The sequence below is a fragment of the Cytobacillus oceanisediminis genome, from assembly GCF_022811925.1.
Taxonomy (GTDB): domain Bacteria; phylum Bacillota; class Bacilli; order Bacillales; family Cytobacillaceae; genus Cytobacillus; species Cytobacillus oceanisediminis_D.
Genome location: NZ_CP065511.1, coordinates 2,928,122 through 2,985,792 on the forward strand (window position 1 = coordinate 2,928,122; position 57,671 = coordinate 2,985,792).

The 57,671-nt window shown below is 41.9% G+C and carries 58 protein-coding genes and 2 other RNA genes (2 of these 60 running past the window's edge); 21 read left to right on the top strand and 39 right to left on the bottom strand.

The window, feature by feature from the left end; genetic code table 11:
- The 4 genes from IRB79_RS14825 to ssrS (IRB79_RS14840) form a co-directional block, all read right to left on the bottom strand.
- Positions 1-955, bottom strand: partial view of an MFS transporter gene (locus IRB79_RS14825; protein ID WP_243503238.1) — the 5' portion only. Its footprint begins 284 nt before the window's first position; the window shows 955 of its 1,239 coding nt (coding positions 1-955); the start codon lies at positions 953-955; the stop codon falls past the left edge of the window.
- A gap of 106 nt (positions 956-1,061) precedes the next feature.
- On the bottom strand, positions 1,062-2,039 hold the full coding sequence (locus IRB79_RS14830) for a ring-cleaving dioxygenase (RefSeq protein ID WP_243503239.1): 978 nt from the start codon (positions 2,037-2,039) through the stop codon (positions 1,062-1,064).
- A gap of 105 nt (positions 2,040-2,144) precedes the next feature.
- Complete coding sequence (locus IRB79_RS14835; RefSeq protein ID WP_243503240.1) at positions 2,145-2,285, bottom strand: hypothetical protein; 141 nt, start codon at positions 2,283-2,285, stop codon at positions 2,145-2,147.
- Positions 2,286-2,389: 104 nt separating this feature from the next.
- A non-coding RNA gene (ssrS, locus tag IRB79_RS14840) (6S RNA) lies at positions 2,390-2,586 on the bottom strand.
- 140 nt (positions 2,587-2,726) lie between these two features.
- Here ssrS (IRB79_RS14840) and IRB79_RS14845 point away from each other — a divergent pair.
- The 5 genes from IRB79_RS14845 (at position 2,727) to IRB79_RS28050 (ending at position 7,801) form a co-directional block, all read left to right on the top strand.
- Entirely contained in the window at positions 2,727-3,143 is a 417-nt protein-coding gene (locus IRB79_RS14845) for a hypothetical protein (protein ID WP_243503241.1), read from the top strand.
- A gap of 824 nt (positions 3,144-3,967) precedes the next feature.
- Complete coding sequence (gene fdhF / locus IRB79_RS14850; protein WP_243503242.1) at positions 3,968-6,958, top strand: formate dehydrogenase subunit alpha; 2,991 nt, start codon at positions 3,968-3,970, stop codon at positions 6,956-6,958.
- On the top strand, positions 6,933-7,439 hold the full coding sequence (locus tag IRB79_RS14855; protein WP_243503243.1) for a helical membrane plugin domain-containing protein: 507 nt from the start codon (positions 6,933-6,935) through the stop codon (positions 7,437-7,439). Before fdhF ends, IRB79_RS14855 begins: the two co-directional genes overlap by 26 nt.
- A gap of 5 nt (positions 7,440-7,444) precedes the next feature.
- Complete coding sequence (locus IRB79_RS14860) at positions 7,445-7,660, top strand: heavy-metal-associated domain-containing protein (RefSeq protein WP_243503244.1); 216 nt, start codon at positions 7,445-7,447, stop codon at positions 7,658-7,660.
- A 12-nt stretch (positions 7,661-7,672) separates the two neighbouring features.
- Positions 7,673-7,801 (top strand): zinc ribbon-containing protein, encoded by a 129-nt coding sequence (locus IRB79_RS28050; protein ID WP_275720096.1) that lies wholly within the window; start codon positions 7,673-7,675, stop codon positions 7,799-7,801.
- Positions 7,802-7,842: 41 nt separating this feature from the next.
- Here the strand turns inward: IRB79_RS28050 and IRB79_RS14865 are convergent, their stop codons facing one another.
- From IRB79_RS14865 to IRB79_RS14880, 4 genes are all read right to left on the bottom strand, one after another.
- Positions 7,843-9,108 (bottom strand): L-lactate MFS transporter, encoded by a 1,266-nt coding sequence (locus IRB79_RS14865; protein WP_243503245.1) that lies wholly within the window; start codon positions 9,106-9,108, stop codon positions 7,843-7,845.
- Positions 9,109-9,230: 122 nt separating this feature from the next.
- Positions 9,231-9,839, bottom strand: a complete 609-nt coding sequence (locus IRB79_RS14870; protein WP_243503246.1) for a TetR/AcrR family transcriptional regulator — start codon at positions 9,837-9,839, stop codon at positions 9,231-9,233.
- Positions 9,840-9,852: 13 nt separating this feature from the next.
- Positions 9,853-10,278, bottom strand: a complete 426-nt coding sequence (locus tag IRB79_RS14875; protein WP_243503247.1) for a DUF5392 family protein — start codon at positions 10,276-10,278, stop codon at positions 9,853-9,855.
- A gap of 14 nt (positions 10,279-10,292) precedes the next feature.
- Positions 10,293-11,012, bottom strand: a complete 720-nt coding sequence (locus IRB79_RS14880) for a GTP pyrophosphokinase (protein WP_243503248.1) — start codon at positions 11,010-11,012, stop codon at positions 10,293-10,295.
- A 360-nt stretch (positions 11,013-11,372) separates the two neighbouring features.
- Here IRB79_RS14880 and IRB79_RS14885 point away from each other — a divergent pair, with 360 nt between their 5' ends.
- The gene (locus IRB79_RS14885; RefSeq protein ID WP_431833434.1) at positions 11,373-11,801 is read left to right on the top strand and encodes a MarR family winged helix-turn-helix transcriptional regulator; all 429 of its coding nucleotides are present in this window, start codon (positions 11,373-11,375) and stop codon (positions 11,799-11,801) included.
- A gap of 1 nt (position 11,802) precedes the next feature.
- Positions 11,803-13,005, top strand: coding sequence for an MFS transporter (locus IRB79_RS14890; RefSeq protein ID WP_243503250.1), 1,203 nt, complete (start codon positions 11,803-11,805; stop codon positions 13,003-13,005).
- A gap of 65 nt (positions 13,006-13,070) precedes the next feature.
- Here IRB79_RS14890 and IRB79_RS14895 read toward each other — a convergent pair whose 3' ends face one another.
- Complete coding sequence (locus tag IRB79_RS14895) at positions 13,071-16,586, bottom strand: S8 family serine peptidase (protein WP_243503251.1); 3,516 nt, start codon at positions 16,584-16,586, stop codon at positions 13,071-13,073.
- 387 nt (positions 16,587-16,973) lie between these two features.
- Between IRB79_RS14895 and IRB79_RS14900 the strand changes: the two genes are divergently transcribed.
- The 3 genes from IRB79_RS14900 to IRB79_RS14910 all read left to right on the top strand — a co-directional run bounded on the left by IRB79_RS14900 (position 16,974) and on the right by IRB79_RS14910 (position 19,712).
- Complete coding sequence (locus IRB79_RS14900) at positions 16,974-17,699, top strand: helix-turn-helix domain-containing protein (RefSeq protein WP_243503252.1); 726 nt, start codon at positions 16,974-16,976, stop codon at positions 17,697-17,699.
- A gap of 54 nt (positions 17,700-17,753) precedes the next feature.
- Complete coding sequence (locus tag IRB79_RS14905; protein WP_243503253.1) at positions 17,754-18,218, top strand: hypothetical protein; 465 nt, start codon at positions 17,754-17,756, stop codon at positions 18,216-18,218.
- A 234-nt stretch (positions 18,219-18,452) separates the two neighbouring features.
- Positions 18,453-19,712: a helix-turn-helix domain-containing protein gene (locus tag IRB79_RS14910; protein ID WP_197206792.1), complete on the top strand. Its 1,260-nt coding sequence runs from the start codon at positions 18,453-18,455 to the stop codon at positions 19,710-19,712.
- Between the two features lie 46 nt (positions 19,713-19,758).
- Here the strand turns inward: IRB79_RS14910 and IRB79_RS14915 are convergent, their stop codons facing one another.
- From IRB79_RS14915 to IRB79_RS14925, 3 genes are all read right to left on the bottom strand, one after another.
- Positions 19,759-20,358, bottom strand: coding sequence for a TasA family protein (locus IRB79_RS14915; RefSeq protein ID WP_197206791.1), 600 nt, complete (start codon positions 20,356-20,358; stop codon positions 19,759-19,761).
- A gap of 79 nt (positions 20,359-20,437) precedes the next feature.
- Positions 20,438-20,980: a signal peptidase I SipW gene (gene sipW, locus IRB79_RS14920; RefSeq protein ID WP_197206790.1), complete on the bottom strand. Its 543-nt coding sequence runs from the start codon at positions 20,978-20,980 to the stop codon at positions 20,438-20,440.
- Positions 20,952-21,650 (bottom strand): DUF4047 domain-containing protein, encoded by a 699-nt coding sequence (locus tag IRB79_RS14925; RefSeq protein WP_243503254.1) that lies wholly within the window; start codon positions 21,648-21,650, stop codon positions 20,952-20,954. The genes sipW and IRB79_RS14925 overlap by 29 nt, the downstream gene beginning before the upstream one ends.
- A gap of 242 nt (positions 21,651-21,892) precedes the next feature.
- Here IRB79_RS14925 and IRB79_RS14930 point away from each other — a divergent pair, with 242 nt between their 5' ends.
- Positions 21,893-23,659 (top strand): M4 family metallopeptidase, encoded by a 1,767-nt coding sequence (locus IRB79_RS14930; RefSeq protein WP_431833435.1) that lies wholly within the window; start codon positions 21,893-21,895, stop codon positions 23,657-23,659.
- Positions 23,660-23,713: 54 nt separating this feature from the next.
- Here the strand turns inward: IRB79_RS14930 and IRB79_RS14935 are convergent, their stop codons facing one another.
- Positions 23,714-24,145 (bottom strand): hypothetical protein, encoded by a 432-nt coding sequence (locus IRB79_RS14935; RefSeq protein ID WP_243503256.1) that lies wholly within the window; start codon positions 24,143-24,145, stop codon positions 23,714-23,716.
- A 142-nt stretch (positions 24,146-24,287) separates the two neighbouring features.
- A complete protein-coding gene (locus IRB79_RS14940; protein WP_243503257.1) occupies positions 24,288-25,004 on the bottom strand; it encodes a sulfite exporter TauE/SafE family protein in 717 nt (238 codons plus the stop codon).
- A gap of 111 nt (positions 25,005-25,115) precedes the next feature.
- Between IRB79_RS14940 and IRB79_RS14945 the strand changes: the two genes are divergently transcribed.
- The 4 genes from IRB79_RS14945 to IRB79_RS14960 all read left to right on the top strand — a co-directional run bounded on the left by IRB79_RS14945 (position 25,116) and on the right by IRB79_RS14960 (position 29,599).
- Positions 25,116-25,811 carry a response regulator transcription factor gene (locus IRB79_RS14945; RefSeq protein WP_243503258.1) on the top strand — a complete coding sequence of 232 codons (696 nt, stop codon included), beginning with the start codon at positions 25,116-25,118 and terminating at the stop codon, positions 25,809-25,811.
- Positions 25,804-26,808 (top strand): sensor histidine kinase, encoded by a 1,005-nt coding sequence (locus IRB79_RS14950; RefSeq protein WP_243503259.1) that lies wholly within the window; start codon positions 25,804-25,806, stop codon positions 26,806-26,808. Before IRB79_RS14945 ends, IRB79_RS14950 begins: the two co-directional genes overlap by 8 nt.
- 99 nt (positions 26,809-26,907) lie before the next feature.
- A complete protein-coding gene (locus IRB79_RS14955) occupies positions 26,908-27,669 on the top strand; it encodes an ABC transporter ATP-binding protein (protein WP_243503260.1) in 762 nt (253 codons plus the stop codon).
- On the top strand, positions 27,659-29,599 hold the full coding sequence (locus IRB79_RS14960; protein WP_243503261.1) for an ABC transporter permease: 1,941 nt from the start codon (positions 27,659-27,661) through the stop codon (positions 29,597-29,599). Before IRB79_RS14955 ends, IRB79_RS14960 begins: the two co-directional genes overlap by 11 nt.
- Positions 29,600-29,721: 122 nt before the next feature.
- On the opposite strand, the gene IRB79_RS14965 is transcribed toward IRB79_RS14960, so the two are convergent.
- The 3 genes from IRB79_RS14965 to nagB are packed head-to-tail and all read right to left on the bottom strand — an operon-like array spanning position 29,722 to position 31,428.
- On the bottom strand, positions 29,722-29,934 hold the full coding sequence (locus IRB79_RS14965) for an aspartyl-phosphate phosphatase Spo0E family protein (protein WP_243503262.1): 213 nt from the start codon (positions 29,932-29,934) through the stop codon (positions 29,722-29,724).
- 4 nt (positions 29,935-29,938) lie between these two features.
- Positions 29,939-30,676 carry an SIS domain-containing protein gene (locus IRB79_RS14970; RefSeq protein ID WP_243503263.1) on the bottom strand — a complete coding sequence of 246 codons (738 nt, stop codon included), beginning with the start codon at positions 30,674-30,676 and terminating at the stop codon, positions 29,939-29,941.
- A 14-nt stretch (positions 30,677-30,690) separates the two neighbouring features.
- Positions 30,691-31,428 carry a glucosamine-6-phosphate deaminase gene (gene nagB, locus IRB79_RS14975; protein ID WP_243509426.1) on the bottom strand — a complete coding sequence of 246 codons (738 nt, stop codon included), beginning with the start codon at positions 31,426-31,428 and terminating at the stop codon, positions 30,691-30,693.
- Positions 31,429-31,718: 290 nt separating this feature from the next.
- Between nagB and nagE the strand changes: the two genes are divergently transcribed.
- Positions 31,719-33,095 carry an N-acetylglucosamine-specific PTS transporter subunit IIBC gene (gene nagE, locus IRB79_RS14980; RefSeq protein WP_243503264.1) on the top strand — a complete coding sequence of 459 codons (1,377 nt, stop codon included), beginning with the start codon at positions 31,719-31,721 and terminating at the stop codon, positions 33,093-33,095.
- A gap of 42 nt (positions 33,096-33,137) precedes the next feature.
- Here the strand turns inward: nagE and chbG are convergent, their stop codons facing one another.
- The 6 genes from chbG to IRB79_RS15010 are packed head-to-tail and all read right to left on the bottom strand — an operon-like array spanning position 33,138 to position 37,614.
- Positions 33,138-33,836 carry a chitin disaccharide deacetylase gene (gene chbG / locus IRB79_RS14985; RefSeq protein WP_243503265.1) on the bottom strand — a complete coding sequence of 233 codons (699 nt, stop codon included), beginning with the start codon at positions 33,834-33,836 and terminating at the stop codon, positions 33,138-33,140.
- Positions 33,837-33,838: 2 nt separating this feature from the next.
- A complete protein-coding gene (locus IRB79_RS14990) occupies positions 33,839-34,270 on the bottom strand; it encodes a hypothetical protein (protein WP_243503266.1) in 432 nt (143 codons plus the stop codon).
- Between the two features lie 38 nt (positions 34,271-34,308).
- Positions 34,309-35,631 (bottom strand): 6-phospho-beta-glucosidase, encoded by a 1,323-nt coding sequence (locus IRB79_RS14995; protein WP_243503267.1) that lies wholly within the window; start codon positions 35,629-35,631, stop codon positions 34,309-34,311.
- A 13-nt stretch (positions 35,632-35,644) separates the two neighbouring features.
- Positions 35,645-35,959 (bottom strand): PTS sugar transporter subunit IIA, encoded by a 315-nt coding sequence (locus IRB79_RS15000; protein WP_009334324.1) that lies wholly within the window; start codon positions 35,957-35,959, stop codon positions 35,645-35,647.
- Positions 35,960-35,971: 12 nt separating this feature from the next.
- The gene (locus tag IRB79_RS15005) at positions 35,972-37,306 is read right to left on the bottom strand and encodes a PTS sugar transporter subunit IIC (RefSeq protein WP_243503268.1); all 1,335 of its coding nucleotides are present in this window, start codon (positions 37,304-37,306) and stop codon (positions 35,972-35,974) included.
- 2 nt (positions 37,307-37,308) lie between these two features.
- Entirely contained in the window at positions 37,309-37,614 is a 306-nt protein-coding gene (locus tag IRB79_RS15010; RefSeq protein WP_243503269.1) for a PTS sugar transporter subunit IIB, read from the bottom strand.
- A 286-nt stretch (positions 37,615-37,900) separates the two neighbouring features.
- On the opposite strand from IRB79_RS15010, the gene IRB79_RS15015 reads away from it, so the two are divergent.
- A complete protein-coding gene (locus IRB79_RS15015) occupies positions 37,901-38,632 on the top strand; it encodes a GntR family transcriptional regulator (protein ID WP_243503270.1) in 732 nt (243 codons plus the stop codon).
- Between the two features lie 26 nt (positions 38,633-38,658).
- On the opposite strand, the gene IRB79_RS15020 is transcribed toward IRB79_RS15015, so the two are convergent.
- Positions 38,659-39,180, bottom strand: coding sequence for a GrpB family protein (locus IRB79_RS15020; RefSeq protein WP_243503271.1), 522 nt, complete (start codon positions 39,178-39,180; stop codon positions 38,659-38,661).
- A gap of 23 nt (positions 39,181-39,203) precedes the next feature.
- Positions 39,204-39,902 (bottom strand): class I SAM-dependent methyltransferase, encoded by a 699-nt coding sequence (locus IRB79_RS15025; RefSeq protein ID WP_243503272.1) that lies wholly within the window; start codon positions 39,900-39,902, stop codon positions 39,204-39,206.
- A 344-nt stretch (positions 39,903-40,246) separates the two neighbouring features.
- Between IRB79_RS15025 and IRB79_RS15030 the strand changes: the two genes are divergently transcribed.
- On the top strand, positions 40,247-40,522 hold the full coding sequence (locus IRB79_RS15030; RefSeq protein WP_009334318.1) for a YqhV family protein: 276 nt from the start codon (positions 40,247-40,249) through the stop codon (positions 40,520-40,522).
- 31 nt (positions 40,523-40,553) lie between these two features.
- On the opposite strand, the gene IRB79_RS15035 is transcribed toward IRB79_RS15030, so the two are convergent.
- From IRB79_RS15035 to IRB79_RS15065, 7 genes are all read right to left on the bottom strand, one after another.
- Positions 40,554-41,264, bottom strand: coding sequence for a polysaccharide deacetylase family protein (locus IRB79_RS15035; RefSeq protein ID WP_243503273.1), 711 nt, complete (start codon positions 41,262-41,264; stop codon positions 40,554-40,556).
- Positions 41,265-41,357: 93 nt separating this feature from the next.
- Positions 41,358-41,553, bottom strand: a non-coding RNA gene (ssrS, locus tag IRB79_RS15040) — 6S RNA.
- 86 nt (positions 41,554-41,639) lie between these two features.
- A complete protein-coding gene (locus IRB79_RS15045; RefSeq protein ID WP_243503274.1) occupies positions 41,640-42,149 on the bottom strand; it encodes a hypothetical protein in 510 nt (169 codons plus the stop codon).
- Positions 42,150-42,260: 111 nt separating this feature from the next.
- The gene (locus IRB79_RS15050) at positions 42,261-43,142 is read right to left on the bottom strand and encodes a LysM peptidoglycan-binding domain-containing protein (RefSeq protein WP_243503275.1); all 882 of its coding nucleotides are present in this window, start codon (positions 43,140-43,142) and stop codon (positions 42,261-42,263) included.
- Between the two features lie 640 nt (positions 43,143-43,782).
- Complete coding sequence (locus IRB79_RS15055; RefSeq protein WP_243503276.1) at positions 43,783-46,143, bottom strand: FdhF/YdeP family oxidoreductase; 2,361 nt, start codon at positions 46,141-46,143, stop codon at positions 43,783-43,785.
- Between the two features lie 358 nt (positions 46,144-46,501).
- Entirely contained in the window at positions 46,502-47,764 is a 1,263-nt protein-coding gene (locus IRB79_RS15060; RefSeq protein WP_243503277.1) for an L-lactate MFS transporter, read from the bottom strand.
- A gap of 470 nt (positions 47,765-48,234) precedes the next feature.
- Positions 48,235-49,086: a glycerophosphodiester phosphodiesterase gene (locus tag IRB79_RS15065; protein WP_243503278.1), complete on the bottom strand. Its 852-nt coding sequence runs from the start codon at positions 49,084-49,086 to the stop codon at positions 48,235-48,237.
- Between the two features lie 264 nt (positions 49,087-49,350).
- On the opposite strand from IRB79_RS15065, the gene IRB79_RS15070 reads away from it, so the two are divergent.
- From IRB79_RS15070 to IRB79_RS15080, 3 genes are all read left to right on the top strand, one after another.
- Positions 49,351-49,524, top strand: coding sequence for an aspartyl-phosphate phosphatase Spo0E family protein (locus IRB79_RS15070; protein WP_243503279.1), 174 nt, complete (start codon positions 49,351-49,353; stop codon positions 49,522-49,524).
- Between the two features lie 225 nt (positions 49,525-49,749).
- A complete protein-coding gene (locus tag IRB79_RS15075; RefSeq protein WP_166672420.1) occupies positions 49,750-49,917 on the top strand; it encodes a hypothetical protein in 168 nt (55 codons plus the stop codon).
- 39 nt (positions 49,918-49,956) lie between these two features.
- Positions 49,957-50,262, top strand: coding sequence for a hypothetical protein (locus IRB79_RS15080; RefSeq protein WP_243503280.1), 306 nt, complete (start codon positions 49,957-49,959; stop codon positions 50,260-50,262).
- A 30-nt stretch (positions 50,263-50,292) separates the two neighbouring features.
- Here the strand turns inward: IRB79_RS15080 and IRB79_RS15085 are convergent, their stop codons facing one another.
- The 7 genes from IRB79_RS15085 to IRB79_RS15115 all read right to left on the bottom strand — a co-directional run.
- Positions 50,293-50,385, bottom strand: coding sequence for a putative holin-like toxin (locus tag IRB79_RS15085; RefSeq protein ID WP_221879999.1), 93 nt, complete (start codon positions 50,383-50,385; stop codon positions 50,293-50,295).
- Positions 50,386-50,819: 434 nt separating this feature from the next.
- Positions 50,820-52,079, bottom strand: coding sequence for an ATP-binding protein (locus tag IRB79_RS15090; protein ID WP_243503281.1), 1,260 nt, complete (start codon positions 52,077-52,079; stop codon positions 50,820-50,822).
- Positions 52,080-52,240: 161 nt separating this feature from the next.
- Positions 52,241-53,248 (bottom strand): 4-hydroxythreonine-4-phosphate dehydrogenase PdxA, encoded by a 1,008-nt coding sequence (gene pdxA, locus IRB79_RS15095; RefSeq protein ID WP_243503282.1) that lies wholly within the window; start codon positions 53,246-53,248, stop codon positions 52,241-52,243.
- Positions 53,235-54,542: a four-carbon acid sugar kinase family protein gene (locus tag IRB79_RS15100; RefSeq protein WP_243503283.1), complete on the bottom strand. Its 1,308-nt coding sequence runs from the start codon at positions 54,540-54,542 to the stop codon at positions 53,235-53,237. Before IRB79_RS15100 ends, pdxA begins: the two co-directional genes overlap by 14 nt.
- Before the next feature lie 13 nt (positions 54,543-54,555).
- Positions 54,556-55,548, bottom strand: coding sequence for a 2-keto-3-deoxygluconate permease (locus tag IRB79_RS15105; protein ID WP_243503284.1), 993 nt, complete (start codon positions 55,546-55,548; stop codon positions 54,556-54,558).
- Positions 55,549-55,733: 185 nt separating this feature from the next.
- Positions 55,734-57,428 carry a sigma-54-dependent Fis family transcriptional regulator gene (locus IRB79_RS15110; RefSeq protein WP_243503285.1) on the bottom strand — a complete coding sequence of 565 codons (1,695 nt, stop codon included), beginning with the start codon at positions 57,426-57,428 and terminating at the stop codon, positions 55,734-55,736.
- Positions 57,429-57,545: 117 nt separating this feature from the next.
- A protein-coding gene (locus IRB79_RS15115) for a glutamate-5-semialdehyde dehydrogenase (RefSeq protein ID WP_279401023.1) crosses the window boundary here: on the bottom strand, positions 57,546-57,671 show its final stretch. Its footprint extends 1,107 nt past the window's final position; 126 of the gene's 1,233 nt are visible here — the last part of the coding sequence; its start codon lies beyond the right edge, outside the window; its stop codon occupies positions 57,546-57,548.

Genomic DNA, 57,671 nt, shown 5'->3' on the forward strand with positions numbered 1-57,671 from the left:
TGAGGAGCGGATATGGAGGTTTGCCTTGGAATACAAGAAAAACTGCCCATCCCAGAACCACGATTACGTGTGCAAAAAGATAAGGGCGTTTAATGCTGCCCATCCGTCCTGATATGAAGCTCATTAAAGGAGCACCAATAATTGCCCCAATCAGTCCAATCATGACTAGCTGGCTGGATTCGGAACGGGTCAGATTATACATTTCCATTCCATATGGCACTGCCCATGATCCGATGAAGCCAACATAAGTGCCAACCACGCCAAAGTGACACAAAAACGTGGCCCATGCCTGACGGTCAGAAAAAATTCTTTTGATTATACTTGCTGTTTTTTCTCTGGACTTGTTCTTAACTGACCTTTTCTTGGGTTCCATTCCCATTCGTGAAGGCTGCCAGATTAAGATTATATACAGCAGTATGGCAAGGATTGTCAAAATAATGCCCACCGCCAAAAATGGAATGCGCCAGCCCCATATGGAAATCCAAATGGAAAATGGCACAGTCGCGAGCAAAAATCCAAAGCTCCCGGACATGCCTGCAAAACCAAGCAATTTTACAAATTCATTTACCTTAAACCATCTGCCTAAAATGATGACAACATTAATCCAGATCGTCGCATCACCTATTCCAACTAGCATCCTTGCCGCGAAAAGGATGTATTCATTCGCTGCAAAGCTGAATAATAAAGTGCCGATTCCGTTTAGAAGAGTTCCGGCGATTAAAAATGCATTAGGTCCAAAACGGTCGGATAATATTCCAATGGGAACCTGCAGGCTGGCATAGGCGAAAAATTGGATGCTTGTCAGGAGCCCAATAGCCGCAGCTGTCACGCCGAATTCCTTCATTAATTGATCAGTAATTAAGCCAGGAGCTGTCCTTTGGCTAACGATTAAAAAGTAAGTAAATAAAACCGCGCCAAAGACAAGCCACCTGTATTTGCTGTTATGTTTCTCCACTGCCCTCTGCTCCTATTTTCTAAAGAATACCCTCCATTATACGCTAAAAAAAGGCAGCTGTCCTCCACTGCGTTAAAGCAGTGGAATACAGGTGCCTTTGGCTTAGTTATTCTTTTACAAAATCCTTCGTGCTTCTTACTGTATCGATTGGACGGACATAGCTTTCGATTTGTTCTCTTTTCGGCTCCAGGAATGGCGGCAGGGAGAGTTTTTCCCCAAGTGTTTCATAAGGCTCGTCACCCATGAATCCAGGACCATCCGTCGCGAATTCAAATAAAATCTGCGGAGCAACCCTCGAATATAAAGAACCGAAGAAGAAGCGATCTACAAACCCTGAAGTCTGGAAGCCAAAGCCTCTCAAATGCTGATCCCATTCCTCGAGAACAGATTTATCTTCCACGCGGAATGCTGCGTGATGGACTGTTCCATAACCCTGGCGTGCCTGGGGAAGAGACGGGTTATATTCCACTACAACCTGTGCTCCATTTCCTCCTTCACCCACTTCGAATAAATGGAAATCTCCTTCTTGAGCAATTTCCTTAAAGTGCAGCACCTTTTCCATCATTTCCTTAAAATAATCAAATTGAGCTACCCTTACAAAAAGCGGTCCGAGACCAGTGATCGCGTATTCAAGCGGAATGGGACCTTTCTGCCAAGGTGTGCCTGATGGTACTCCTTTATTGGTTTCATCCGAGATCATTTGGTATTTTTGATCATCGAAATCTGTGAATGACAGGGTTTTCTTGCCGAACTGCTCCTTGATGCCGGAATGAGGAACCTCTAAGCGGTCAAACCGTTTCACCCAATAATCGAGTGCTTCATCTGTCGGAACCCGGAATGAAGTTTTCGATATTTCATCCGTTCCATGAGAACCCTGCGGAATACCCGGAAAATCAAAGAATGTCATGTCTGTACCCGGACTTCCTTTATCATCTGCAAAAAATAGGTGATACGTTTGAATGTCATCCTGATTTACGGTCTTCTTTACTAAACGCATTCCTAATGTATAAGTGAAAAACTCATAATTTTTTTCCGCACTGCTTGTAATTGCTGTAACATGGTGAATACCTTTTAATTGATTCAAGTGGATTTCCTCCCCTTTGTTATTTATCTTAAAGTAAAATATCTTTAATTCGAGATAATTTTACTTTATCACGGCTTACTGATGGTGTCAATATAACCTGGGGCTTTAGAAAAAGGATTTAATGATGTCTTCCTCATGATTGCATTCCTTGCAGATGTATTCAATTTCCAGTGCATCTTCCCTGGCGATCTGGACAGTTTCTTTTCCGCAGACTTCGCAATATCTCTTTTCCGTAATTTCTTTCATTATTCCATCTCCTGTTAATGTGTCGTTTATCTTGGTTTAACCAGAATTTTGATTTCTAAACGCAAAAAAACCAGCTCCCCTTGGGAACTGGCTTTTTTTACGTATGTACAGCCGCCATTGCCGTAAATAATGATAAGAAAGTTTTAAACCACCACTCCTCAAAGTGGGTGTTCGCAGAAACATTCCTGCCTGTCCTCCTTGTCTTATAGACGGAGGCCTGTCATTCCCGTTTCAATGTAAAACTCCCTTTTACAGCTTAAAGGTTAAAACTTTATTATGATTACGAACAATGCAGCTTGTATTTATATATTAACGGATGTTGGCGGATTTTTCAATGGGCATGCTCAGTCATTTTAGTATGTGAAAAAACAAATTTTAAGAAGGTGTTGAACAGTGATTGTTGAATATATTTTACACTAGTGAACAATCGGAGGATTTCAAATGAAAAAAAGCCCTATGATTATATCTATTATTACCATCTTACTTCTAATCGGATGTTCAAACGATGCCTCAAATGAGTTTGACCTGAACCAGCTGACTAGAGTTGACATCTCAGAAGAAAAAAGGGAAAAAGAATTCATCATAACTGAAAAAGAAAAGATTAAATCCTTAAGAAAAATAATCTCAAGAATTGAATGGAACGCCAACATAAAGCCCCAGATGACTGAAAAAGAAGATGTGATAGCCACTTTATTCTTTACTTATGATAAAAATATGCCAGAAAGATTGACTGAGTACTCAATATGGTTCAGCAAGGAAGATGGATCTGCAGAGATTTTTCACAGAGAAAAAAATGCATTAGGAACCTTAGACAAAGAAAATGCCCAAATCCTAAAAGAACTCCTAATTAATAACTAAAAAGCAGATATGCCATGAAACCTTTACTGTTTTAGTTTTGTTCTGCTTTGGACTTCATGAATTCTTTATGGCGACCGTTTTCTCCTCGTCTCTCCATTTTTGGGCTTCATGAATGCTCTATGACGACCATTTTCTCCTCGCCTCTCCAATTTTGGGTTACATCGAGCCTCTATGGCGACCGTTTTCTCCTCTCCTCTCCATTTTTGGGCTTTATCAACCCTCAATGGCGACCGTTTTCTTCTCGCCTCTCCAATTTTGGGCTTCATCGACCCTCTATGGCGACCGTTTTCTTCTCGCCTCTCCAATTTTGGGCTTCATCGACCCTCTATGGCGACCGTTTTCTCCTCGTCTCTCCATTTCTGGGCTTCATGAATGCTCTATGACGACCATTTTCTCCTCGCCTCTCCAATTTTGGGTTACATCGAGCCTCTATGGCGACCGTTTTCTCCTCTCCTCTCCATTTTTGGGCTTTATCAACCCTCAATGGCGACCATTTTCTTCTCGCCTCTCCAATTTTGGGCTTCATCGACCCTTTATGGCGACCGTTTTCTCCGCTCTCTCTTAATTTTTGGCTTCATGACTCCTCTATGACAACCGTTTTCTCCGCTCTCTCTTAATTTTTGGCTTCATGACTGCTCAATGACGACTATTTTTTTTCGTCTCTCCAATTTCGGACTTCATGAATCACCTAAGTCTTGACCTTTTGATCCATAGCGCCCACTTTCTCTCCTCATTCGCCTCCTGCCAATTCCGACCATTTTGTAATACATTTCCCACTTTTAACAAATACTTTTTAAATAGGACGAATGAATAGGTGGTGCAGAATGGACGGAGGAAAATTTACTTTTTTCCTGGATGAAAAGGAAATCGAAGCAAAACCGGGTCAGTCGATTTTTGAGGCAGCGCGGAATCATAATCATTTTCTCCCGGGGATTTGTTCTTCCCAGCCGGATTTGGGAGTTGGCGTCATTCAGACTTGCGATACATGCTACGTGGAGATTGATGGAGAGCTGAAACGGTCTTGTGCGACGAAGGCTGAGCCGAATATGAAAGTAAGTTCTGTTTCGGAGCTGGCCAAGGAAGCCCAGCTTGAGGGAATGTCCCGCATCTTGAAAAATCATGAGCTATATTGCACGGTTTGCGATAACAATAATGGAAATTGTGTAGTCCATAATACAGCGGAGCATTTTAAGATTGAGCATCAGAAGTATGAATTTAAGCCAAAGCCATACCCTCAGGATACTTCGAACCCCTTTTACCGGTATGAACCGGATCAGTGCATTCTTTGTGGGCTATGTGTAGAAGCATGCCAGGATCTGCAGGTGAGCGAGGTGCTGAGCATCGCCTGGGACCGGGAGCAGCCGCGCGTGATTTGGGATAATGATGTGCCCATTAATGAATCCTCCTGCGTATCCTGCGGCCATTGTGTGACGGTGTGCCCCTGCAATGCATTAATGGAAAAATCGATGCTCGGCAAAGCCGGCTATCTCACAAATATTCCAAAGCCTCTTCTTGAGCCGATGATTGATTTAACGAAAGAAGTTGAGCCTGGCTATAAAGAGATTTTTGCTATTTCCAATGTAGAGGCAGCGATGCGGGAAGCCCGTATTAAGCGGACAAAAACAGTCTGTACGTATTGCGGGGTCGGCTGCAGCTTCGAGGTTTGGACGAAAGACCGGGAAATTCTCAAAATACAGCCGTCGCCTGAAGCTCCTGTTAATGGAATTTCGACTTGTGTAAAAGGAAAATTCGGCTGGAGCTTTGTGAACAGCAAAGAGCGCCTCACCAAGCCTCTCATCAGAAAAGGCGAAAAATTCTATGAAGCCACATGGGATGAGGCCCTCTCTCTGATTGCAGAGAAATTCATTGACATCAAAGAACAAAATGGACCGGATGCCCTTGGTTTTATCGCATCTTCCAAATGTTCCAACGAGGAAAACTATCTGTTCCAAAAGCTTGCCAGGGCCATTTTTAAAACGAACAACATTGATAATTGTTCAAGATACTGTCAGACACCTGCCTCCATGGGTCTTATCCGCACAGTCGGCATCGGAGGTGATTCCGGTACGATGAAGGATATTGCAAGCTCGGATTTAATCATTGTTGTCGGTGCTAACCCGGCAGAATCACACCCTGTTCTGGCAACACGAATTAAACGGGCGCATAAATTGGCGGACCAGAAGCTGATTGTAGCCGACCTTCGGAAAAATGATTTGGCAGAGCGGGCTGATTTGCATATCCACCCGAAGCCGGGGACGGATCTGGTCTGGCTCTCGGCTGTCACTAAATACTTTATCGATCAGGGGTGGGAAGACCGCGAATTCCTTAACACCCGAGTCAACCATGCGGACGAATATACTGAGTCCCTTGAAAAATTCACGCTTGAATATGCAGAGGAAGTAACCGGCATTTCAAAGGAAACTTTAATCAGGATTGCTGAAATGATTCATGATGCAAACGGTACTTGCATTTTATGGGCAATGGGTGTTACGCAGCACTTAGGCGGTACGGATACAAGCACCGCGATCAGCAACCTTCTTTTAGTTACAGGCAATTTTGGCAAGCCGGGTGCAGGAGCTTACCCGCTGCGCGGCCACAATAATGTCCAAGGGGCGAGTGATTTTGGCACAATGCCTACCTGGCTTCCGGGATATCAGCCAATTGAAAATGATGAAATCCGCACCCGCTTTGAACAAGCCTGGGGCACTGAACTCCCTAAAAACCCTGGTCTCAACAATCATCAGATTGTAGAAGCCATCCAGGCTGGCAAAGTTAAGGGTATGTATCTTTTTGGGGAAGAGATGGGACTTGTGGATTCGAATATCAATTATGTTCACGAAGCTTTTGAAAAACTGGATTTCTTTGTCGTGCAGGATATTTTCTTTTCCAAGACGGCCCAATTTGCGGATGTGATTCTGCCGGCAGCGCCAAGCCTTGAAAAAGACGGAACCTTCACGAATACAGAGCGGCGGATCCAAAGATTCAATAAAGTTTTCGAGCCGCTTGGGGACAGCAAACCGGATTGGCTCATCTTTCAGGAGCTTGCCAGCAAGCTTGGCGCAAACTGGAATTATAAAGATCCAGGTGAAATCATGGATGAAGCCGCTAAGCTTTCGCCTGTGTTTGCCGGTGTCAGCTACAAGCGACTTGAAAACTGGGAAAGCCTTTTATGGCCTGTTGCTCCTGATGGAACTGATACACCTTTGCTTTACAAGGAAAATTTCCATTTTCCGGATGGAAAAGCCCGCTTAATCACAGTGGATTGGACTCCTCCTTTTGAAGCCGGAGAGGAGTACGACCTTCACTTGAATAATGGAAGAATTCTGGAGCATTTCCATGAAGGCAATATGACCTATCGATCCGAAGGCATTTCCTATAAGGTGCCAGAGCTATGGCTGGAGGTTTCTCCTGAGCTGGCTGAGGAACGGAATATCAAATCAGGCAGTCTTGTGCGCCTCACCTCCCCTTACGGCCATGTCAAAGTAAAAGTTTGGGTGACAGATCAGGTCAAGGGAAAAGAACTGTATTTGCCAATGCATACGACTGAAGGAATGGGAGCAGTCAACAAGCTGACCAGCAGCTATCATGACAAAATTACACATACGCCCAACTACAAGGAAATGCAGGTGAAAATGGAAGTGCTGGAACGGGACGGCGATCCACCGCTTCCTCATCACAATTTCAGGTTTGGGAACCCGCAGCCGCATATTGGGGTAGAAACAGAGAAAAAATGGAGCCGGGACGACTTCATTTCCATTCCGGAAATGCTGAAAAAGGAGGGGATCTACGATGGCGAAAGCGATCAAGCAAATTGAGCTGGTTCAGACTTCAGCCCAGGAGGAACAAGCACAGGATATAGCTGGTCTTTTAACGCAACTTAGCCAGAACCGGGAGGCCATCTCAAATGCCATCGATATCATCGGACAGCTGCAAAAATCCGGAATACTTGATATTATTCAAGGATTTCTGCATTCGAAAGATAAAGTGGCTGCCATTGCGATTGACCAGGTTAACCAGCCGAACATGCACAATATCATCCGCAACGGTTTTAATACCGTCGATTTTCTTGGCTCCCTCGATCCACAGCAGATGAATATCATGATGAGTGCTGTCACTAAAGGCCTTGATGAATCCGCAGAAGTGATGAAAAGGAATGAAAAGACCGGTGTGCTCGGGCTTATGAAAGCCTTGCGCGATCCTGATATTAATCTTGCCATCAATTCTACGCTTGGTTTTCTCAAAGGAATGGGCAGGGAAATGGGAAAAGAGCACAGTCATTATAAAACAGGAGAGTGATTACTTTGATTACTCGGACGGTTTCATTAGAAAACATGAATCAGGCGGATGAAGAAAAATTAAGCCAGGCTCTTAATGATGTCTGGGGTGTCCGAAAAGTTAAGCTGAATTCCATGAGTGGCGAAGCAGTCATTTCATTTGATGAAGATGCTGCCTCCTTCCTGGATTTTGAACAGGCTATCAAAGACTGCGGATATAACATCCTATCAAGTGATGAATAAGGGGGTGTTACTTTGGCAAAAGTCTGTGAAATCTGCGGGCATAGGGAGGAAACGGAGGAAGATGAATACAGCTTTGATATGCTGATCATTTGCCCGGATTGCTCCAATGACCGTGTTCATCCATTTTCCTTTGAAAATTAATAAAGAACTCCTGCCAGCTAATCCGGCAGGAGTTTTTCTCTTTATTCAGTCACAAGCTGTCCGCTTGCTCTTTTTTGCATCTTCGCAGTTCTGATTTTCTTAATGTCGCGCTTCATCAGCAGTGAGACGATGAAGCCGATGGCAAGCATGGTGCCAAATACATAGAAAGTAATCGTATAGCTTTGCGTATTTTCATATATGCTGGATACGAGCATAGGGCCGACCACTCCGGCGATGGACCACGAGGTAAGCAGATAACCATGAATCGCGCCAAGCTGTTTGGTACCAAACAGGTCTCCAATAAAGGCCGGAAGCGATGCAAATCCCCCTCCATAGCATGAAACAATGATATAAAGGAATACAGAAAAGATAAATGAGTTTGTGATGAATGGAAGAATGAAGAATGCAGCAACCTGGATCAGGAAGAAGGTCATATATGTATTTCCTCTTCCAAGATAATCTGATGCAGATGCCCAGCCAATTCTTCCGCCTCCATTAAAGAGGCCCATTATGCCGACGATGCTTGCAGCCGTGATAGCACTGGCTCCAGTGATTTCCTGGGCCATTGGTGCGGCAACCGAGAGAATCATGATACCTGCAGAAATATTGATGAACATCATAATCCAAAGAAGCCAGAAACGCTTGGTCTTAATCGCTTCATTGGCAGTCAGCTGTGCCAGATCTGCCTTTACCGGGCGCTCTTCCGTGTTCTCTTCCATTCCTTCTGGTGCCCATCCTTCAGGCGGCTTTGTGATATAAAGTGATCCCAAAATCATCAGAATAAAATAACTGATTCCCAGGACATAGAAGGTTGTCGGAATCGAAGTTGCAATCATTAATCTGCTTGCAATGGGGCTTGTTATCAGGGCCCCTGCACCGAAGCCCATAACGGCCATTCCGGTTGCAAGCCCCCTTCTGTCAGGAAACCACTTAACCAATGTGGAGACAGGTGCAATATAGCCGAATCCGAGACCCAGTCCCCCAATGACACCGAAGAAAATCAAGAATAGGATATAATTCTCCAATTGAATGGCGAAGCCGGAGCCAATAATGCCTATTCCAAAGAAAACTGCGGCAATCATGGCTGAAACTCTTGGCCCCCGCTTTTCCACAAACCGGCCAAAAAAGGCTGCCGCAATCCCAAGAATAAAAATGGCAATGGTAAAAGCAAGTGAGACGTCTGTTTTTTCCCAGCCCAGCGTTTCTTTCAAGGGATTTTGATAAACACTGTACGCATACACCGAACCAATTGATAAATGAATGGCAACCGCTGAAAGGGCAATTAGCCATCTATTCTTATTCGCCATAAATAACCCCTTTCCAAAATATTGTTTTATTTATTCCCCTAATAAGGAATAAGCGCCATGCTATTTTTTACCTTCCCAAAAAAGCCTGTCTCTAATCCTTTTAGAGACAGGCTTTCCGAAAATCATCCTGATATAAACCCTTTTTTTAATAAATAGATTTCTGTTCTGTAATTATTTACAGCTTCATCGAATGGCAGTTCCCCCGCAAATTTTTTCACGATATTATGAAATGTGACGGAGGAAATGATCTGCATCATATGAAAAAGTTCATGCTCGTCCTGAAAATTCAGCCGCTCCTTATTAATCAGGTTGCTGATTTTCTTGAAATTCTCATTCAGGTCATTTTCCCCGAAGCTTCTTGCCATAACATTTTCGATTCGATGCGTCATATTGAGAAACAAATTCCTCAGAAACTGCAGATTTTCTTTTTCCTCTGTAATGATGGTTGTATAAAAATCGATCATCGCATCAAAAATATCGCCATTACTTTTGCGCAGCGTTTCCAGAAAGTGAAGCTTATAAGAAGAAACATGGCTATTCAATAAGTAGAAAAACGCATCTTCTTTGTCGTCAAAATACTGATAAAAGCTGCCGCGCGGGATTTTGGCATCTTTTATGATATTGGATATGGATGCCTGATAAAGCGGGACGCGGGCAAATTCCTTTTTGGCCGCATGGACTAAGTTTTCCCGTTTGTCTTCAGGCAAATTGAAAAAAGTAATTTTGGGCAAGCTCGGTTCCTCCTTACTGCCAGTCTCTTTTTTCCTCCTTTAAGAATTGGATAAAATAAGGGACTGCCTTTCTGGGATTCTCATTGATCAGTGCTTGATATCTCTTTTTATTAGGCTCAGAAGCCCATTGGCTTTTAGTAATCCGTTCTTTAATGTACTGTGAGCTCAGTTTTTGGATTTCCAGCTGCTGATGCTTCCCTTCTTTAGAAAGCGCGAAACCGAGCGCACCAATAATAGCGTAAATCAGGATGGTTAACGGCGATGTTTTCTCATCCTGCACGGTGAAAATTAAGGTCATGAGATTGATTAATGACAGAATAATCAAGGGTGTTGACCAAAAAATATATCTGGATGCTTTTTTCATTATGGGGGATACTTTTTCTTCAAGCTGCTCCAGTTCTCTTTTTACGAAATTTGGCATATCTGTCCACACTTGCATCTATTTCGTCTCCTTTAAGTTTTAATCCCTTTATTGGCCAGCAGAATTTGCAGGCTTTCCGGGGAAAAAATCATGGCTTCATCATCTTCAAGCTGTTTTAGGCCAATCATTTCATCATGGATGTTCTCCATTTTCCGATCGAGGCGTGAAGCCGTGTCAGCTGCCTCTTTCAGTTCATTCACTATTCTTTGCGGAATTTCTTTATTGTACTTGTAGTAAATCTTGTGCTCGAGGCTCGCCCAGAAGTCCATAGCAATCGTCCGAATTTGAATCTCCACAGGAACCAGCTCTTCCCTGTCAGACATAAAAATGGGGATCTGGACAATCAGATGAAGGCTCTGGTAGCCATTTGGCTTTGGATGCTGAATATAATCTTTGCATTCGAGCACGGTTATATCTTTCTGGCTTTCAAGCATGGCTTTGATTTTATAAATATCTGATACAAAGGAACATGTAATGCGGACGCCCGCAATATCCCTAATATTTTGCTTAATGGATTCTAAAGAAATCACCAAATTTTTCCTTTGAAGCTTTTTAAATATACTTTCAGGAGATTTAATTCGTGATTTTACATGCTCAATTGGATTATAGTCATGCACATACTGAAATTCTTCTTTCAGAATATTTATTTTCGTGTTTATTTCTTCCAATGCGAACTTATAGGACATCCTAAAACGCACTAAATCAGTCCTTAGTTCTTTCAGTGTAATTTGCTCAGGCGTATTTGTGACCATACGGACTCCTTTGAATTTTTGCCTTATTTTTGGGTGGCTTAAAACTGGATGGCTTTTTGCAGACTTCTGCATTTACTCCCTGTTTTTGCAATTTAGAAATAAGCAATTGAATCTTGGACAATGCTTTCACCTCGATATGACACAGTGTCATCCTTACAATTGAATTGTATATGACAACGTGTCATACGTCAACTGAATGTGACACAATGTCACAAATTTGCCTTCTTTTGATTCAATGGATAGCTGTTTTGGAAGCACAGCTCTAGCCTATTTACATGTCATCGGTAAGAGCTGTATAATATATAATTAGTTACTCTAGATAACTATTACTCAAAGTAACCAAATTGGGAGGTTTTTACGATCGAAACATTTCAGCGGTTTTTTCATCAGCTTGTGCTATTGTATCGCCCATTTGAGAATAGGCTGAACAATGTGTTAAGCAAGCATCTTTTATACCGGGCTCAATGGTCCATCATGTATTACTTGAATAATGATGGTTCCGGTACATTGGTGGAGCTTTCACATTATCTTGGCGTTGAAAAACCAACGGTGACAAGGACGATTGCAAAATTGGAGGAAATGGGCTATTTAGAACCTGTTGCGACTAAAGACAAACGGGAAAAAAGAATGCAGCTGACCGATACTGGCAGGAAGGTTTATCAGGAAGTCCGCGCAACTATTGATGAATTTGAACAGGAAATTCTAAGAGGAATTTCAGAGGAGGAACAGCTGGAAGGGATTCGTCTGATGAGCGAAATCCGCAAAAATTTAATGCAGGGAGAGTTATAAATTGGATCAGCCTATACCGAAGCTTTGGACAAAGGATTTTATGATCGTTTCATCCGTTAATTTTTTCTTAACATTGATTTTCTATCTGCTGATGGTGACCATTGCTGTCTTTGCAGTGGATTACTATAGTGCCACAACTAGCCAGGCTGGGCTTGTGACGGGCATCTTTATTATTGGAACGCTCATTGGCAGGCTTTATATCGGGCGAGCCATTGATAACATCGGGCGTAAGAAAACACTATATATCGGTTTGATCTTTTTTACGCTGACGACTCTTTTATATTTCGTGAACATCGGAATTGCTTTCTTGCTGATTACGAGGTTTATACACGGCATTGCTTTAGGTGTGGCGAGTACGGCGACTGGGACAATCGCTGCACAAATTATTCCTGCAGCCCGCAAAGGAGAAGGAATTGGCTACTTCAGCATGAGCACAACGCTGGCGACAGCTGTTGGGCCATTTATTGGCTTATTGATGATGCAAAAAGTTTCTTTTCAAATGATTTTTGCCTTCTGTCTGGCCATCGGCATCATTGCTCTGATTACATCCTTCTTTTTAAATGTTCCTGCAATTGAAACCTCAGGTGTGAAAAAGCAAGGCTTCCAAATTTCCAGCTTTATAGAGCCAAAAGCAGTCCCGATTGCATTTATCACACTGGCAATCGCATTTGGTTATTCCGGGGTCCTCTCTTTTATCAATTTTTATGCGATAGAAGTCGATTTAATCAAGGCTGCGAGCTTTTTCTTTCTCATCTACTCAGCCGCTGTCCTGGTTTCACGTCCATTTACCGGGCGGCTGATGGATCTTAAAGGAGCAAATTATGTTATGTACCCCGCTTTTATCTTATTTGCGGCAGGCATGTTTGTGCTTAGTACAGCAAACAGCAGTTTTACTTTGCTATTGGCTGGAGCGCTAATTGGGCTGGGCTTTGGAAACATGCAGTCCTGCACACAGGCAGTGGCCGTCAAGCTGACACCTGCACATCGGATGGGGCTTGCGACATCAACTTTCTTCATATTTCTTGATGCAGGCTTGGGATTTGGACCTTATTTGCTGGGATTCATTATTCCGATTACAGGCTATGGCAAACTCTATGGTATGATGGCAATCTTTGTTTTATTATCAGCCATTTTATATTATTTCCTTCATGGGAAGAAAGAAGCTGCAGCTCTAAAAAAATTGAACACATCTGTTTCAGCTTGAACCTTAGCCATTGCAAAATATTAAAAAGCCATGGACCTATTTACCGTCCATGGCTTTTAATCGTTTTAGTTCTGAAATACTGTAACAGTTTTAGGACTCGTGGTCACTTTAAAGCCCTGCTTACTTGATACATCCGCACTAATGGTGTAAGTCCCATTCGGAAGATCTGCGTCTGGAGTCCACTTCAAGTGAATTTCATGTTCGTTTTCCACATTGATTGTGTCAACGGTTTTTCCTGCTTCATCTTTAATGTTCACTGTCCAGTTAACACGGTTATTTGCAAATGCATTGATGCCGGCAGGCGTGTTTGCATTCACATTTTTATTAGGATAAACACTGAAGTAGCTCACTAGCATCCCCTCATCTATATAGGAAGGATCTCCCCATACAGCATAGCTCTGGTTTAATGCATGGTCGACACCCATTACGACAACGCTCTTCGGTTCTTCTTTTACAAGGGCTGAAGTTTTTCCAGGTTCGAGCGGCATATACTTCCCGTTATACCAGATGATTGCACCATTATAGCCGCTACCCCCTTCGTTATCTTCTGACTTGAAGGAAATCTCATATTGGCCGTCCTTTGGCTGTACTTGAATATCCGAGACTATTGGTGCAACTGAATCTACGTGAACCGGAAGCCTTACTTCCTGAGGTTTGGCATCCTTGTAATCAAGTGTTGTTTTGATTACATACTGATAGGTTCCATCCTCAACGAATTGCCCATTTTGATTCTTAACATCCCATAAATAGCCGTAAATCAGATAATCCCCGAATGCCATAATATTTTTTCGGAACTTCCATGGCTTGCCGGTATATTCACTGAAGTCGCCTAAATAATTGATCATTTCACCTTTATCATTCTCAACGTACATTTCTGTTTTTTGTAAGTTGCGGAGAGCTGTAAAGGATGGGAAAACACCCGGCAAGACAGCATTAGGAGAAATCACAATGCGGTCCATATTAAAGGTTCCGGTATACGGGTCATATCCCATTGGGAATCGTGCGCCTTCATCGTTCCAAAGCACGGAATATCCTAAGAAAGCATCTTTCTCCCATGCAGCAGGGTCAAGGTTTTGCGGCTTGTCCCATTCTCCATAATAGCCCATGTATGGTACCGTTAGCGAAACAGCTGCATCGCTATTTTCCCCAGATGGCACAAGACGGACATATCCTTCGACAAATGTGCCCTTTTTTAGGCTATCCGGCAATTGAATCTGTACATCCAGACTCTTATTTTGTCCTGGCTTAATTTTAAGCGTTTTTCCTTCTTTGCCGGTCACTTTTTCACCATTTACGATGGCAGAAGCAACTGAAATCCGCTTGCTGGTCATTGTTAAATATTCCTTGGCATCCAAATTACCGTCGTTGTCCAAGTCAAACTCTTTTGTTTCAGTTTCGTCTGTTAAAACATCAACGAACACTTTATATTCCAAATCTTTCACGCCTGCATCCTGAAATGCTTCTACATTCAATTTGAAGTGTGTTTTGTTTTCTGTAATTTCCTTAAGAGCAATCGCTCCTGCCTGTTCCAAAGGAGCGTTATTATTTGTGACAATTACAGGTGTTTTGATCGCATTTTGTATTTGCATCAATCCGGATCCCTGTACGCGTGGAGAGTAAGGGACTTGGCTGTTTGCCCGCGGATCCTTAATGATTTTTGACGTATTCATTAAGGCGATTTTCGCTTTTAATGCCGTCTCTTTGGATTGCGGCAATCCTTTTTCATATAAAGCCTGCAGCAGCAAAGCTGATCCGCCTGCGACATGAGGTGCTGCCATGGACGTACCGCTCATGATTTCATATTCATTGCCGGGAACAGTGGAATAAATCCCCCCGCCTGGTGCTGATAGCTCAGGTTTGAAGTCAAGCGTATGCGGAGTTCCAAAAGATGAAAAGTCTGACATGTTATCTTTATCAGCATTATCCACCCAAACACCTTTGCTCATCTGCATTTTCACTGTTTGTCCCTTGGACAGCTGCGAAATTAAAGCATTCCCGTCCTCCTTGCTGGTTGTTGCTGCAGGGGTTAAGTATGGACTAAAATACAAGAAAGGATAATCAGCTTCGTCATGAGGCGGTACAAGGATAACCGCCTTGGCACCATTTTTTCTGGCTTCAGATTGTACATATGAATATAAACCATATTTTTGATTTGGTTTTGCTACGACTATTTTGCCTGCAACATCTTTTCCGGCAAAATCAGCCGTCTTCCCTTCCCCTACATATACCATTTCATAGCTTTCTCCTGATGTTAGAACTTTTGAAAGCTTGAAGTTTACATGGGTCTGATCCTGGTATGGAAGCTGCAAACTGTTTTCATCAGTAAGTGCATTCATATGCAATTTAGTATTTTCATAGGATGCTACTGATAGAGCAAACGGGCTGACAGATGGTTCTCCGACAGTGCCGATATCCGGATTTTCCGCATATGGCTTGGCAGAAGCCTCCAAAATATTATTTTTAGTACTGTAAGATGAATTGCCTCCAGCAACTACCACTAGGGTACCCTGCTCAGTTGCTTCCCGGATTGACTTTTGGATTGGATCATTTTCTTCTCCAACAAAGCCGGCATCTGAGCCAAGACTCATGTTAATGACATCAGCCCCCATTGCCACAGCGTGTTCAATTCCAGCAATAATATCATCTTCATATGCTCCCCCGCCGTTATCAGAAAATACTTTTTCAGCTAATAACTGTACACCCGGAGCAATACCCTTAACTCCATCATTTTCCTCATCGCCATTAGCACCTACTGTACCGGCGACATGCATGCCATGCGGACTTCCATACTGTCCGCGGGGTATGACATCCGTATCTTCATCGGCCCAGTCATAGCCTGTCGGCACTTTGTCACTATACCAGACGTCATTAATAGCCGTTTCAGAGAGTTTTGCCTGAATTCCTCCCTCAGACCATTTCTGCTTGTCTTTCCCTTCATCCGTCAATGTCATATCCTGGTGTGTATAGTCCAATCCGGAGTCAACTACAGCAACAAGCAGCCCTTCGCCTTCAAAGCCATGCTGCTCCCAGACCTTCTGTGCCTGCACTAATTCCTTGCTGGCACCCATGGATGGCTGGAATGTTCTCGCAATATGTACGTTAGTGACACCAGGAATTGCCTGAATTTCTTTTAAATTACGAAACTCAGTTTCCAGGCTGAAACCATTAAACCCCTCAAAAAAGCGATGCTTTACTTTCTTGAAAGATTTTTTCTTGGAAAGCGCTGAAATAACCTCGTCTTGTTTTGCCTTCATTTTACTTTTTTTGCTTTGTTTCGTTTCTTCAGTATCTGACAGCTGTTCGACCTCAACAATTACACGTAAAATTTCATTTGGCTCATATGGTTTCGTTAACCCTTTTTCTTTTAGATCCTTATATCCCAGCTTGTCCACGGCCTTTGTTTCAGCCTGATATTGCTGTTCCAAAAATATTTTCTGCCCCTGCTTAACAATGTCTTCAACACTTGGAGCCTCGATCTGATCATCCTGAGCTCCTTGTGCCGAGACTGTCCCCCCGAATAGCATTGCTGCTGCCAATGCTGAAGCCAGCACCTTATAGGGTACCCCTTTTTTCACTTTCATTTCTCTCCCGCCCTTTCCCCTTGAAAAATTCAATATTTTTTAACTTTTCATAAAATTAATTGTAGAGCCGGGTCTGAGAGAAGTAAATTGGGGGAATCTAAAAGGAGGTATCTGTTTAATTTTAGAACTTTATATCCAGATCGCAGGGTCTCTTCCTATTTAAACAGTATAAAAGACACATTCCCTAACCTATTTTCTTTTAGCTTCCTCACTTTCTGGTAAAAAAGGCTTTTTCAAATTACCCCAAATTGAAATCTTTAAAAACCTCTTAGGAATAATATCCCAAGATATTTTGGGAAAAACAGACATCTGACATTTCCTGGCTATCTGTTTCTAGCTGATAAGGTATGCTACGATAATATTCAGAACCACAGGGGGGATGCTGTTTTGAAGGAAGGCTTAATTATAAAATATTACCGGGAACGGGCTGGTTTGACCCAAACACAGCTGGGCGAAGGGATTTGTTCAGTGACTCATATCAGTAAAATAGAGCGGGGACATACACAATATTCGTCCGAAATCACAAATCTGATCTGTAAACGCCTGAACATAGATCTTATAAAAGAGCTTGAAAAGTTTGATATGCTGGAGACTAAACTTCATGAGTGGCTGGATGCCATGGTTAAACAGCAAAAAGAAGATATAGAATTAATTAAAGAGGAATTAGCCCAAAATCCTTACCTGCATTTTTCGGAAACAAAATATTTTCATTCAATCCTTTTGGCTCGCTACCACCTGATGCAAGGAGACCACGAAAAAGGCAAATCGCTTTTAGACAGCTGCCAAAAAGCCTGGAACACTCTGGATCGTTTTGAACGGAATCTTCTGGAGCATACATGGAGCATTTATTTTCTAAACTTACAGAATTGCAAAGAAGCCATCGCCCATTTAAAGAATATTAACCCTAAAGAATATAATAACCATGAATTTTATTTTCACCTCGCAACCTCTTCCCATTTGATGAATGATAGGGTAAAAGCCTATCACTATGGCACTCTTGCACTATCCTATTTTCGGGAAACCAATAATTTTAAAAGAATTCTTGATACAGAAACCGTTTTACTGATACAAATGGGTACATACGACCTTTGCCAATTTGAAGAAACCGTTTAGCAGTATCATACATTAATCAGGTCCTGCCGGGCTCATAAAGAAGAAGCCAGGGAAATGAACCTTTGGCATAATCTTGCCGTTGAATACTTTGCAAAAGGCTTTTATTCAGAAGCGAGTGAAGTTTACAAAAAGGTATTGGAACAATGCGATTTAATTCCTAATCCACTTATAAAATTAGGTGCTATAAGAGGCTATGTCCATAGCTGCCTTAATCTTGATCATTATAAGAAACAAAATCTCAGATCCTTGCTTGACGATGGCCGCAGGCTAGCTGAACAATTTCAAAATAAAACCTATCAATATGTTTTTTATATGCTCGATATCCTTTTAGAAGATAAAGACATAAATGATTACTATCTCTTTTTAGAAAATACATTCCTTCCCCACCTCCATGAATTAGGGAATAGCACATTAATCAACCTCTATGAAAAAGAATTATTCCATTATTACAGGAAGTCGTCACAGCATGAAAAAGCTAGCGGGCTTGCAGCAAAGTACTTCGAGCCGCTCATCCATTAAACAGCAGAAAATTCTCCTTATCTTTCATAGGAGATTTTTCTTTTTGCCCTCTTTTCTGCTTTCTCCCAGTTGAGCCTTTTCTCCTTATTTCCTGTTTACTCCCCCAAAGGAGTTATGTCTTCTGACCCTAAAAATTCCCCCAAAAAGGAAAATCTTAGATAAAAGATAATTAAGTATTTAAGAGACAGCTGCCTGGCATATTCACCTATATATAATATAGAAGGAGAGGATCACATGCTGGAAGGGGAAATTATTAAATTCTACCGGGAAAAATCCGGACTTACACAAGCCATGTTAGGTGAAGGGATTTGCACTCCTACCCATGTAAGCAAAATTGAAAGAGGGAAAACTGCTTATTCACCGGAAATTATTTCACTTTTCTCTGCCGTTTTAAATATCGACATTCAAAAGGAAATTGAATATTTTCGGGATTTGGACAAGCGCCTGCAGGAATGGCATAAAGCCATCATTATGTATAGATTAGCCAGGGCTGAGGAAATAAAAAATGAACTGGAAAGCACACCTTTTATTCAGTCTTCTAAATATGCAGCCCACTATCTGCTTTTAAAGGCAAGATATCATTTCCTGCATCAGGAATTAGAAGAAGCATCCCGGATTATTAAGCAAATAGGCACTGAGTTTCCTAACCTCTCCCTTTTTGAAAGAAATTTATTTTACCATGTTCAAGGGATGTATTATATTAATCAAGCAATAAAACCTGATAGCCCGGATCAGCAAAAGGCACTTCAGGTCTTAAAAAATATCGATATAAATGAATATGGCAATGAAGAATACTTTTATCACCTGGCAATCGCCTATCATTATATTGATTCAAAAATCATGGCTTACATGTTTGCGGAAAAATCATTGCAGCACTTCAAAAACACAAACAACTACACGATGGCTATAAAAGCGGAATCCATTATCCTCCTGCAGATCAGCAGTGATATCTTAACCGACATGGATAAACTGGCAGAACGGTATCATCATTTAATCTGGGACTGCGAACGAATAGGATTTCATGACTATAAAGGGCTGCTATACAATAATTTAGGATTTGAGTATTTTAATAGGGAACAATATGCTAAGGCAAAGGAGTGCTATAAACAGGCCTTGCGTTTAGCTGACAGGAATACAGTCATTTATCTTCAGCGATTATACTCTTACCTTAATTCCTGTATAGAAGGCAAATTATCCGGTAAAACAGCCCTTCTTAAAAAAGCATGCGAAGGGATTCAGGTTTCAAAGGAGCTAAAAAGCACTTTATACTTATCGTTATTTAAACTTTCTAAGTATCAGCTTTATCATCAGCGAGAGAAATACTTTAAGTTTTTGGAAGAAAAGGCTTTCCCTGAATTTGTTAAAATTAAGCATATGATTCTTATGCGCAGGTATGGCAAAAAGCTTTATGAATATTACATCGAGACAGGAAATCATGAAAAAGCCATTCATTTGAACAGGCAGCTTGAAGGCAAAGAATTAATTAATGTGTAAAAAAATCCCTTGAATTTTCTTTCAAGGGATTTTTTTGTCGCATCTATTATTTTACTGTTCCTTCAGCCTGTTCTGCATTGAATTTCCATTCCACCTGCAGTGCATCTCCCTGGAATTCATTTTGGTCCTCTCCGTTATCCACAAATTCGAACAGCGCTATTATTTTATCGGTTTCCCCAGGTTTCAGGCCATCCGGTACTGTTCCCCCTCCTACAAAGTTATCAATGGCTGTTAAATCCGGAGTTTGTGATTGCAGTTCATGCAAAGTCGTCTCTGCAACCTGTACGGTTGCGTTAGCCTGATTGTAAAGGATCGTGACTTTAATATGCTTGCCGAAATCATCCGCATTTGCAGCCCCATTTAATTTTGCATCTTCCACCTGATAATTTGTATGCAGCAAGATCTTGGAGATATCTAGAGTGCCGTTATTTGTGATGGTAAATTCACGTGAAACTTCATCACCTGGTTTTAAATCGCCAATATTGACGATTGTTTCAGGGTTTACCGCCAAATCCAGGGTACCTGCTGCAAACGTGTTATTCGTAACCTCCGTATCGCTGAAGTAAGCGTATGTACCCCCACCCATTAATGAAAAACCTAAAGCAGCTGTCAAAAGTCCTTTACTTACCTTTTTTGCAAATCCCATGTGTTACTTCCTCCTTTAAATACTATAAATTTATTTAACTCTTATTTACCTGTGGCAGATAAGAGGCATAACCGAAGTATTAAGCGTTTTTAGTTTCGTATTCTTTAAGAGCCAGAAAAATAGTCCTCCCTGCAGATAGCAGCAGGAGCAGTCCCGGGATAAACAGCAGGAGTGCGGCTCCTTCCTTGGATGCTGCAAACTCAGCAGCATAGCCTGCATATGGAATGGTAAAACCCGCATATTTACCGGTTATATTTTCAGGCTGCACATATTCCATATCCGGAGCGTCATTGTTGTCGCCTTTCGTTTGATATAAAATTCCGGCTTTCGTTGTCTTTACTTCGACAATTCTATGGGTAATTAATTTATCTCCTGATTTAAAGGTAATAATATCTTCCGTTTTTAAATTTTCTTTACTGTCCAGTTGTTTCACTAGAATGATGGATCCTGTCATGAAGGTCGGTTCCATCGATCCCGATAAAACAGCTTTTGCCTGATACCCTGCAAGGGACGGTTCTCCTCCGGATGCTTTTGAGGATATCACCCAAATAGCAAGCAGGCAGAGGAGCATCAATCCTGCTGCACTGATACATTTACTCAGTATTTTCAGGGCTTTCTTCATTGGCTATTTCCTCCTCTTCATCCTTCTGTGTGTGATCGTTAGTAACAGAATGTTCTTCCTTTAGGTTCGCCTGTTCTTCAATTGTATCTTCGTGGTCTACCTTTTGCTTAGGTATTTCTATTTTTTCATCCTCATCCAACTTGTCTGTTTTAAGGCCCTCGTTTTGCTGCTCTTTCTTCCGCGCCTGTAATTTTTGGTTAAAAAGCTGTTCCAGCTCCTGAAGATAAAGAGAATCATTCATTATCAAAAGGAGCTTGTCTACTTTTAGAAAACCTTCACTTACATACTCATATCCTTCCTTTTTTTCTGCTTGCCGGTCCAGTTTTTCCAGTTCAGCTCTTATTCTATGAAGTTCCTCCAAGCTGGCTGTTATCTGTTCTTTTTTTCTCAAAAATTCAGAGGGCGGATCTTCGGTCCCATTAAAGAGCCCGTTCTTCACAGATGTTTCTAAACCCGCCTGCTCTTTTACTATTTGTTCACTGCTTATCCTCGCTTTCTCTTCAAGCCCGTGAATATATGAAGGGAAGACAAAAGCAGTGGAGATATTAATAGGCTTTGCCTCTGCCTGGCTTGTAAAGGCAGCTTCTGTTTTCCCGACAAGCTGAGTGCCCGCATAAAAACTCAGGCAGCAAAGACATGGCAATATGACTTTGTTCAACTGCTTCCCCATCTCCCGCTCTCCTCTCGAAAAGGTGTCTGTGGAACAAGCATACGAGAGGTCATGTGCAAAGTAAATTGGGTTATTTTGCGGTATTCCAAGGCAAAATACAAGCTATTTTGATTTCCGAGTTCATGAAAGACAGTCATTTCGCTGATCCCTATAACCCAATTGACCATTTGTGGAATTTTCAGAATAATGGACCTTGAAATACCAATCCAAATTAAGAGGTGATCCGTTTGAAAAGAAATCAGCTGAAAAAGAAAGTCCTCCCTGCAGTTCTGGCAGCTTCGTTTGCCATCTCAGGACTATCACTGCCCGCCAAAAATGTGCTGGCAAATGAAGAAATCGTTAAGTATCATCAGGAATTAAAGACGCCTTCCTACATAATTGGGAACTGGCAAGCTCCTGAAGGAATGAACAAGGAAGAAGCCGTTTATGCGTTCCTTCAATCAAAGGCGAACTTATTCAAAAATGCCGGCTACGATTCCAGGGATCAATTCAAAATCATTGATCAATTTAATGATAAGCAAACAAACACACACCATTTCAGAACAGTAGAGCAATATAACGGAATTCCTGTATACGGATCACAGCAGACCATTGCTTTGGACGACAGTAACAATGTGACAGCCTTCTTCGGTAAAGTTACACCAAATCTGGCACGTTCCATTATTCCTACAGATGCGAAACTGGGGGAAGATGAAGCATTGGAAAAGGTAAAGGAAAGCATTGAAGATAAAATCGGAGAAGTGAAGAGCTATGACGGTATAGAAGGAGAACTTGTTATTTATCCGCATAATGGGCAAAAGGTTCTGGCTTATTATGTAACAGCTTCCACCTCAGCGCCGGCACCGGGGTATTGGCATTATTTCGTAGATGCTGCAACTGGAAACATCATTCATAGCTATAATGCCATCACAGAACTGACACCATCTTTGCCTGAACAACCTGAGGCACAGCAGACGGCTTCTTCCCAGCCTGCACCGAAAGCACTTCCGACTGTTTCAGAACCTGTTCAGGCAAGAGGAATGGATATTTTCGGGACACTGCAGTCATTCCAGTCAGTTAAAGATCCGGAAACAGGAACACATTATTTATTCGATGGGACAAGATCTAAGGGAGTCCATACATTCAAAGCGAACCGCATGCCTGAAAACACGTTTATTATCCTTTCAGCGCTTTTGGGCCTAACTGGATTTGAGGTTGAAAGCCGAAATAACTTCTTCTATGATCCCTCTGCTGTGTCTGCACATGTGAACGCAGGTAAAGTTTATGATTACTATAAAAAGGTTCATGGCCGGGATTCCCTTGATGGCGATGGGATGAAATTAGTTTCAACTGTCCATATCGGTTCGAAGTGGAATAATGCTGCATGGAATGGGAAGCAGATGCTATACGGTGATGGTGACGGGACTCGCATGATTTCCTTGTCCGGCGGTCTTGATGTGATCGGGCATGAAATGACACACGGTGTTATCACCAATACAGCCGATTTAATTTATGAAAATGAATCCGGTGCGATCAATGAATCCATTGCAGATATTTTAGGGGCTTTCGCTGAAAATAAAACAGGTGAAGACCTATGGTTATTGGGCGAGGATATTTGGACGCCTAATACACCAGGTGACGGTCTCCGTTCCATGAGTGATCCAGGTTCGGTCTATATTGGCGGCTATACAGAATCAGGCTACTACCCTGATCACTACAGCAAACGTTATATTGGAGAACTTGATAAAGGCGGTGTGCATATCAACAGCAGCATCAACAACAAAGCAGCCCATCTGATCACAGATGGAGGCACTCATTACGGTGTTTCGGTTACAGGAATTGGAAAGACAAAAGCCGAGAAGATCTTCTACAGAGCACTTACCCATTACCTGACAGCAAGCTCCGACTTCAGCCAAATGCGCCAGGCAGCCATCCAGGCGGCAAGAGATCTGCATCCGGATCGAAACGGACAGCCTTCAGCTGAGGTAAAGGCCGTCATGGCAGCATATGATGCTGTTGGCGTTCAGTAAAATTATCTTCTAAAATAAAGAGAAACTCGCCACATTTTTGCTATGGCGAGTTTTTTAATATAGCTTTGCCTTCCTCATAGCTGAAAGGATGCCTAAAATTACGGTGATAATATGGGTTAAGAAAAAGGTGTAAACATTAAAATAAAGACTATTTGTGTATTGATTAAACCAGCCAAAACGGTAAATTCTTGATTCTGGGTTATCGGGCGTTCCTCCAAGAGCGATGATCAGCTCACTTGTGTAATCATGAATGGCAATCATCAGCAAAACACAGCCGGCAAGTGCAAAAAGAAAGATTCCTATAGTGATTTTACTATCTTTCACAACCTTTGCTTTTACCAGTTTAAAAGTATAGACCCAACTGGAAATAAAGACAGGTGTAAAAAGAAAGATGACGAGGATGCCTAAATTTCCATTGCCGGAAACCACATGCGGCTTTACCGTAAAAAGATGTTCTATAAGGTAAAAACCAAAGAATGAAAACATGAAGCATAAACTCCAAAGGATAAGTTTTTTACTCAAGAGCAGACACCCTCTTCGTAATTTACTTTATTTCAATAAATTTCAAGGCAGCTTAATACTAATTAACGCTATTTTAATAGCCCCGCCTTTTTTTCATGTTTACTACCTACCCCACACTCGCAGCCAGCAGGTAAATCCCTGTGAAAATCAATATAATGTATGTAAAAACCTTGAAAAAACGCTGATTGATTTTAACAAATAAAATTTGTCCCAGGTATAGACCCAGCAGCACCAGCGGCAAAGCATACAAGCTTGAAAGCCAAATCGTCTTATTGGTCCCTGCAAAGATAATCTGAAATACCAGACTCGCCGAATAGATAAACAAGTAAAAAGCCAAAGTGGTTCCCCTAAGCCGCTCTTTTTCGGTATCAGTTCCTGAAAAATATAACAGGAGCGGCGGGCCTGGCATGCCAATGCTTGTTGTCATTATTCCTGACAATCCGCCTACTGAATAATCCCTGCGGCTTGTTTCTTTCACACGGAAATTCGCCATCAAAAGGAGAGTTAAAAGCAAAATAATGAAACTGACAGCTAACTTCAGCCGGGAAATGTCCAAAAATAAAAAAATGGCAATACCGATGGGCAGCCCGGCTGCACTTCCAATTGCGAACCTTTTCAAAACTCCAAAGTCTGTATCCTTCTTGATTTTTGAAAATAAGGCAGCAGAAATAATTAAAGATAAAATCAAATTAATTTGAATGGCTTCTCTAGGTTCAAAAAGAAGCAGCAAAAACGGTGTGGCCAGGATTGAGAAACCAAATCCCGTGCTTGTCTGTAAAATGGATGCAATTAAAATAATAAGGATGAAGAGAAAGATTTCCATGCACAAAACCTGCTTTTTACCCTATTTTAACACAGCCTGGAAACAATCTGGCACACCTTGAGCTTTTCCTATACAATAATGGAAGGAATATGCAAAAGTGTGGTGAGTTAATTGTTTAAAGTGCTTTTAATTGAGGATGATGCCTCCCTTTTTACTGAAATCAAAGACCGTCTCTCCCAGTGGTCTTATGAAGTCCATGGAATTCAGGACTTCAGTGGAGTCATGAAGGAGTTTGCTGACATTCAGCCTGATTTGGTCATTATCGATATCCAGCTTCCGAAGTTCGACGGGTTTCATTGGTGCCGGATGATTCGTTCACATTCGAATGTGCCGATTATTTTCCTGTCATCCCGGGATCATCCAACAGATATGGTCATGTCCATGCAGCTTGGCGCTGACGATTTTGTCCAAAAGCCCTTCCACTTCGATGTGCTGATTGCCAAAATACAGGCAATACTCAGACGTGTCTATAACTATAGTGCCGTTCAGAATAACCTCAAGACCTGGTGCGGTGCAGCGGTTGATTTCGAAAAGAATACCGTTACAAATGAAAGTGGCTGCATAGAATTAACGAAAAATGAAATTTACATATTAAGGCTTCTGATAGAAAGAAAAAATCAAATTGTCAGCAGGGATGATATCATCAATAGCTTATGGGATGACAAACGATTCATTAGCGACAATACTCTAACGGTCAATATTAATAGACTAAGGAAAAAGCTTGATGAAATTGGGCTTGGCACCAGGATCGAAACAAAGGTCGGCCAGGGATATATGGCAATTGAAGAGGATGCCTCGCATGTTTAGGAAATATATCTGGGAAAGGTTAAGCTGGATCCTGCTGTTCGGTTTCCTTCAGGTGCTTGCTGCCTTTGTAGTATATATGGACTCTGCCATATCTCTTAAGCCATTCCTTTATTACACCTTTTTATCTGCAATCATTTTTACTGGGTTCATCTTTCTCCGTTATCAAAAAGAAACACGATTTTACAGAGAAGTAGCCGAGAGGGAAGATAATTTAGATCTATCGAGCATACCGGAGTCAGAAAGCCCATTTGAAAAAATAGTGGAGTCGGGCCTGGTTAGCCAAACCGAACGGTTTAAAAAGGAGTTCACCCAGAACTGGACACTTCTCGAGCAGGAAAAAGATGAACTTCTGTCCTGGATTCATGAAGTAAAAACACCCTTGACTGCCATGCATCTCATGATTGACCGGATTGGGGATCAGACCCTTAAATCCGCCCTGACGTATGAATGGCTGCGCATACACCTTCTTCTTGATCAACAGCTGCATCAAAAGCGGATTCCTTCTATGGAAAATGACTTGTATATTGAAATGATTAATCTCGAAGACATCCTATACAGTGAAATCAAATCTCTGCAGTCCTGGTGCATGCAAAAAGGCATTGGCTTTGAAATGGAAATGGAAGAAACGGAAGCTCTGAGCGACGCGAAATGGTTTAGTTTTATCATTCGCCAGCTTTTAACCAACGCTGTGAAGTATAGTGAGAAATCAGACATTTTGATTTCGGGTTCGCAGCATGACGGTATAATATCGTTGAGGATTCAGGATTTTGGCAGAGGCATTGATCAAAGGGATTTGCCGCGAATCTTTGAGAAGGGGTTCACATCTACTGCAAATCACCATGAAAACGCAGCAACAGGCATGGGGTTATATTTAGCCAAAAAAGCCGCAGACCAGCTAAAAATAAAAATCCATGTGGAGGCTTGTTTAGGCAAAGGCACAATCATGACACTTGTCTTCCCTACCCGCAATGATTTCGTCAGCATAACAGGCATGTGACAGAAATGTCACATGCTTTTGCTGTTTGTTCGTTCAATCGAAGGAATTACATAAACGTAACCTTCTATAATAAAGCTATCAAAGAAAGGATGGTTACACATGTTTGTACTTGAAGCCAAAAAAATTCATAAAAGCTACGGCAATAAATTTAATAGGCAGGAAGTATTAAAAGGAATTGATATGAAAATTGAAACGGGTGAATTTGTAAGCATTATGGGCGCTTCAGGTTCAGGGAAGACCACTCTTCTCAATGTACTCTCGTCTATTGATAGTGTTAGCGGCGGAGAAATCAAGATTGAAGAAAAGGAAATGACAAGACTGAAGGAAAAGCAGCTCGCCCAGTTCCGCAAGAAGCATCTCGGGTTTATTTTTCAGGAATATAATCTCCTGGATACATTGACAGTGAAGGAAAATATCCTTCTCCCGCTTTCCATCAGCAAAACACCAAAAAAAGAGGCAGATGAAAAGTTTGCAGAGGTTGCGGGTGAACTGGGCATATTCGAGTTAAAGGATAAATACCCTAATGAAATTTCCGGCGGGCAAAAGCAGCGGACTTCTGCAGCTCGTGCTTTCATTCATGAACCAAGCATCATTTTCGCGGATGAGCCGACAGGTGCGCTGGATTCGAAATCAGCATCAGACTTATTAAATAAGTTAAGTGATTTAAATGAGAAAAGGAAAGCAACGATCATCATGGTTACCCATGATCCTGTTGCTGCTAGCTTCTGCAGCCGGGTTATTTTCATCAAGGATGGCCAGATTTATACTCAGCTGAATAAGGGTGATCAATCAAGACAGGCTTTTTTCAAGGATATTATGAAAACACAAGGCGTTTTGGGCGGTGTGCAGCATGAGCATTAATACCATCATCCTCCGCAATCTGAAAAAGAATCTGAAAAATTATTATCTCTATGTGTTCGCGCTCATTTTCAGTGTTGCGCTCTATTTCGCCTTTGTCACCCTTCAATATGACCCATCGATGTCTGAAGCAAAAGGCTCGATTAAAGGTGCAGCAGCAATCAAAACAGCCTCTATCCTGCTCGTTGCGATCGTTTCCATCTTTCTTCTGTACGCCAACACTATCTTTATCAAAAGGCGAAGCAAAGAAATCGGGCTTTTTCAGCTGATAGGAATGACAAAAAATGAAATTTTCAGGCTGCTTAGCCTGGAAAATCTCTTGCTGTATTTTGGTTCCTTGATCATTGGAATCTTTATCGGTTTTTCAGTTTCAAAATTAATACTGATGATCCTTTTTAAATTGACAGGTGTTGAAGGAATTGCGTCATTGCACTTTTCAAGTGAGGCGCTTTTGCAGACTGTCATCGTCTTTACGGTAATTTATGTTTTCATCATGCTGATGAACTTTGTTTTTATCAAAAGGCAAACCATTCTATCTTTATTCAGGGTGGTTTCGGTTGCAGAAGGAAAAGTCAAAAAGCTGTCCATTATGGAAATGATCTTGGGGGTGCTTGGTTTAGCCTTGATCATTGCCGGCTATTATATCTCTTCCCTTTTATTTGGCGGGGATTTCACGTCCATGAACGAGCTGTTCCTCGCGATGGTGGTCATCCTTGCTTCCGTTATCATTGGAACCTATCTTTTCTACAAAGGATCGGTAAGCTTTATCGCCAGCCTGATCCGCAAAAGGAAAGATGGATACCTGAATGTTAACGAAGTGCTTTCATTGTCCTCCATCATGTTCCGCATGAAGTCGAGTGCACTGCTTTTAACGATTATTACAACTGTGTCCGCCCTTGCGATCGGGCTGCTGTCATTAAGCTATATTTCTTACTACTCAGCGGAAAAATCAGCCCAGGATAGCCTCCCCTCCCACTTTTCGTTCACTGACAAGGAAGATGCAGGGAAGTTTATAGGGAGCCTTCATAAAGAGGGGTTAGAGTATAAGGAACAAAGTATTGAGGTATTGCAGGTGGATGCTGATATGGAGGACATCCTGGATGTCAATCTGGAAGAAATGAATTTTGATTCGCCAACCATGCTTTTGCCGGTTGTAAGCGAAAAGTCCATAGCTGGCATGGAACTTTCCCCTAATGAAACCGTGCTGACTGGATATAATGATGCACTGCAGAAGTTCATGACGATGAAGGACTCAGGAAAGCTTGAGTTCAAGGGAAAAACAAATACCATTAAACAAAATTATATAGGGCTAAATAAAGACTTTGTCATCCCGTTTTATTTTACAGCAGGCGGGCTGCCGGTGGCCATTGTGGATGAGCAGGTGTATGAAGAGCTGAAAGCAGACCTTAATCCTGAGATCCAGCTGGAGGATTCGCTTTTCATCGGAGTGGATATGAAGAATGACAGCGATATTGAAAAAGCCAATACACTCTTCAAAAAGATGGAGTTCAGCGGCAGAGCCGATTCCCAGCAAGAGATGAGCACAAGGCAAAAAATGAACATGGGACTGGTCATGTTTATTGTCGGTTTTCTTGGCTTAACCTTCCTGGTCACTTCAGGCTGCATCCTTTATTTCAAACAAATGGATCAGAGTGAGGATGAAAAACCAAACTATACAATTCTGCGGAAACTTGGCTTTACACAGGGAGACCTGCTGCGCGGGATTCGATCCAAAATGGCATTCAACTTTGGAATTCCGCTTATCGTCGGCCTTCTGCACAGCTACTTTGCCGTAAAATCCGGCTGGTTCTTCTTCGGAAGCGAGCTTTGGATGCCGATGATCCTGGTTATGGTGCTTTACACGGTGCTTTATTCGATTTTCGGAATTTTGTCTGTGATTTATTCGAAAAAAGTGATAAAAGATGCACTATAGAACGGAAAAACCGCTCAGGTATGCTGGCCTGAGCGGTTTGGTTTTTGTTGGTTTTATTTGCAGTTTTCCAAGCTTGTTTGCCAGATTCCATTGTTTTTTTGCAAGTTTTCAGAGTTTATTTGCTAATTATTGGATTTGTTTGCAATTTCTTCGCATTTATTTGCAATTTGTCTCATTAGGATCATACTTTTAAAACTTTTCATTAGCTGTGATTCAACAATTAACTTATCCAGTTCCTGGCTTAATTTCAAGGTCTCTTCATCGGTTAGTCCCCTTGAATGAATGCATGCAATCATAGCTTGCCTGGTCTGTTCAATTGCCTTTAGTAATTCCATCCCCTTATCCTTCCAGAAGCGGAATTCGGGATTTATACCTTCTAACCAGCTCGCGGTTATGCTGTTCTGCTCCGTCTACATTGCCGCTTTTAAAGATAGGCGGTTCGAACCCGTTTTCTATCATCACTTCCACTGCTTCCGCCATTAGGCTGTTTACAATCGCAAAGCCAATAATAGATGAGGCGGAGCCAAACCGAATCCCCAAAGCTGAATGCTCCATCAATGCGTCCCCTGGTTCTATATGATTGTCGATCGCCAAATCCACAGATGAATAAAGATACTTTCCGTTTTTGTGCCGGGAGGATTGAGTGTTCGCATAACGCGGGGATGTGATCCCAATGACGAATGCTCCACTCTCTTTTGAGATTTCAGCTACATCGATCGGGACTGGATTCCGTCCAGATGTTGATGCTACAATGACGACATCACCAGGCCGGATATCAGCATTCTCCATAAAGCTTTCCGCAAGATCATTTTGTTTTTCCATTAATGAGGAACGGACCGCTCCCTTATGAAGCATTAAATCCTCTGCAAAAATAGGCTTAATCGGGGCGAGCCCTCCTGCCCGGTAAAACAGCTCTTCCCCGAGCATATGAGAGTGACCGCATCCAAAAACATGAATAATCCCATTGTTTTGAATACACTCAGCCAAAGCACGGGCGGCATTTTTCATTTTTTGACCTTCTTCTATTTCCAAAAGGGTCAATAATTCTTTTACTTCATTCAGATATTTCGCAAGCATTGCTACTACCCCATTTATACCGAGACTTTTGATGCGCTTAGAGCCGCTTCGTCGGCAATCACTTTAACGTTTGGATGATTTTTTAAGATGGATGCCGGGAAAAGTTCATTAACACCATTTCCAAGAAGCTTTTGAATGGCATCCGCTTTTGCTTCACCTGAAGCGAGAAGAAGGATCTCCCTGCTCTGCATGATCGTTGAGATTCCCATTGTAATGGCTTGGGTCGGCACCTCTTCGATCGTATTAAAAAACCTGGCATTGGCTTTAATAGTAGAATCTGCTAAATCAACAATATGAGTTTTAGATAAAAAAGACGTGCCAGGCTCATTGAAGCCAATATGTCCATTATTGCCGATCCCCAAAATTTGCAGATCAATGCCACCATGGTTTTTCAGCTTATTTTCATAATTACGGCATTCTTCTCCCAAATCCTCAAGCGTACCATTGGGGACAAAAGTATTTTCCTTCTGGATGTCCAGATGATTAAACAATACTGTATCCATAAAATAACGGTAGCTTTGCGGATTTTCCCCAGAAAGACCGATATATTCATCCAGATTAAAAGTTGTCACGTTTTTATATGATGTTTTGTTGCCCTGGTGATCTTCAATCAACCTTTTATAGGTTCCCACAGGGGTGCTTCCGGTTGCCAATCCCAGTGTTGCTTCAGGAAGCTGGCGGACCTTCCTGATGATATAATCTGCTGCGGTTTTACTCATTTCTTCATAATTGGTTACTTTAATAATCTCCATCATGAGTTTCCTCCTTGCTCAAAAAGCTGAATAAGAATATATTTGCACTTTTAATTGCAAAATATAGTAATTAAATAAACCCATTTATATTAATTATCGTATCACCTCAAAGTATAGTTGTCTATACCAATTTCATTGTTAGAAAAGTCTTAATATAAGAAAGAAAATCCTGCCCTTTAGAATTTTTTCTTTCAAAATGGTATAGACAACTATATTTATATTTTGGTATGATTACGACAGTTTAGTAAAACGCTTTCTTATTCATAATTTTTTATTAAGGAGAGATCAATATGTTAGGATTCTTACAAAGAATTGGTAAGGCATTAATGCTTCCGATTGCCGTCCTGCCTGCCGCCGGTCTACTGCTCCGCTTTGGACAAGATGATTTATTGGGCATTCCGTTTATTGCAAATGCCGGCAATGCCATTTTCGCCAACCTGGCACTTATTTTTGCCATCGGGGTTGCGATGGGATTTGCGAAAGACAGTAATGGAGCAGCTGCCCTTTCAGGCGCCATCGGTTTTCTTGTATTAACCGAAGGGGCAATTGCCATCGATGAAAATATAAATATGGGAGTTCTGGGCGGTATTATTGCCGGTATTATTGCTGGATTATTATATAACCGCTTCCATGATATCAAACTTCCGGATTGGCTCGGATTCTTCAGCGGCCGCCGATTCGTTCCGATTATTACTTCCGTAACGATGATTTTGCTGGCTGCCATCGCTGGTTTTGCCTGGCCTCCTATCCAGGGTGCAATCGATTCACTGGGCAACTGGATTATTGGTCTCGGCGCTTTGGGATCAGGTCTATTTGGATTCTTAAACCGCCTGCTTATTCCATTAGGTCTTCATCACGTATTGAACAGTTTATTCTGGTTCCAGTTCGGCGAATTTGAAGGAGTTAATGGAGATATTGCCCGCTTCTTCGCCGGAGACCCATCAGCAGGCGCTTACATGACTGGATTCTTCCCTGTTATGATGTTCGGTCTTCCTGCTGCAGCTTTTGCGATCATTGCAACAGCTAAGCCTGAAAAAAGAAAAGCTGTATCAGGAATGTTCATCGGTCTTGCACTGACTTCATTCCTGACTGGTATTACGGAACCAATCGAGTTCTCATTTATGTTTATTGCACCGCTTCTATATGGAGTGCACGCAATCTTAACCGGGGTTTCCATGTGGGTTACCTCTCTATTGGGCATCCGCGATGGTTTCACATTCTCAGCAGGCGCACTCGATTTTGCGCTGAACTTTAATATCGCTGAAAAGCCGCTGCTGCTTTTGGGAATTGGCGTCATCTACGCTATTCTTTACTTCGTTATCTTCTATGCCTTAATAAAAGCGTTAGACCTGAAAACGCCTGGCCGTGAAGATGAAACAGACGCAGTTGAAGAAGAAGAGGCACCTGCTGCTCAGGGCAATAATAAGTATGAAGTTATGGCCAGCCAGTTTATCAAAGATATTGGCGGAGCTGACAACATCACTTCCATTGATAACTGTGCAACACGCCTTCGCTTAAATATTGCTGATATGGAAAAAGTTAAGGAAAGTGCACTGAAGGCACATGGTGCTAAAGGAATCATGAAATTAAGCAAAACCAATCTGCAGATCATTGTTGGAACAGATGTAGAGTTTGTAGCAGATGAAATGAAGAAAATTAAGAAGTAGTAATAATTAAAAAACAGTGTCCCCTGCCGGACACTGTTTTTCTTATAGCAGCTTAATATCAGGTGGAAGCTTTGCAGAGCAGAGTATTTCCAGCTCCTTTATGCGCATTAAATTATAAGATGACCCTTCCATAAGCAATTGATCTGCAAATGCCGGATGGCACATGACTTCCACTGTTTCCCCGTCTTCTGCCTTTTCTGCCAGCCTGCTGAAATAGTCTTCCTGAATGCCATCTCCGTAAAAATCGAATAAGCATCTGTGAGAATAGCTTTTGACCCCTTCAAGCACTTGCACGCCATTTACTCTGAAAGGGAGGTCGTATTTATTGGACAGGCTTTGAACCACTGGGAGAAACTCTTCGCGTGTATGAACGTGATGATGGCTATCCAAATGGGAAGGCGTAAGACCAGCCCCGATAAAACGGTCAATTTGTGCAGACCACTCAAGCTCGAGCTCTTCTGCGGATATTCCGTCCAAATCTGCCTGTGATCTGAAGTATCCACCTTTATTTGTTAAAGTTATTAAATGGGATAATAACGGCTTCCCGCATGTTAGGACTAAATGGACGCCAGTTCGTAAACCCGGGTATTGACTGGCCATTGCCAGGGCCTGCTCGGTTCCCGGCATGTTCATCATCATGGTGGCAGAATTGACAATTCCATATAGGTGGCTGTGCAAAATTCCATAGTTAACTCCGGGACTATAGCCGAAATCATCAGCATTGACGATGAGTTTGATCATGATTATTTTCCTCCGGTTGCATAGCTGCAAGGCAGCTTGAAACGATCTGCTTCCCTGCAAATTTCTACTTTAATTGTTCTGTTCTCTTTTTTTATTGTGTCTTTATTTAAGTCATTTGCATCTGATCCTTGCTTTTTTGCGCTTTCGGGACTGATTGCGTCGTGATTTACTTTAATTGCGCTGTTCTGTTTCTTTATTGCGCCGATATTTAAGTCATTTGCGTCTTCCACTTGCTTTTTTGCGCTTTTGGGACTGATTGCGTCGTGATTTACTTTAATTGCGCTGTTCTGTTTCTTTATTGCGCCGATATTTAAGTCATTTGCGTCTTCCACTTGCTTTTTTGCGCTTTCGGGACTGATTGCGTTGTGATTTACTTTAATTGCGCTGTTCTGTTTCTTTATTGCGCCGATATTTAAGTCATTTGCGTCTTCCACTTGCTTTTTTGCGCTTTCGGGACTGATTGCGTTGTGATTTATTGAAATTGCGGCAAATAGGTACGATGGGCTTCGAGCATTTCATCAAGGATCTTTTTAGCTATTTTATCGGAACCCACCAGCGGATTGATTGTCAGCGCCAGTAGAGCAGTATTGTAATCACCAGTCAGGGCAGCTTCTATGGTCACCCTTTCAAAGGATTTAATGGATTGAACCAGCCCTCTGACTGCAACTGGGAGTTCACCGACCGCTATCGGCTTCGGTCCATCCTTCGTTATTACGCAGCTGACTTCAACGGCTGAATCTGACGGAAGGCCTGCAATGGCACCATAATTACGGGTGTTAACCGGCTGTATATCCCTTTTATCAGTATAGATGGAATGAATCAGCCTGCATGCTGCATCACTGTAGTAAGCCCCTCCCCTTTTTTCAAGCTGCGGCGGCTTTTCAGCAAGATCTGGATTCTGATATAACTGGAACAGCTCTTCCTCCAGCTTTTTAACCACTTCAGCCCGAGTTCCGCCTTCTGATGCTGCCTTGACTTCTTCTTCCACCATTTCACGTGTTTTATAGTAATAATTATGGTAAGGACAAGGAAGCACATTTAATGCCTGCAGAAATTCCGGTTCCCATCCCATCGCATGGATGTTTTTCATCGTGATCGAATGTTCTTTGTCCGTAAGCTTATTCAGCACCTCTTCCTTGACGCTCACTCCATCGACATAGACGTCAAGCCCGTATACGAGGTGATTGAGTCCCGCAAAGTCAATTCTTACTCTGCTGTGATCCACATTCATTAACTGGGCAGCCCCCATCTCCATCCCAATCGGCACATTGCATAAACCAACCACTTTTTTGATATTGCTGTATCGCAGGACTGCTTCTGTGATCATTCCTGCCGGATTGGTAAAATTGATGAGCCATGCATTGGGGCACAATTCTTCCATTTCACGGCAAATCTCCATAATGACTGGAATGGTTCTGAGTGCCTTGAAGAATCCTCCCGGGCCATTGGTTTCCTGGCCCAGGACTCCATATTTCAGCGGAATTCTCTCGTCTTTTCCTCTTGCATCCAAAAGCCCGACACGAAATTGGGTTGTAACAAAATCGGCATTCTTAAGCGCTTTTTCCCTATCCAAAGTAAGCTGAATCTGTATGGGAACCCCGGCTTTTTCAACCATCCGCTTCGCTAATTGTCCGACAATCTCGAGCTTATTTCTTCCTTCCTCCACATCTACAAGCCAAATTTCCCTGACTGGCAATTCCTCATGTCTTTTGATAAAGCCTTCAATTAATTCAGGTGTATAGCTTGAACCTCCGCCTATTACGGCTATTTTTATACTATCTGGTTGCTGTGCCATTCGTTTACCTCTCTTAGTCAAGTTTCTTGTATAAGTCGATAAATTCCTGTGCCATGTCTTTGATAGTCAGTGCATTCATCAAATGATCCTGGGCATGGACAAGAATGATGGGCAGATCGAATTGAGCCCCGGAAGCCTCGCCCTGAATTAACTCAGTTTGATGTCTGTGTGCCAGCACAAACTCCTCCTCTGCTTCCCGGATTTTTGCTTCCGCTGCTTCGAACTTTCCGGCCTTTGCTTTCTGGATGGATTCCATGGCGAGACTTCTGGCATTCCCGCTGTGCAAAATAAGCTGAAATGATATTTGATAAAGCTTTTCTTTATCCATTTATTAACCCGCCTAACCTTGAATTGTTGGTGTTTGTTCTGGCTGCACATGCTTCAGTTTCTTTTCATCCATTTTCCCTGTTATATATACGAAAGGAAGATAAATGACAATGGAAATTGCTAAATTCACAAGTGCCAGCACAGCACCGGAGATATGCCCTCCTGTAGCAAGATAGCCGCCAATTCCTGCAGGCGTCACCCAAGGAATGCTTGCCACAACGACCGGATAAACAAGGCCCCATTTAATAGCCAGATAAGCCACTACAGTCATAATGACCGGTGCCGAAATAAACGGTATTAGCCAGATTGGATTTAACACGATCGGCAGGCCGAATAATAAAGGTTCATTGATTTGGAAGATTCCAGGCGGCGTTCCCAATGCCAGCATTTGCTTGTGCCTCTTCCGGCCTGCAATAAACATGGCAATGATAAGTCCAAGAGTTGCTCCAGAGCCGCCAAGATATACAAAGGCATCCAGGAATGGGCCTGCCAGAATGGCATACTTATCAAGATCTGCTACTCCCTGAGCATACAAATCTGTATTTTTGGTTCCGAGAGATGTGAATAAAGGCGTTGTTACACCTCCAAGAATATTAGGCCCATGGAGTCCAACCGCCCAGAAACCATGCACCAGAAAGACAATAAGGATCGCAAATGGCAATGAATCAGCTGCATTTGTCAAAGGTGCGACAAGGGTTGCATTGAGCCAGTCATTCAAAAATTCCCCATTTGTCATTTTTCTGAACAGAAGGCCTGCCACTCCAAATATGAAAATCGTCAGCATGCCCGGCACCAGTTTGGCAAAAGCCCCTGCAACGGCTGGTGGGACTCCATCCGGCAGTTTGATAATAAAGGCTTTTACCTTGGTCAGACGTATAAATAATTCGGTTGCAAGAAGTGCTACCACAATCCCTGTAAATAAAGCCGTAGCATTAAAGTATCCATAGCCAATGAATCCCCAGACGCCTTCCGTATCAGGCACCTGGCCTACCTGAGGGATTAAGAGGAAGAAGCAGGCTGCGGCAACCAGCATCGCCTCGAATCCATCATCCCCATACGATTTGGCAAGCCTGTGGGATATACCAAATACGGCGAATATGGTTAAGAAGGCAAACGTACCCCACCAGATATCTCCGCCAAGTGTTTTCCAGGATTCGCCGAAAATACTTTCCATGAGCCTGCCGTATGGTTTAATGATTTCCCCCAAATTATTAAACAGGACAGCAAATGATCCTACCATCGTGATGGCGATCATCCCGATCAATGCATCCCGGATAGCAAGCAAATGCCTGTTATTGCCGAATTTCATTGCATAAGGCATGATATATTTCTCAATAAACGTCATCATCACTATTCACCCTTTATTAATGAAATAGCTTGCTTTAATACTTCCTCTCCATTGCATAAGCCATAATGCATTGGGTTTATGGGAGCTACAGGAATCCTGTCGCCAGCCTCCTTCTTCAACTGCTCGGTCATAAACCGAATCTGCGGTCCCAGCAGCAGGACATCTGCCGAATCAATATGGTTTCTAACCTCCCCGTTGCCAACAGCCCAAATTTTACAGTCGATCCCCTGGCTCTCAGCGCTTGCCTGCATTTTTGTCACTAGAAGACTGGTAGACATTCCAGCCGAACAGCATAACAAAATATTCATGATTGACCCCCTTTTCTCTGTAAGCGATTTCAAAATAATAGAATGATTGCTTAACTTAATAGTACCATTGATAAAACAGATTATTCAGTCAATTCAAACGAAAAAATATTCCTTTTTTGAAGTCATTCACCCCCCTTCAATATCCTATGCTTGAAATTAATTGTAATGACAAATATTTAATTTTTCAATACATTTTTAAAATTTGTTATTACAAATTAATTTGTAATTGATATGACAATAAGTTTTATGGAATAATAGAAAGAAGAACAGAGTAGGAGGAACGGGTATGAAAGACGGTTTCACCGAGGATAGTGCCCTGCACTTGATGGTTAAAGAAAGCATTCTTGAACTTATTCGAAATGGAGAATACAAACCGGATACAAAATTGCCGACAGAAGCGGAGTTTTGTGAAAAATATGGAGTCAGCCGGACGACCATCAGAACAGCACTCCAGCAGCTGAGCACAGAAGGCCATATTTATCGCCAGCAAGGCAGAGGCACTTTTGTATCAAGCAATAAAGTTAAGCAGCGGCTGACTTCTACAGTCGAAAACTTTTCAAAGCAAATGGCGATGCAGGGAAAAAACCCGCTTATAAAAGTAATAAACCTGGAAGTCATCCCTGCCGATCCCTTCTTGGCAGATGTCTTTGACCTGTCAGAAGGCGATCCGGTTAATGTACTCGAACGGATCAGGTATGCGGATGACGAGCCGCTTCAATATGAAAAAGCCTTTCTGCCATGGAAAAAGACCCCCAGCTTGAACCGGCAGGCCTGTGAAAAATCCTTATACAATTTGCTGCAGACTCAATACAACTTAAAAATCCAAAAGACAGTCGAGCATTTAGAAATTTCATTCCCGGAAGAGGAAATTAGTGACCTGTTAAAAATCAAACCTGAAACACCGTGTTTCGCTCTTGAAACCTATGCCTATATTGAAGACGGAAGCTTAATCGAGTATTCCAAAACGATGTTCCGCGGGGACTATGCTCATTTTATTATTGAACGGAATTATGAATAAAAGCTAAGCGGATTAATTCGCTTAGCTTAATGCCTCTTTTTGTACCACCTAATCGCCTTTTGCTCAATTTCCCGTACCAGTGCTTCCTTCCCCTTTATGTATGCCTCAATGTCAAAGGGGTATTGTTTCGCTAACTCCATTTTTAATACTCCATATTGTTTTGCTTCTTCGCCGTTTAATCTTAAATAATCACGAAATGCAAGATGCCGGGTGATATCAGGATTCCCTTTTTCGTAGATATGGACATGATGGGTCCGCTGATTGCCACCCTTCTGAAAATACCGCCGGCCTGGCAGTCCGTTTTCTCCGCGGGGTTCATACCCCAGTGAAATCATTTCCGCATTGAAGCGATCAACCATCTCAATATCATTTACTATAGGCATGATATCGATGACCGGCTTTGCTGCCAGACCTGGAATGGACGTGCTGCCTATATGGTGGATGTCCAGAATCTCTCTTTTAAAAATCGTCTTGAGGAGTGCTGCCCCGCTTTTAAATAAGTATGGCCAATCGGGATTATATGGAGTAACTGCCACTTTCCTTGTCATGTTTCCTCCTCATTTGAAAACTTTTATTTTAGCCTCATCAAACAGGCCCATAAAAAATCTTCTCCAAATAGATTACTAGGCTGCTGAATCTCTTTCATTCTTCTAAACTCCATGAAATTAAAATCATTCTGAAAGATCGCTTTCAAGCGTTCTTCAGTATACCCGATGCCTCCCTTTAAGCTGCCGCTGTGATATACCTCCCAGTCCGGAGTAGGAAGCGCGCCATCAGTATTAAAGCAAACAAGTCCGAACTTTCCGCCGGGCTTCAGTGCAGCTTTGATTATGTCCAAATATGTCAGCCTTCTATGTGGGGGAAGATGATGAAACATGCCGCTGTCATAAATAAAATCATAGGTGTGAGGTTCAAAATGGAAATCAAAAAGAGATACACATTTATAATTTATATCGGCTTGTGCTTCTTTTGCTCTTTCAGCGGCCCATTTGATCGCCTTTTCGGAAAAATCAATGGCATCCACTTGCGCTCCATTCTTCGCCAGAAAAATGGCATTCCTCCCTGGACCGCAGCCAATCTCAAGGGTTTTTTCCGGCCGCAAGCCATTTTGAACATACTCATCCAGGTTTTCATCTGGCCCCTTCGCTATGAAAAATGGAATCTCTTTGTCCCGGTCTTCATAAAAATTTTCCCAGAAGGCTTTTGGTTCTCTTAACAATCCATCCAGCATTTCTAATATATCATCGTAATATAAAATAGCTTTCTCCATGGCAATGCCCCCCTTTCCTTTATTTTACTAATACCCTCATAATCAAGGATTACAGCTCCATTAAAAATAGATTATTTAAGCAAAAGCAAGCTGCTGATCCTTCATTATTTTTCCAGTTAGAGACCCTATAAGGGGGTATTTTCAAATCAAATAGTCTAATAAATACTAAAGTCTTTTAACATTAGAAAATGCTCGGATACGCTCATTATACATATTTGGCAATCTTCACCCTTTCCTATTTCGTCATATTCGTAACATTTATGAAACATTTTCTTCTTAAAACTTGTCCTTCATTTAGACTAGCTCACATATAATGACTGACAAGAAGGTATAGGAGGTACATAATGTTTATTTTTCTTGATAAAGCGATTCTTGGTATGGCGATTCTGCGGCTTATTTCTGGAAGCATTGAAATTTTTGTTGCACTATTAATTATAAAAATGAATGATATCGAAAAAGCACTGGTTGTGAATAGTTCACTTGCCCTGATTGGACCGCCTGTGCTTCTGCTGACGACAGTGATTGGGTTGACTGGAATGGCCGATAAAGTTTCACTAAGCAAGATATTATGGGTGCTTTGCGGAGTTGGCTGCATTCTTTATGGGGTAAAAGGCAACTAATCCAATAAGAAAAAGAGCTGTACGGACAGCTCTACTTCTGATGTTTCAGCAATTCGGAAACCGTGGTCATATGGTAATCCTGCTCTTTTAATGAAGAAATAATGGTCTTAACAGACTTCAAAGACTCTTCCCGGCTTTCATACATGACATGAAGAAGAATGATGGAGCCTGGTTCTATATTCTCAGTTACATGCTCGGTTATTTTGTTGGCATCTCCTTCTATTTCCGGATGACTTTCAGGCTCAATGTTCCATAAGATCGTCTTACGCTCCTGTTTAGATAAGTAGTAAGGCAGAAAAAATAGTTTTTTTCCGTATGGAGGCCGAAAATGAATTTCTCCCTCATAACCTGTCTGCCTGATCAAATCATCTGTTTTCTCAATTTCATCTTTAATAAAAGAGGGGGTTTTTAGAACCATTCGTGTATGAGAATATGAATGATTGCCAATTTCATGCCCTTCTCCCGCAATCCTTTTGGCATCGTCCATATGCTGCTCAATCTCTTGCCCAGTCAGGTAGAAAGTGGCTTTAATTTCTTCTTCCCGCAGAATATCCAATATTTCCTCGGTGTTGACGCCCGGACCATCATCAAATGTTAATGCCACCACTTTTTCCTCTGTTTCTGCTTTACTTACAAGGCCGCCGAAAAACTGAAAGCTCCTTGACTTGGAAATTTCAAACAGCAAAAAGCAAATTCCCAAAATCAGAATTATAGAAATGCTGATTTTTAGCAGTTTTTTCATAATTCCTCCTGAAAGCTATAGTATCAGGGTAATTATAATTTCTATATAATAAAAAAACCAGCCCCCGATTGGAAACTGGTTTGATAATATAAGTATGGAGCCGCTTTTGCCGTAACTGTTATAAGAAAGTTTTAAACCACCACTCCTCAAAGTGGGTGTCCGCAGAAACATTCCTGCATGTCCTCCTTGTCATATAGACAGAGGCTTGTCATTCCTGTTCCGATGTTAAACTCCCTATTTCAGCTTAAAGGTTAAAACTTTAGTATGATTACGTACAATGCAGCTTGTTTTATTATAATAAAATAATTAAGTAACGATTTCAATAGAAATGTTTTCCTATTGATATAACATTATCAACTGGGAACGTATATTTTTCTAGGAAGACTTCTTATCTTCGCCAAAACCTGGTGGTGCAGCCTTCCTGGCAAGAACACCTCCATCATAAAACTTGCCGTACTGTCTTAAAATATTTTTCACCTCATCAACGGAAGGGATTGTCTCATTTGCAGAGTATGTAAGATAGTAGTTTTTAGTGTTTTTCCGATGGATGATCCACGTGAAAAATTTCATCGCAAAAGCATGTGTATTGTGATTTCGGAAGTTCGGCATCTGCTTTCCGTTCCATACGGTCATTGTCTGCCCATTCCCCTTCCATTTCTTTAGTTCCCCATTTAGTTCGGCATAGATTAGACCGGGTGCTTTTTTCATCTGATTCATTACCAATAATGTCAGCACCTGATTAATAAACAATTGAATGAGATTTAATCCTTCCCCTCTTGTCAGGGAGATAAATGCCTGTTCAGGCAGCACTTCCGGCTTATCGCCCCAAACCAGCGTATTCGATCCGTCCATTTCCTTTATCGGTGTCCATTTTTTTTGCTCCATTACCTTCCCTCCTGTTTTGGTAAAAAATACCCAGATATATAAGTGTTCTCCAAAAGGAAGAATATTCCTTCAGAAAAAAGAACGGAGGCTAAAGGAGGCCTCCAAATGGAATTATCGATACGTGAGATCGGTTATTTCAAGAAACTGAACAGTGGCTTGATCCCTGTCAATCCGGACTTTGAGTTCTAAATGATCCAGCTGGTAGGTTAACTCTTCACACTTGGCTGATTCGTAACAAGTTACAGTTTTTGTCTTGTTAGCATCACCGTACATTTTTACTACTTCGTTCTTGTTAAAGGGAAGTGCGGGAAACATACGCGGGCTTAAATATTCTGGATATACAGCAAGACTGCCTATTGTACCATCCTTCATATTTAAGGTTACCCTTAGCCCGGCTCCATCACCCTGATAGTAGAGGCTTTTAATATTCAGCTGGGTTTCAGTCTTTTTTGGTTTGCCCATTCTGGATATTATCTCTTCATAGGCATCTCCTGGCTTTAAGCCAAAAATATGAAGCTCTTTTTTGGAAAGAATGAAGGCATCTTTAATTCCTGCCTTTTTGACTGCCTCTAGTTGCTTCACAGCATTCTTTTTGTCTTTATAGGCACCTGCCTGCACACGGTAATATGTTTTGCCATCAATGACAGCCGTGCTAATTGCTGCAGAGATCTCTTTTTTCTTTAATAGTGCTGCCCGCTTTTCCGCATTCTCTTTTTTGCTGAAAGAACCGGCAATAATCTTATGATATCCACCTTCCTCCCCGGATAGAATGAGTCGCTGCCCCGGATAGATTGTCGTACCTGCTAAATGATTCAGCTCCGTAATCTGCGCCACACTCATATGATGCTTCTTAGCCAGGGAATATAGTGTATCCCCTTTTTTCACCACAGCTATTTCTTTATCTCCGCCGTGGTCCGCCAAAACTGCCCCTCCTGAAAAAATTACTGCCAGAGAAATGACTCCTGCTGCAATTGCCTGTTTAATTTTCTTCATTATTTTCACCTCACTATATATGACGAAGGGAAATAATGGATGTCGCAGTGGGACGAGCCTATTTTGGAAATTGGGCAGCATCAGTGGTTATAGATTAACTCCGTGGGTCAGAATAACTACCATTTTCCCTGAGACAGCTCTTTTTTCGTCTTTATTCACTCCGATTAACTACCATTTTCTCTTTTGCTGCACTCTTTTCGTCTTTATTCATTCGGATTAACCACCTTTTTTTCTAAGGCAGCTCTCTTTTCGTCTTTATTCATCCAGATTAACTACCATTTTTCCTAAGGTAGCTCTCTTTTCGTCTTTATTCACTCCGATTAACTACCATTTTTCTTAAGGTAGCTCTCTTTTCGTCTTTATTCACTCCGATTAACTACCATTTTTCTTAAGGCAGCTCTCTTTTCGTCTTTATTCTCTCCGATTAACTACCATTTTCTCTTTTGCTGCACTCTTTTCGTCGTTATTCATTCGGATTAACTACCATTTTTCTTAAGGCAGCTCTCTTTTCGTCTTTATTCACTCCGATTAACTACCATTTCATTGAATCATATTCAATTTGGTCGTTAATCGCCATCTCCTCTCAAAATCACCCCTTAAAACACAGAAAAGAGATGGCCCAAAGCCATCTCTCTCCCCTTTATGCTGGTGCATCAATTTCATCTTCAGCAATGTGTTTTTCGTTATATTCCACGTCTTTGCGTGCATTGTAGCGGTCAGCTTTTTCAAGGGTAACCGTGATGTTGTAGTCAGGGATACCAGCGAATTTTTCGTAGCGGCCTCTTGGCAATAGGAAGTTTCCTTCCGGGAAGTGGACTTCGACGTTGCCGCGGGCGATGTCGACGAATTTGGCTCTTCCCTGGAATACACCGAAGCCATTGTAAAGGACGATCCCTTCACCCTCTGCAATGCTTAAATCCTTTCCATCTTCTGCGTTCATTAGTACATCATATCGTCCGGCACCATTCAGCGGGTCCACCTCTTTATAGACCATGGAATTAAACTGCTTCCCGCGGCGTGACGTTACAATGAATTGCCCTTCTTTCTTTCCAAGGTAGGGAATGTCCACAGTAATAAGTGTGCCTTTTCCGTCCGGAGTCGGGCAGATGCCGTCCTCACATAACCATGCGCCTCCCCACTGGAAGACATCACCTGCTTTTTTCAGGTGCTGGATGCCATCATAACTAGGGTTAGCCTCTGCAATTTCGTCACGTATTTCCTGTGCATTTTTAAATTCAACGAGATGAGCAGTTTCAGGCTTTACACGTTTGGCAAGATCAATGTAGATTTTCCACTCCTCCCGTGCCTCTTCAATTTTATTCTTATTCCCTTCAATTTCCGGGCTGAAGTACACCATCCGTTCTGTTGAGGTGGAAGTACCGCCGCCCTCCTGCTCATATCTGGTTTTAGCCGGGAGCACGATAACCGCTTCATTCGCATCAACCAGTGTAGACGTATTTAAAATAATATCCTGGTGAACGCGAATATCCAGTTCAGAAAGTGCTTTTTCGATAAAATCAGGATCTGGCATTGTCTCAAGGAAGTTACCGCCTGAAAGATAGTAAAGCTTGATTTTCCGTTCATGGTCTTCTGGGAGCAGGATATTCTCCAGTGTTACCCCGACAATATCACCCTGCCATTTCTCAAGCTCGAAGCCCCAAAGATTTTGAATGCGGGTAAAATTGTCACCGTAAAAGTCACCGCCAGGCAATACGAATGGATCTGCACCCATTTCACCACTTCCCTGCACAGATGAATGGCCGCGGAATGGCATAAGCCCATTATGCTTTCGGCCCAGATGACCGCGAAGCAGCGCAAGATTCGCAACCTGTGAAATGTTATCAGTCGCAAAAGAATGCATGGTAAGGCCAAGAGCCCAGGCATAGACGGCATTTTTGCTGTTCGCAAGCAGTTCCGCAAGCTCAATGATACGCTCTTTGCTTACACCAGAAGATTTAATAATCTCTTCCCAAGACTGCTCTTTCACTTTCTTTTTCAAATCTTCGTATCCATTTACATGTTCGTTCACAAATTTATGATTGATGGCAGAACCGCGCTCCGCTTTCTCCATTTCAAACCAGTGTTTCATGATCCCATGCATAAAGGCAATGTCTCCGCCGATATTTACCTGATAAAAATCATCTGCGATTTTTGTGCCGAACAAAGCAGATTCAGGATTTGACGGAATCCAGTATTTGTCCATCGCCGGCTCTTTATATGGATTGACGACGATAATTTTTGTGCCGTTCTTCTTCGCTTCAAGCATGTATTTGGATGATACAGGCGAGCTGTTTGATGCCACGCTGCCCCAGAATAACAGGACATCCGTTCCGATCCAGTCAAGGTAGTTGGCTGTGGAAGCCCCTACTCCAATGGAACGCTTTAAAGCGGTTTTAGAAGGCGAATGGCAAATGCGGCTCGCATTATCAATGTGATTCGTTCCCAGGAAGCGGGCAACTTTGCCGGCCACATAATAAGATTCATTCGTAATTCCGCGGCTAGTCAGGTAAAAAGCATATTGTTTTGGATCGAGCACCTTCATTTTTTCAGCAATCATATTCATGGCATCATCCCAGGTGATCCGGGAGAATTTGCGCTCTCCCTTTCTGCGGATCATCGGATAAGGAATGCGGCCCAATTTACGAAGCTCGGTGCTGTCATATTTGCGTAGCTCATCGATATCGGCATGCAGAATTTCCGGTTTGATCGCGCCGGCAGTATTCAAACGAAGGACATTTAACCTTGTTGTACATACGTGCGGCCCCTTTAGTGTCTGGTCATAAAGACCGGAAACGCCAAGGGCACATCCGTCACACACGCCTTTCGTTAAAATATTTGTGGCATACCCAATATTATCTTTGTTTTCCCATAGGATTTTTGCTGTATCCCTCATATGCTTCGGCTTTATTTTGCCAAGCCCAAATGGAATTGGGCTCACCCAATGCTTCGGATCCGGCATTGCCTTTTTATTCTGAGGTCCTGGATGTTTTGTTTTTCCCACCTGAAACACTCCCTTGATTTTTTCTATTTAATAGAGATCCTGAATCTCTTAATTTCCAATATTCAAATAGCCTTAATTATTGTATAAGGGTAAATGGATTAAATTTGCCCTTTTTCATAAAAAACCACCGCAAAAAGCCTCTATATGTTAGATGCTGATTTCTGCGGCGGTTAGTCTTTAGCAGGTTCGCTGCCAAGTGCCATACCATAAGAAAAGCGGAAGCGCCCTTGCTCAGACCCGACAGGCATAAGACGAATCACGCAGGAAATCCTGATTTCTGAAGTGATTTGGCTTATGACCCGAGGGGCTAGGCGCTGGAGCTAGACACTATCTATCTTGAATGCTGTTTATATTAAATTTAACTTGCCATACGCTCATTTGCTTCATTTTGCTTGCGCAATCTTTTTATATCAAAACGGATCAGGATAGACACAATAAGTGCCACCACAAAAAGTCCTGCAAAGCTTGTAAGACTTGAAGCATAGCTTCCTGTTGAATCCTTCATCCACGCTGCAAACATTGGGCCTGCAAGTCCTGCGGCAGCCCATGCTGTAAGAATGTAGCCGTGAATGGCGCCAAGCTGCTTTGTTCCGAAAACGTCACCGATAAATGCCGGGATGGATGAGAATCCGCCACCATACATGGTGTACACAATTGCCAGCATAATCTGGAAAAGAATGGCTTCTTTTGTTATCGGCAGCAGCAGGAATAGGGCGATCTGTGATACGAAGAAAATCGTATACGTGTTCGGGCGGCCAATATAGTCAGAAATGGATGCCCATGCAAGACGGCCAAGTCCATTAAAGATGCCGAGTACGCCGACAAGCGTGGCTGCTTCTGCCGTTGTCAGGCCTATGCTTTCCTGTGCCAGCGGCTTTGCAGCTGACAAAATCGCAATTCCGCATGTTACATTAATGAACAGCATAATCCATAAATAATAGAATCGGGATGTCTTTACTGCTTCATTCGCCGTTAACTGTGCCAAATCCTGTTTGATTTTGATTTTTCCGGCTGCAGCTTTTTCTTTCATGCCTTCAGGTGCCCAATCTACAGGCGGTCTTTCTAAATATAAAGATGATAATGTCATGATGATTAAGTAAGCTGCACCTAAAATAAAGAACGTGTTTGCAGTACCAACAGATTTAATCAGTCCATCCATAACCGGGCTCGCTACCGCTGCAGCGAAGCCAAATCCCATTATGGCTAGGCCGGTTGCGAATCCGCGGCGGTCCGGGAACCATTTTACCAGTGTGGATACCGGTGCAATATAACCGACTCCCAAACCAATTCCCCCAAGTACACCGTAGGTTATGTACAAAAATGGCAAGGAACCCATATTTACTGCCAAACCGGCTCCAAGCATGCCGGCTCCAAAGAATCCTGCTGCCAGAAGACCAGCTTTTTTTGGTCCATGCTTTTCAACAAAGTGGCCAAGGAATGCCGCTGACAACCCTAAAAATAGAATCGCCAAACTGAAGGTCAACTGTACCTCCTTTGATGTCCAGCCAAACTGCTCAATCAACGGATTGGTAAAGTTGCTCCAGGCGTAAACCGAACCGATTGAGATATGAATCCCTACGGCCGAGGCGGCAATCAGCCACCGATTTTTTGTCTTTTTCACTCTTTTTCCCCCTCGTAATGCTCGTATCCTGATTATTAAAGCGGTTACAGGATTGTTTCTTGAAACAAAAAAACCGCCAATCTCTCCGGCATCCCCAAATTTGGGTATGCTGAAGCAGGATTGACGGTTAGTATCAAGCAGGATTCGCTGCTTAAAGGACCAACTGTTAATCATTATAGAATCTGATGACATTTTAACCGACGACAGGTTCGCTATCTCAAATCAAAATGTGACAGATTTTTGAACTATTAAAAATCATATCACTTTGAAATAACATGTTCAAGCCCTTTTTAGCAATTTTTCACTATGGCAGTGTTGGTTTATTCATAAGAAAAGCGGAAGCGCCTTGACCACCCCCGACACCTCGAGGGGGTAGGCTGCTTGCGCTAGACAGTTATCTAACTTCAAAATTTATACATTTTTATCTTTCACAAAAGAAGACCGGAAATGATCACCGGAGTCCTTTCAATTTATCTCCCTTTTTTCACTTCATGCAGCAAATCAGGATGGTTTGTGAACATGCCGGTTACTCCCCAGTTTATCAGCTGCTTCATCCTTTCCTTGTCATTGACAGTATACGGATGCAGTTCAAGGCCGCTGTTCACAACCTTTTGAACATATCCCTCATTTAAATACGTATGATTAGGACCGATGCCCATTGCGTACTGCTTGATTTCCTTAATCTCTGCATCAGTAATTTCTGCGTTCGCTTTATATGAGATTAATTGTACGAGTTTAATAGAGGGGTCCAATTCATTCATCACTTTAAGACTTTGAGGACTGAATGATTGGACTAGCAGTTTATTTTTATTAATATTATACTTATCAACCAGACGAAGCAGTTCTTTTTCCATGCCAGGGTAAACATCCGGTGATTTTGTTTCAATGTAGTAGCTGTTGTTTTTTCCAAATTTCTTGAAAACCTCTTCAAGTGTCGGCATCTTTAAGTCCTCGTATTCCACTTTTGATGCATACGGGTACTTTTCGTTAAACCAGCTGCCTGCATCAAGCTGCTTAATTTCTTCTAATGTGTAATCCTTTACGGGCCCTGTTCCATTAGTCGTCCGGTCAAGCGTCACGTCATGCATCGCAATGAGATGTCCATCCTTTGTCATCTGCAAATCAATTTCAATATAATCCCCATGCATTTTCTCGCCCATGTCATATGAAGCGATTGTATGCTCAGGTGCATAAGCAGAAGCCCCGCGATGTGACACATTTACAATGTCCTTATGCATATCCTTTGCCAGCGCTGCACCTCCTCCAAACGCATTTAGCCCAATAACTGCCGCTCCAATAAGAGAAATCATTTTCTTCTTCAATGTCTTCGTCCCCTATCTATAATGGTTTACACCTTAAGAATAGTGACGAAATATTAACTCTGTTATAAATCTATGTAAAATCTGGAAGAATAATAGTTTACAGGAATATTAATACAAGCATTTCGAAATAGGCCTCATTTACCATAATGACTCCCTTGTAGAAACTTGTAATCTTTTTATAAGTTTTGTCGAATCTGTTTATTTGCAGTTTAATTTGTCGATAATAGAATATAGTATTTCATCCCCTGATTAGGAGCCGAATCAATGACCACAACTTCGACTACTATAAAAAAACTTCATCATGACATCGATGTCCTGCGCAAAAAGATGATTTCTGTTGGAAAAAGCAAGGGATTGTCACACCCTGAAACGCTCATGTACTCAGAGGAGCTCGATAAGCTCATTTATAGAGTGCAGCGCAGCAAATTCATCATTTAGAAAATCCCCGGTTATTACCTCAAAAGTAATAAATATTCCATAAAACGCACACTCTTATAAAAAGGAGTGTGTTTGTTTTATTATTGAGCGATTAAGTATGGAGGCGTTAAGGTTCCTCAGGAATAAAAGGGAGAAAATCAGCGGCATACTTAAGCATTATTATTGAGAAAAACAAAAAACATAGCCATAATGAGAGGATAACAACTACAAGGAAATGGAGATCTTATGAAGAAAAAATTCATGATTTTATTAGCAATCGTCCTTCTTGTTCTGACAGCCTGCGGTAAAGATCAGGCACAGGAAGCGATCACCTTAAAGGACCAAACCAGCAATGAAGTTACCTTCCCGCAGGACAAGCCAAGCGTTTTCTTCTTTATCACTACATACACCTGAGGACTCTGTCAGCAGCAACTGGTCGAGTTGCATCAGAATATGGATCAATTAGAAGGCATGGACGTCAACATGTACATCGTCAGCCACGATCAGCCCGAGCAGCAGCTTGAGCTGTATAATGCGCTTGAAGAAAAAATGGGGCACAGCCTCCCATTTGTGTCAGACCCTGAAATGAAGCTCATTGAACGGGCTGATATGAAAAATGGCGACTCCGCCTACAGAGGCTACGCTTTAATGGATACAAAAGGCAATATTGTGTTCAACAAGGTCAATGACCATTGGGGAGAAGAAATCGATAAAACCGCAGAAGACATAAAGAAAGAATATGAGGAGCTTTCCAAATAAAGACGAAAAAAAACACGCTTGAGAGCGTGTTCATGAATCCCTGTCTTTATCTGTGAACTGGAGCATGGCGATTACAAACATACCGAAACTGATCATCAAAGACAACACTTCAAAGGTACCCATTTATACATCGCCTCCTTATCTTCAGCCTTCCCGGAACCAAACTTGTCCTATACTCCGGATAAGTGCCCATTTGAAAATCCGTCCAAAAGGCCTAAAAAGAGTCAGCCACATTGCAATATTGCATGTGACTGGCTCTTTTTTTGTAGGAAACCTCTATTTTCTTGAGCATTACTTGAAAATTGCCCCATTTTTATGCGCAATTAATTCAGATTTATCTGCGCAAAGCTTGAATTTATATGCTATCCAAATTTATGTGCTGATAAGCGATTTTTACTTGCGCATAGCCAAATTTATGTGCGGATAAGCGATTTTTACTTGCGGATAGAAAAATTTATATGCGCTTAGCTCTTATACCGACCTTTCTTTTCAGAATGTCAGCGGGGATAATAAAAAAACAGTGCATTTTCATGCACTGTCAGCTCCCGCTCAACCATTTAAAGCAAAACGGTGTTTCCGTTTTGATCACTTTCTGCATGTATCGAATCCCCCTCATATGGGAGTTCTATCTCAATCTTCGTGCCTTCCCCAACTTTACTTTCGACTATTAAGCGGCCATTATGGTTTTCGATAATTTTATAGCAAATCATCAGTCCCAGACCGGTTCCTTTTTCCTTTGTCGTATAGAAAGGTTCTCCCAGACTTGAAATCCGGTCTTCTGATATGCCTACACCCTGATCGATGAATTGAACGGAAATGGTATTGTCCGTCTTTTTCAAGACTTTAATGTTTAACTGGCCTCCGCCTGGCATTGCTTCAATGGCATTCTTAATAATGTTAAGGAAAACTTGTTTCAGTTGATTCTTTTCACAATGAATCATTGGGGCATGAATATTATTTTCTACTGTTATTTCGACATTGTTTAAAATGGATTGGGTGCTGCTCAAAAGAATCACTTGGTTGATTAATTTAGTAAGGTCCTGTTTTTCGAAAATGTCTGCAGTCGGTTTTGCAAGCACTAAAAATTCGCCAACGATTCCATTTATGCGGTCCAGTTCTGAAAGTACAATGTCAAAGTATTCATCTTTCTGGCTATTTGACTTGAAGAGCTGGACAAACCCTTTGATAGAAGTAAGAGGGTTACGGATTTCATGTGCGATTCCGGCTGCCATCTGGCCGAGAAGTGCCAGTTTTTCTGATTTTTGCAGGAGCATTTCCTGTTCCTCTTTTTTATCAGAAATATCTGCTCCAATCGAGAGAACAGCCTCTTCCCCTTCAAATTCAACATAAAGTGATGAAACTTCAAAATACCTCCTGGTTCCATCAAAGCGTTTTACCTGATATTCTATATTGTTTAAAAGCTGCTTTTCTGCCTTAATGTATTGATATCTTTCCTGCAAACGGCCCATATAGTCCATTTCGATAAAGTCAAGAAGCGACCTGCCAATTAATGCACCTTGATCTGATGCCGATAACACGCTGACAGCAGCAGAGTTTGCATATAAAATTTCAAAGTCCTTATGTATGAGAACGGAAACCGGCAGTGATTCCAGAAGCAATTTGTAGCTCTTCTCGCTGGCCCGCGCTTTTTCTGCGTAGTACCTGCTTTTGTCAAACTGCCAGCCGACAAACCAGGCAATACATGTAAATAGAAAAAAATCAAAAGTAAAAAACGTTTCATGCGAGAAAATGGATTGATAAGAGGTAAATAAAACCGAAATAAGCACAAGTGAAATTTGACCTGTCCGTTTACTCATATAGTCCTCTTTTTTGTGTATTTTCTATTATTTTAGCATCAAATGTGAGGTTAACGGTATCATTTTCAAAAAAATTTATTAAGTGAACAAGTCTCTTATCTATTAAATTATAAAAAAACCCGCCCGGGGGAGCTGATAATCCCCGAGCAGGTTAAATTAACTTATTTCTTCTTAGGAGCAAGCTCTACTGCCTGACGCATGGCTTCCATTAAGCTTTTCTCGTCAGCTATGCCTTTTCCGGCAATATCGAAGGCTGTACCGTGATCAACGCTTGTACGAATGATGGGAAGACCGACTGTGATATTAACCCCCGCATCCAGCCCTAATACTTTAACTGGCCCATGCCCCTGATCATGATACATGGCTACGACAATATCAAAATCGCCGCGGACAGCTCTGAAAAATAATGTGTCAGCTGGCAGCGGCCCTATAGCATCAATGCCCTCTGCCTGTGCTTTCTCCACTCCAGGAATGACTTTTTCTTCCTCTTCGCCATACCCGAATAATCCATTTTCACCTGCATGAGGATTGATTCCGCAAACAGCAATTTTAGGTGATTCAATGCCCGCTTTTTTCAAAGTGTCATGGGCAAGCTTCAGCACATGGTACACTCTTTCAGGATTGATCATTTTAACTGCATCAATAATTCCGACATGTGTTGTCACATGGATAACCCTTAAGTTTGGTGCGGATAGCATCATGGAATAATCTTTCGTATTGGTCAAATCCGCTAATATCTCTGTATGACCTGGATACATATGGCCACCCTTTTGCAATGCTTCCTTGTTTAAAGGTGCAGTACAGATCGCATCAATTCGGTTTTCTTTTGCCATTTCGATCGCTTTAGCCAAATATTGGAATGCTGCGTCTCCAGCTTCCGGAGATACCTGACCAATGGGAAGGTCTTCCGGCAAAAGGTCCAAATCAAGGCAATGTACTACCCCATGCTTATAAGGGATCTCGTTTAACTGCTCTGCCTTTACCGCTTCAATAACAAGCCCGCTGCCAACAAATGATTTGGCCCGCTCTAGAATTTTTTTATCACCAATGACAAGCGGGTTGCTTATTTCATACATTTCAGCATCTGCCAGGCTTTTTAAAATAATTTCCGGCCCTACGCCCGCTGCATCCCCCATTGTAATGCCTACTACTGGTTTAGTTTGACTCATTGCACTCAACCTTTCTTGTCATATAATGTATTGCGTTAACCAGGGATTGCTCATTGCCGAATCCCCCTGCTTTTGTAACAGCCCAATAGCTTTTACCCTTGCTGCGCAGCCGGCCAAATGGGAGACCCGGTTCTATTTCTGTGTGAAGCTCCATTTCCTGAATTCCCAATTCTGAACAAGCAGCTTTTGCTATGTCTCCGCCTGTTAAAATCAAGCCGTCGAGTTCCGGGAACTTATTTACAAGTCTGTTTGCAATTTGCCCCAGTCCCATGGCAATCCTTTCACCAATTTGCTTTCCTGATAATCCTATTGCTTCTCCCGCTATACGGGCTGCATCCCGGTTCTGATCGGAAGAATCCACATAAACAACAAAATGGCTATTATCCTGGTTTTGTCCAATTTTTTCAATGACTCCTTCAAGATCTATTGATTGATTAACCAATTGGACAGGATTGATTTCTGCAAAATAAGATTGATCAAGTTCTCTAATACGGGTAAGCTGTTTTTTTGTAACCTGTGACAGACTCCCTGAAACTGTGAGTGTTTTCCTGATGTTATTAGCCTCATGAGCATTTTCATATTGAGATCTAAGCTTTAGTGCATCGGGTAAATATTCAACTAGAGCTCCAGAGCCAGTCCAAATAGTTTTCTTCTGAAGGCTTGTGAAAATCTCGGCAATTAACTGGAGATCCTCTTCCCTTTCACTGTCGCAAACAATCCAGGTTTTCCCCGCCGCAACAGCACTTTCAATGAATTCAAAAATATCTGCTTTGTCTCCGCGGATCAAATTCAGATCAAGCAGGGCAATATCCTTTCCTGCATCCTTATTTAACATGTGAGGAAGAAAGCTTTCCTTTACAGGTGTCTTTGGATCCCTTCCAAACTCTGTTTCTGTAATCAGTTTACCATTTACATAATGATGTCCAGACACCGTTGTACGATTCATTTTTGGAAACGCAGGGGCAATAACAACGATTTCCGGGCGATATACCTTTTCAAGCGCTGCCAGTTCAACTGATATATTTCCTCTTAAAGTTGAATCTACTTTTTTATAGACATGAGCATAGCCTTTATCCAAAAGAAGAGAAGCAGCTTTTTCCACTGCTTCATATGCTTCTTCTTGTGTTTTTGCACGGCTGTCAGTATCAACAATTAAGACATCAGGATCAGATTGAATGTTTTTCCCGGTAAAATCCATCATAACAGTGGCAGTCAGCCCTTTTTTCGCCAGCTGTACTCCTGAATCATTAGCACCCGTTAAATCATCCGCTATAATTCCAAATTTTTCAAACACAAGAACCACATCCTTAGCCATTAACTTTCGTCAGGTTTCCTTCTTTAAACTCATAGCCTTTTCTCTCTAGACGCTTAACCAAAAACGCTATATACAGCGGAAGCAGGATTGCGGTTGTCACAGTAGATGCCGCAACTTGAACTGTAGCCAATTCAGCATACTGAGCAAAACCTGCACTTGCTGCTGCAATGGCAGCTGGTGTTGCTACCGCATTCCCGGCAGTCGAGCCTTCAGCAGCACCTACAATTGGGTTCCACTTAAGCGCTTTAAACACTAGATATCCAGCTGTACCAGTTACGAATACTGTTAATAGACCAAGAATAATACCTGATAGACCGCCTTCTACAATTGCACCGAAGTCAATTCCCATTCCAAGGGCGAAAGCGAAAAATGGAATGAGCATGGAGCTTCCATTATCAAGGAATGCACGCATTTCTTCATCCAGGTTACCCAATACCATACCTACCAGGATTGGAAGCAGTACGGCAATGAATGATTGCAATGAGAACATGCCATCTACGAAGCCCATTGCACCAAATATGGATAGAGCAACCATTGTTAAAAACGGACCGTCATTTAGAGCCAGCAATGAATAAGCTGCACGGTCTTCCTTGCTTCCGTACTGGCCAACAAGTGCGACGAATAGGCCGCCATTACTGTTAGTCATAGCTGCAATAATCGCAATTGGAGCCAAGCCTAGCCATAGACCGTTTTCACCTGCAAACATGTAAGCGATTAAACCAAATGCCACACCAACTACCCACTTAGTAGTTAAAAGGGTTGCCCCTTTTCCAATTGAAACACCAAATGACTTTACGTTAATTTGAGCACCTGTACATAATAGGAATAAAGCGATTAAAGCTGATGCACCGTCTACAAACAATGCTTCAGTAAAATTTCCGATACGGAGTAAATCAGGTGCAAAAGTGTTAAGTATTGCTGCAATTAGCAACGGAACTACCATCATCCCGCCTGGAATACGTTCAAGAGTTGCTTTGAACTTCATAATTTTAACATCCCCTTTATATGTGTTTCAATTTTAAACAATTAGTGAAAACGATTACAGTTTCATATTAAACGCTTTCAATGCAAAATTCAACACTTTTTGAAGAAAAATAGTTTGGTATTTTCTAGTTTTGTATTTTATGTTGCAATTTTAAACACTCAGTAAAACAAAAAAGAAGCTGAATACTACTGTTTCAGCTTCCTCCACAATGTCGACCGATTAATGCCTAACCGTTTTGACACCTTTGTTTGATTTTGGTTTTCCTCTTCCATAACTGCTTCGATAATTCGTTTTTCAATCTGATCCAACGTTCCATTTAACAGACTGTCTTCAATTTGAACAGGACGCTGCTTGCGATTCAGCTGTCTTAAAACAGACTCTTTACTGATGGTATAGCCTTTCTCAGCTGCTAAGACATCAAAAAGGAATGCTTTCAGCTCAGCGGTATTGCCAGGCCATTTATATTGCTCCAGCAGCTCCATCGCATCCTCCCTGATTTTTACAGCGGAGGTTCCATACTGCTGATGAAAATGTGCAATAAAGTAAGCTGTTAAAGCTCTTATATCATCCTTGCGTTCTAATAAAGAGGGGATATAGATGCGAACTGTTTCTTCGTTATAAAGAAGGGAATAGAACTCTTGCATTTCACTGGATAGGGATAGAATTACTTCTTTCCCTGATTCTGCCCAATTCTGACACTGCTTAAACAAATGGGGTTTCTCTTCTGCTGATATGTCCTCAGCCCCGTAAACATATATTGCTCGGATGTCGTCATCAAAGGGATCCAAACCTCTTCTTGCTTCCTTTGCATGTATAGAAAGCAGCAAACCGGCCCCCCGATGCTTTAAGTAATGGATATAGCGTGCTAATAATCCTTTTCCAGTGCCGGCAGCACCAATTAAAAGCCATAAATTTCGGTTTGTTCCTGCAGATATAGCAGCCAGACAATCTTTCATTGCGTCACTTTCATGGATGATCATCGGCAGCTGAGACACTGATTCCACGTTAAGATCTTCTGAAGAACTCTTCATATGATTAAGCTCTTTAATAATAAATTGAGTATAGATTTCATCGGCAATTTCAAGGCTTGAAACCTGAACTTTAAGCATATCTTCCTTAATACCTTCAATCATTTCAACGGACTCTGCATTTCCCTTCCGGTGTACAAGACTCTGTAAATCTCTTACGAGTATGGGAGGAGAAGAAAAAGTATTCCATTGTTCAAATACACATTCAGCATTACTGTCAAAAATGATAATATTGTCAGTGTTCTCCTTAATAATTGCCCGAAGCAGGTCATTTTCCTGCTGTTTTCTGCGAAAAGAATGATACACCGATTTCACTTTAAGGAATGCATCAAAGATAGCTTCACGGCCGGATTGTATCAGGATTCCCTCGAGCCCTGCTTTAGCAGCGGCTTCCACAGTTACAACGTCACCCATGATCAATTCAAAACCCTTGGATTTCAGTTCCAGAACAAGTGCTTCTACTTCCTCTTCCTTTTGAATCGTAAAAACCTCTATACCAATATCCAATATGTCAGTAATCGTTTTGGCGCCAAGCGTTATGTTGGAAAAGCCCACAATCGCTTTCTTACCTGGAAAATCATTGGCAAGGGTTAACACCCGAAGCATATCGTACCCGGATACCTGAATATCAATAACAGGGATATTTGTTTCCTGCTGGACCAGCTTTGCGGTTCCACCCCTGCTGATGATCATATCAATACCTTCAGATTCGGCATTTTTCGCATGCGGGAGTGCCTGTCCCAGATTTCCAGTTGCTATTTTAATGTCCAAATCTTTTTCCTCTTTCCTGCATTCCTCAATTAATGGAAGCATAGCAGGATAAGGGGCAATAAATAATGTCTTTATTTTCATCACATTCACCTAAATGTATCTTACCATTCATTTTAAAGGCACACCAATAATTAGGAAAATAGCTTTGAAATCTAGCTATACAATATACAAGCTGCAATTAGACAATGGATCGGCCAGTTACTTCTTTATCTGTCCATTCCCTTTAACAATATATTTCGTCGAAGTCAGAGCCGGCAGTCCCATCGGACCACGGGCATGGAGCTTTTGTGTGCTGATCCCGATTTCAGCGCCGAACCCAAACTC

Bases quoted from the DNA above. Each gene is read 5' to 3' on its own strand.
- IRB79_RS14835 (WP_243503240.1), bottom strand. From the start codon at position 2,285: ATGAAAGAAATTACGGAAAAGAGATATTGCGAAGTCTGCGGAAAAGAA.
- IRB79_RS14845 (WP_243503241.1), top strand. From the start codon at position 2,727: ATGAAAAAAAGCCCTATGATTATATCTATTATTACCATCTTACTTCTA.
- fdhF (WP_243503242.1), top strand. From the start codon at position 3,968: ATGGACGGAGGAAAATTTACTTTTTTCCTGGATGAAAAGGAAATCGAA.
- IRB79_RS14855 (WP_243503243.1), top strand. From the start codon at position 6,933: ATGGCGAAAGCGATCAAGCAAATTGAGCTGGTTCAGACTTCAGCCCAG.
- IRB79_RS14865 (WP_243503245.1), bottom strand. From the start codon at position 9,108: ATGGCGAATAAGAATAGATGGCTAATTGCCCTTTCAGCGGTTGCCATT.
- IRB79_RS14875 (WP_243503247.1), bottom strand. From the start codon at position 10,278: ATGCAAGTGTGGACAGATATGCCAAATTTCGTAAAAAGAGAACTGGAG.
- IRB79_RS14880 (WP_243503248.1), bottom strand. From the start codon at position 11,012: ATGGTCACAAATACGCCTGAGCAAATTACACTGAAAGAACTAAGGACT.
- IRB79_RS14895 (WP_243503251.1), bottom strand. From the start codon at position 16,586: ATGAAAGTGAAAAAAGGGGTACCCTATAAGGTGCTGGCTTCAGCATTG.
- IRB79_RS14905 (WP_243503253.1), top strand. From the start codon at position 17,754: ATGAACCTTTGGCATAATCTTGCCGTTGAATACTTTGCAAAAGGCTTT.
- IRB79_RS14910 (WP_197206792.1), top strand. From the start codon at position 18,453: ATGCTGGAAGGGGAAATTATTAAATTCTACCGGGAAAAATCCGGACTT.
- IRB79_RS14915 (WP_197206791.1), bottom strand. From the start codon at position 20,358: ATGGGATTTGCAAAAAAGGTAAGTAAAGGACTTTTGACAGCTGCTTTA.
- sipW (WP_197206790.1), bottom strand. From the start codon at position 20,980: ATGAAGAAAGCCCTGAAAATACTGAGTAAATGTATCAGTGCAGCAGGA.
- IRB79_RS14925 (WP_243503254.1), bottom strand. From the start codon at position 21,650: ATGGGGAAGCAGTTGAACAAAGTCATATTGCCATGTCTTTGCTGCCTG.
- IRB79_RS14935 (WP_243503256.1), bottom strand. From the start codon at position 24,145: ATGTTTTCATTCTTTGGTTTTTACCTTATAGAACATCTTTTTACGGTA.
- IRB79_RS14940 (WP_243503257.1), bottom strand. From the start codon at position 25,004: ATGGAAATCTTTCTCTTCATCCTTATTATTTTAATTGCATCCATTTTA.
- IRB79_RS14950 (WP_243503259.1), top strand. From the start codon at position 25,804: ATGTTTAGGAAATATATCTGGGAAAGGTTAAGCTGGATCCTGCTGTTC.
- IRB79_RS14955 (WP_243503260.1), top strand. From the start codon at position 26,908: ATGTTTGTACTTGAAGCCAAAAAAATTCATAAAAGCTACGGCAATAAA.
- IRB79_RS14960 (WP_243503261.1), top strand. From the start codon at position 27,659: ATGAGCATTAATACCATCATCCTCCGCAATCTGAAAAAGAATCTGAAA.
- IRB79_RS14965 (WP_243503262.1), bottom strand. From the start codon at position 29,934: ATGGAATTACTAAAGGCAATTGAACAGACCAGGCAAGCTATGATTGCA.
- IRB79_RS14970 (WP_243503263.1), bottom strand. From the start codon at position 30,676: ATGCTTGCGAAATATCTGAATGAAGTAAAAGAATTATTGACCCTTTTG.
- nagB (WP_243509426.1), bottom strand. From the start codon at position 31,428: ATGGAGATTATTAAAGTAACCAATTATGAAGAAATGAGTAAAACCGCA.
- nagE (WP_243503264.1), top strand. From the start codon at position 31,719: ATGTTAGGATTCTTACAAAGAATTGGTAAGGCATTAATGCTTCCGATT.
- chbG (WP_243503265.1), bottom strand. From the start codon at position 33,836: ATGATCAAACTCATCGTCAATGCTGATGATTTCGGCTATAGTCCCGGA.
- IRB79_RS14995 (WP_243503267.1), bottom strand. From the start codon at position 35,631: ATGGCACAGCAACCAGATAGTATAAAAATAGCCGTAATAGGCGGAGGT.
- IRB79_RS15000 (WP_009334324.1), bottom strand. From the start codon at position 35,959: ATGGATAAAGAAAAGCTTTATCAAATATCATTTCAGCTTATTTTGCAC.
- IRB79_RS15005 (WP_243503268.1), bottom strand. From the start codon at position 37,306: ATGATGACGTTTATTGAGAAATATATCATGCCTTATGCAATGAAATTC.
- IRB79_RS15010 (WP_243503269.1), bottom strand. From the start codon at position 37,614: ATGAATATTTTGTTATGCTGTTCGGCTGGAATGTCTACCAGTCTTCTA.
- IRB79_RS15015 (WP_243503270.1), top strand. From the start codon at position 37,901: ATGAAAGACGGTTTCACCGAGGATAGTGCCCTGCACTTGATGGTTAAA.
- IRB79_RS15020 (WP_243503271.1), bottom strand. From the start codon at position 39,180: ATGACAAGGAAAGTGGCAGTTACTCCATATAATCCCGATTGGCCATAC.
- IRB79_RS15025 (WP_243503272.1), bottom strand. From the start codon at position 39,902: ATGGAGAAAGCTATTTTATATTACGATGATATATTAGAAATGCTGGAT.
- IRB79_RS15030 (WP_009334318.1), top strand. From the start codon at position 40,247: ATGTTTATTTTTCTTGATAAAGCGATTCTTGGTATGGCGATTCTGCGG.
- IRB79_RS15035 (WP_243503273.1), bottom strand. From the start codon at position 41,264: ATGAAAAAACTGCTAAAAATCAGCATTTCTATAATTCTGATTTTGGGA.
- IRB79_RS15045 (WP_243503274.1), bottom strand. From the start codon at position 42,149: ATGGAGCAAAAAAAATGGACACCGATAAAGGAAATGGACGGATCGAAT.
- IRB79_RS15050 (WP_243503275.1), bottom strand. From the start codon at position 43,142: ATGAAGAAAATTAAACAGGCAATTGCAGCAGGAGTCATTTCTCTGGCA.
- IRB79_RS15070 (WP_243503279.1), top strand. From the start codon at position 49,351: ATGACCACAACTTCGACTACTATAAAAAAACTTCATCATGACATCGAT.
- IRB79_RS15075 (WP_166672420.1), top strand. From the start codon at position 49,750: ATGAAGAAAAAATTCATGATTTTATTAGCAATCGTCCTTCTTGTTCTG.
- IRB79_RS15080 (WP_243503280.1), top strand. From the start codon at position 49,957: ATGGATCAATTAGAAGGCATGGACGTCAACATGTACATCGTCAGCCAC.
- IRB79_RS15085 (WP_221879999.1), bottom strand. From the start codon at position 50,385: ATGGGTACCTTTGAAGTGTTGTCTTTGATGATCAGTTTCGGTATGTTT.
- IRB79_RS15090 (WP_243503281.1), bottom strand. From the start codon at position 52,079: ATGAGTAAACGGACAGGTCAAATTTCACTTGTGCTTATTTCGGTTTTA.
- pdxA (WP_243503282.1), bottom strand. From the start codon at position 53,248: ATGAGTCAAACTAAACCAGTAGTAGGCATTACAATGGGGGATGCAGCG.
- IRB79_RS15105 (WP_243503284.1), bottom strand. From the start codon at position 55,548: ATGAAGTTCAAAGCAACTCTTGAACGTATTCCAGGCGGGATGATGGTA.
- IRB79_RS15110 (WP_243503285.1), bottom strand. From the start codon at position 57,428: ATGAAAATAAAGACATTATTTATTGCCCCTTATCCTGCTATGCTTCCA.